At 69.2% G+C, this 55,499-nt stretch carries 53 protein-coding genes and 1 pseudogene (2 of these 54 only partly in view); 30 read left to right on the top strand and 24 right to left on the bottom strand.

What is annotated here, in order from left to right:
• From IPI43_31340 to IPI43_31350, 3 genes are all read left to right on the top strand, one after another.
• Window positions 1-208 carry the 3' portion of a sigma 54-interacting transcriptional regulator gene (locus IPI43_31340; protein ID MBK7778559.1) on the top strand. The gene continues 1,586 nt to the left of window position 1, outside the view, so the window shows 208 of its 1,794 coding nt (coding positions 1,587-1,794); its start codon lies off the left edge, out of view; its stop codon occupies window positions 206-208.
• A gap of 143 nt (window positions 209-351) precedes the next feature.
• On the top strand, window positions 352-903 hold the full coding sequence (locus tag IPI43_31345) for a hypothetical protein (GenBank protein MBK7778560.1): 552 nt from the start codon (window positions 352-354) through the stop codon (window positions 901-903).
• On the top strand, window positions 900-2,717 hold the full coding sequence (locus IPI43_31350; protein MBK7778561.1) for a carboxypeptidase regulatory-like domain-containing protein: 1,818 nt from the start codon (window positions 900-902) through the stop codon (window positions 2,715-2,717). Before IPI43_31345 ends, IPI43_31350 begins: the two co-directional genes overlap by 4 nt.
• Window positions 2,718-2,859: 142 nt before the next feature.
• Here IPI43_31350 and IPI43_31355 read toward each other — a convergent pair whose 3' ends face one another.
• From IPI43_31355 to IPI43_31365, 3 genes are all read right to left on the bottom strand, one after another.
• The gene (locus tag IPI43_31355) at window positions 2,860-4,380 is read right to left on the bottom strand and encodes a hypothetical protein (protein MBK7778562.1); all 1,521 of its coding nucleotides are present in this window, start codon (window positions 4,378-4,380) and stop codon (window positions 2,860-2,862) included.
• 466 nt (window positions 4,381-4,846) lie between these two features.
• A complete protein-coding gene (locus IPI43_31360; GenBank protein ID MBK7778563.1) occupies window positions 4,847-5,308 on the bottom strand; it encodes a hypothetical protein in 462 nt (153 codons plus the stop codon).
• A gap of 10 nt (window positions 5,309-5,318) precedes the next feature.
• Entirely contained in the window at window positions 5,319-5,702 is a 384-nt protein-coding gene (locus IPI43_31365) for a thiol reductase thioredoxin (protein MBK7778564.1), read from the bottom strand.
• 112 nt (window positions 5,703-5,814) lie between these two features.
• Here IPI43_31365 and IPI43_31370 point away from each other — a divergent pair, with 112 nt between their 5' ends.
• Window positions 5,815-6,291, top strand: a complete 477-nt coding sequence (locus IPI43_31370) for a hypothetical protein (GenBank protein MBK7778565.1) — start codon at window positions 5,815-5,817, stop codon at window positions 6,289-6,291.
• Window positions 6,292-6,402: 111 nt separating this feature from the next.
• Here the strand turns inward: IPI43_31370 and IPI43_31375 are convergent, their stop codons facing one another.
• Complete coding sequence (locus IPI43_31375) at window positions 6,403-6,891, bottom strand: hypothetical protein (protein ID MBK7778566.1); 489 nt, start codon at window positions 6,889-6,891, stop codon at window positions 6,403-6,405.
• A 191-nt stretch (window positions 6,892-7,082) separates the two neighbouring features.
• Window positions 7,083-7,550, bottom strand: a complete 468-nt coding sequence (locus tag IPI43_31380) for an SRPBCC family protein (GenBank protein ID MBK7778567.1) — start codon at window positions 7,548-7,550, stop codon at window positions 7,083-7,085.
• 66 nt (window positions 7,551-7,616) lie between these two features.
• On the opposite strand from IPI43_31380, the gene IPI43_31385 reads away from it, so the two are divergent.
• Window positions 7,617-8,138 carry a hypothetical protein gene (locus IPI43_31385; protein ID MBK7778568.1) on the top strand — a complete coding sequence of 174 codons (522 nt, stop codon included), beginning with the start codon at window positions 7,617-7,619 and terminating at the stop codon, window positions 8,136-8,138.
• Window positions 8,139-8,195: 57 nt separating this feature from the next.
• Here IPI43_31385 and IPI43_31390 read toward each other — a convergent pair whose 3' ends face one another.
• Complete coding sequence (locus tag IPI43_31390; GenBank protein ID MBK7778569.1) at window positions 8,196-9,314, bottom strand: hypothetical protein; 1,119 nt, start codon at window positions 9,312-9,314, stop codon at window positions 8,196-8,198.
• A 344-nt stretch (window positions 9,315-9,658) separates the two neighbouring features.
• On the opposite strand from IPI43_31390, the gene IPI43_31395 reads away from it, so the two are divergent.
• The gene (locus IPI43_31395; protein ID MBK7778570.1) at window positions 9,659-10,399 is read left to right on the top strand and encodes a hypothetical protein; all 741 of its coding nucleotides are present in this window, start codon (window positions 9,659-9,661) and stop codon (window positions 10,397-10,399) included.
• 12 nt (window positions 10,400-10,411) lie between these two features.
• Here IPI43_31395 and IPI43_31400 read toward each other — a convergent pair whose 3' ends face one another.
• Entirely contained in the window at window positions 10,412-11,065 is a 654-nt protein-coding gene (locus IPI43_31400) for a CoA pyrophosphatase (protein MBK7778571.1), read from the bottom strand.
• Between the two features lie 26 nt (window positions 11,066-11,091).
• Between IPI43_31400 and IPI43_31405 the strand changes: the two genes are divergently transcribed.
• Window positions 11,092-11,577, top strand: a complete 486-nt coding sequence (locus tag IPI43_31405) for an EVE domain-containing protein (protein MBK7778572.1) — start codon at window positions 11,092-11,094, stop codon at window positions 11,575-11,577.
• Window positions 11,578-11,589: 12 nt separating this feature from the next.
• On the opposite strand, the gene IPI43_31410 is transcribed toward IPI43_31405, so the two are convergent.
• Entirely contained in the window at window positions 11,590-13,242 is a 1,653-nt protein-coding gene (locus IPI43_31410; protein MBK7778573.1) for a TonB family protein, read from the bottom strand.
• A 186-nt stretch (window positions 13,243-13,428) separates the two neighbouring features.
• Here IPI43_31410 and IPI43_31415 point away from each other — a divergent pair, with 186 nt between their 5' ends.
• Window positions 13,429-14,469 carry an Rpn family recombination-promoting nuclease/putative transposase gene (locus tag IPI43_31415; GenBank protein ID MBK7778574.1) on the top strand — a complete coding sequence of 347 codons (1,041 nt, stop codon included), beginning with the start codon at window positions 13,429-13,431 and terminating at the stop codon, window positions 14,467-14,469.
• Window positions 14,470-14,550: 81 nt separating this feature from the next.
• Here IPI43_31415 and IPI43_31420 read toward each other — a convergent pair whose 3' ends face one another.
• Together IPI43_31420 and IPI43_31425 are read right to left on the bottom strand one after the other, a co-directional pair.
• Complete coding sequence (locus IPI43_31420) at window positions 14,551-15,462, bottom strand: hypothetical protein (protein MBK7778575.1); 912 nt, start codon at window positions 15,460-15,462, stop codon at window positions 14,551-14,553.
• Between the two features lie 4 nt (window positions 15,463-15,466).
• On the bottom strand, window positions 15,467-16,573 hold the full coding sequence (locus tag IPI43_31425) for a band 7 protein (protein ID MBK7778576.1): 1,107 nt from the start codon (window positions 16,571-16,573) through the stop codon (window positions 15,467-15,469).
• A gap of 65 nt (window positions 16,574-16,638) precedes the next feature.
• Here IPI43_31425 and IPI43_31430 point away from each other — a divergent pair, with 65 nt between their 5' ends.
• The 5 genes from IPI43_31430 (at window position 16,639) to IPI43_31450 (ending at window position 19,485) form a co-directional block, all read left to right on the top strand.
• Window positions 16,639-17,310 carry a hypothetical protein gene (locus IPI43_31430; protein MBK7778577.1) on the top strand — a complete coding sequence of 224 codons (672 nt, stop codon included), beginning with the start codon at window positions 16,639-16,641 and terminating at the stop codon, window positions 17,308-17,310.
• Window positions 17,311-17,364: 54 nt separating this feature from the next.
• On the top strand, window positions 17,365-17,997 hold the full coding sequence (locus tag IPI43_31435; protein ID MBK7778578.1) for an SMI1/KNR4 family protein: 633 nt from the start codon (window positions 17,365-17,367) through the stop codon (window positions 17,995-17,997).
• Window positions 17,998-18,093: 96 nt separating this feature from the next.
• Entirely contained in the window at window positions 18,094-18,831 is a 738-nt protein-coding gene (locus IPI43_31440) for a hypothetical protein (GenBank protein MBK7778579.1), read from the top strand.
• 109 nt (window positions 18,832-18,940) lie between these two features.
• Window positions 18,941-19,174: an addiction module protein gene (locus IPI43_31445; GenBank protein ID MBK7778580.1), complete on the top strand. Its 234-nt coding sequence runs from the start codon at window positions 18,941-18,943 to the stop codon at window positions 19,172-19,174.
• 41 nt (window positions 19,175-19,215) lie between these two features.
• Window positions 19,216-19,485: a hypothetical protein gene (locus tag IPI43_31450; GenBank protein ID MBK7778581.1), complete on the top strand. Its 270-nt coding sequence runs from the start codon at window positions 19,216-19,218 to the stop codon at window positions 19,483-19,485.
• A gap of 52 nt (window positions 19,486-19,537) precedes the next feature.
• On the opposite strand, the gene IPI43_31455 is transcribed toward IPI43_31450, so the two are convergent.
• Window positions 19,538-19,987: a hypothetical protein gene (locus IPI43_31455; GenBank protein MBK7778582.1), complete on the bottom strand. Its 450-nt coding sequence runs from the start codon at window positions 19,985-19,987 to the stop codon at window positions 19,538-19,540.
• 262 nt (window positions 19,988-20,249) lie between these two features.
• Window positions 20,250-23,595: pseudogene (locus IPI43_31460) on the bottom strand (vitamin B12-dependent ribonucleotide reductase).
• A 592-nt stretch (window positions 23,596-24,187) separates the two neighbouring features.
• Here IPI43_31460 and IPI43_31465 point away from each other — a divergent pair.
• The gene (locus IPI43_31465) at window positions 24,188-26,620 is read left to right on the top strand and encodes a 5'-nucleotidase C-terminal domain-containing protein (GenBank protein MBK7778583.1); all 2,433 of its coding nucleotides are present in this window, start codon (window positions 24,188-24,190) and stop codon (window positions 26,618-26,620) included.
• Window positions 26,621-26,637: 17 nt separating this feature from the next.
• Here the strand turns inward: IPI43_31465 and IPI43_31470 are convergent, their stop codons facing one another.
• Window positions 26,638-27,336 carry a hypothetical protein gene (locus tag IPI43_31470; protein MBK7778584.1) on the bottom strand — a complete coding sequence of 233 codons (699 nt, stop codon included), beginning with the start codon at window positions 27,334-27,336 and terminating at the stop codon, window positions 26,638-26,640.
• 75 nt (window positions 27,337-27,411) lie between these two features.
• Here IPI43_31470 and IPI43_31475 point away from each other — a divergent pair, with 75 nt between their 5' ends.
• On the top strand, window positions 27,412-27,990 hold the full coding sequence (locus IPI43_31475; GenBank protein MBK7778585.1) for an AgmX/PglI C-terminal domain-containing protein: 579 nt from the start codon (window positions 27,412-27,414) through the stop codon (window positions 27,988-27,990).
• 45 nt (window positions 27,991-28,035) lie between these two features.
• On the top strand, window positions 28,036-29,145 hold the full coding sequence (locus IPI43_31480) for a DUF2817 domain-containing protein (GenBank protein ID MBK7778586.1): 1,110 nt from the start codon (window positions 28,036-28,038) through the stop codon (window positions 29,143-29,145).
• A 9-nt stretch (window positions 29,146-29,154) separates the two neighbouring features.
• Here IPI43_31480 and IPI43_31485 read toward each other — a convergent pair whose 3' ends face one another.
• The gene (locus IPI43_31485) at window positions 29,155-29,670 is read right to left on the bottom strand and encodes a DUF2379 family protein (GenBank protein ID MBK7778587.1); all 516 of its coding nucleotides are present in this window, start codon (window positions 29,668-29,670) and stop codon (window positions 29,155-29,157) included.
• Between the two features lie 45 nt (window positions 29,671-29,715).
• Here IPI43_31485 and IPI43_31490 point away from each other — a divergent pair, with 45 nt between their 5' ends.
• Entirely contained in the window at window positions 29,716-30,492 is a 777-nt protein-coding gene (locus IPI43_31490) for an ATP-binding cassette domain-containing protein (GenBank protein MBK7778588.1), read from the top strand.
• Window positions 30,493-31,200: 708 nt separating this feature from the next.
• Here the strand turns inward: IPI43_31490 and IPI43_31495 are convergent.
• The 3 genes from IPI43_31495 to IPI43_31505 all read right to left on the bottom strand — a co-directional run bounded on the left by IPI43_31495 (window position 31,201) and on the right by IPI43_31505 (window position 37,104).
• The gene (locus IPI43_31495; protein MBK7778589.1) at window positions 31,201-32,634 is read right to left on the bottom strand and encodes an FAD-binding protein; all 1,434 of its coding nucleotides are present in this window, start codon (window positions 32,632-32,634) and stop codon (window positions 31,201-31,203) included.
• Between the two features lie 33 nt (window positions 32,635-32,667).
• Window positions 32,668-35,259, bottom strand: coding sequence for a VWA domain-containing protein (locus IPI43_31500; GenBank protein ID MBK7778590.1), 2,592 nt, complete (start codon window positions 35,257-35,259; stop codon window positions 32,668-32,670).
• Window positions 35,260-35,835: 576 nt separating this feature from the next.
• Window positions 35,836-37,104 (bottom strand): hypothetical protein, encoded by a 1,269-nt coding sequence (locus tag IPI43_31505; protein MBK7778591.1) that lies wholly within the window; start codon window positions 37,102-37,104, stop codon window positions 35,836-35,838.
• 585 nt (window positions 37,105-37,689) lie between these two features.
• On the opposite strand from IPI43_31505, the gene IPI43_31510 reads away from it, so the two are divergent.
• From IPI43_31510 to IPI43_31520, 3 genes are read left to right on the top strand one after another with little or no spacing between them, the layout of a single operon-like run.
• Entirely contained in the window at window positions 37,690-38,574 is an 885-nt protein-coding gene (locus IPI43_31510; protein MBK7778592.1) for a hypothetical protein, read from the top strand.
• Window positions 38,559-39,602: a hypothetical protein gene (locus IPI43_31515; protein ID MBK7778593.1), complete on the top strand. Its 1,044-nt coding sequence runs from the start codon at window positions 38,559-38,561 to the stop codon at window positions 39,600-39,602. Before IPI43_31510 ends, IPI43_31515 begins: the two co-directional genes overlap by 16 nt.
• On the top strand, window positions 39,599-41,356 hold the full coding sequence (locus IPI43_31520) for a glycosyltransferase family 39 protein (GenBank protein MBK7778594.1): 1,758 nt from the start codon (window positions 39,599-39,601) through the stop codon (window positions 41,354-41,356). Before IPI43_31515 ends, IPI43_31520 begins: the two co-directional genes overlap by 4 nt.
• Here the strand turns inward: IPI43_31520 and IPI43_31525 are convergent.
• The 3 genes from IPI43_31525 to IPI43_31535 form a co-directional block, all read right to left on the bottom strand.
• Window positions 41,277-42,527 (bottom strand): zf-TFIIB domain-containing protein, encoded by a 1,251-nt coding sequence (locus tag IPI43_31525; GenBank protein MBK7778595.1) that lies wholly within the window; start codon window positions 42,525-42,527, stop codon window positions 41,277-41,279. The two genes, IPI43_31520 and IPI43_31525, sit on opposite strands and share 80 nt — an antisense overlap.
• A gap of 12 nt (window positions 42,528-42,539) precedes the next feature.
• The gene (gene pssA, locus IPI43_31530) at window positions 42,540-43,382 is read right to left on the bottom strand and encodes a CDP-diacylglycerol--serine O-phosphatidyltransferase (GenBank protein MBK7778596.1); all 843 of its coding nucleotides are present in this window, start codon (window positions 43,380-43,382) and stop codon (window positions 42,540-42,542) included.
• A 72-nt stretch (window positions 43,383-43,454) separates the two neighbouring features.
• Window positions 43,455-43,796 carry a PilZ domain-containing protein gene (locus IPI43_31535; protein MBK7778597.1) on the bottom strand — a complete coding sequence of 114 codons (342 nt, stop codon included), beginning with the start codon at window positions 43,794-43,796 and terminating at the stop codon, window positions 43,455-43,457.
• Between the two features lie 118 nt (window positions 43,797-43,914).
• On the opposite strand from IPI43_31535, the gene IPI43_31540 reads away from it, so the two are divergent.
• The 6 genes from IPI43_31540 to IPI43_31565 all read left to right on the top strand — a co-directional run bounded on the left by IPI43_31540 (window position 43,915) and on the right by IPI43_31565 (window position 48,410).
• Window positions 43,915-44,778 carry a hypothetical protein gene (locus IPI43_31540; GenBank protein ID MBK7778598.1) on the top strand — a complete coding sequence of 288 codons (864 nt, stop codon included), beginning with the start codon at window positions 43,915-43,917 and terminating at the stop codon, window positions 44,776-44,778.
• A 52-nt stretch (window positions 44,779-44,830) separates the two neighbouring features.
• Complete coding sequence (locus IPI43_31545) at window positions 44,831-45,463, top strand: AIM24 family protein (GenBank protein MBK7778599.1); 633 nt, start codon at window positions 44,831-44,833, stop codon at window positions 45,461-45,463.
• Window positions 45,391-45,585, top strand: coding sequence for an AIM24 family protein (locus tag IPI43_31550; GenBank protein MBK7778600.1), 195 nt, complete (start codon window positions 45,391-45,393; stop codon window positions 45,583-45,585). Before IPI43_31545 ends, IPI43_31550 begins: the two co-directional genes overlap by 73 nt.
• A gap of 21 nt (window positions 45,586-45,606) precedes the next feature.
• Entirely contained in the window at window positions 45,607-46,281 is a 675-nt protein-coding gene (locus IPI43_31555; GenBank protein MBK7778601.1) for a TIGR00266 family protein, read from the top strand.
• 2 nt (window positions 46,282-46,283) lie between these two features.
• Window positions 46,284-46,970 (top strand): TIGR00266 family protein, encoded by a 687-nt coding sequence (locus IPI43_31560; GenBank protein MBK7778602.1) that lies wholly within the window; start codon window positions 46,284-46,286, stop codon window positions 46,968-46,970.
• A gap of 696 nt (window positions 46,971-47,666) precedes the next feature.
• On the top strand, window positions 47,667-48,410 hold the full coding sequence (locus IPI43_31565) for a glycosyltransferase family 2 protein (protein MBK7778603.1): 744 nt from the start codon (window positions 47,667-47,669) through the stop codon (window positions 48,408-48,410).
• Between the two features lie 12 nt (window positions 48,411-48,422).
• On the opposite strand, the gene IPI43_31570 is transcribed toward IPI43_31565, so the two are convergent.
• Window positions 48,423-48,869, bottom strand: a complete 447-nt coding sequence (locus tag IPI43_31570; protein MBK7778604.1) for a winged helix-turn-helix transcriptional regulator — start codon at window positions 48,867-48,869, stop codon at window positions 48,423-48,425.
• On the bottom strand, window positions 48,866-49,276 hold the full coding sequence (locus tag IPI43_31575; GenBank protein ID MBK7778605.1) for a DUF1398 family protein: 411 nt from the start codon (window positions 49,274-49,276) through the stop codon (window positions 48,866-48,868). Before IPI43_31575 ends, IPI43_31570 begins: the two co-directional genes overlap by 4 nt.
• A gap of 117 nt (window positions 49,277-49,393) precedes the next feature.
• On the opposite strand from IPI43_31575, the gene IPI43_31580 reads away from it, so the two are divergent.
• Both IPI43_31580 and IPI43_31585 read left to right on the top strand, forming a co-directional pair.
• Window positions 49,394-50,290 (top strand): polyphosphate kinase 2 family protein, encoded by an 897-nt coding sequence (locus tag IPI43_31580; protein ID MBK7778606.1) that lies wholly within the window; start codon window positions 49,394-49,396, stop codon window positions 50,288-50,290.
• Window positions 50,291-50,302: 12 nt separating this feature from the next.
• Window positions 50,303-51,238: a metallophosphoesterase family protein gene (locus tag IPI43_31585; protein MBK7778607.1), complete on the top strand. Its 936-nt coding sequence runs from the start codon at window positions 50,303-50,305 to the stop codon at window positions 51,236-51,238.
• Between the two features lie 28 nt (window positions 51,239-51,266).
• Here IPI43_31585 and IPI43_31590 read toward each other — a convergent pair whose 3' ends face one another.
• The gene (locus IPI43_31590; GenBank protein ID MBK7778608.1) at window positions 51,267-51,617 is read right to left on the bottom strand and encodes a hypothetical protein; all 351 of its coding nucleotides are present in this window, start codon (window positions 51,615-51,617) and stop codon (window positions 51,267-51,269) included.
• A gap of 458 nt (window positions 51,618-52,075) precedes the next feature.
• On the opposite strand from IPI43_31590, the gene IPI43_31595 reads away from it, so the two are divergent.
• Both IPI43_31595 and IPI43_31600 read left to right on the top strand, forming a co-directional pair.
• A complete protein-coding gene (locus IPI43_31595) occupies window positions 52,076-52,303 on the top strand; it encodes a hypothetical protein (protein ID MBK7778609.1) in 228 nt (75 codons plus the stop codon).
• Entirely contained in the window at window positions 52,303-52,950 is a 648-nt protein-coding gene (locus tag IPI43_31600; protein ID MBK7778610.1) for a hypothetical protein, read from the top strand. Before IPI43_31595 ends, IPI43_31600 begins: the two co-directional genes overlap by 1 nt.
• Before the next feature lie 82 nt (window positions 52,951-53,032).
• Here IPI43_31600 and IPI43_31605 read toward each other — a convergent pair whose 3' ends face one another.
• On the bottom strand, window positions 53,033-55,499 hold the 3' portion of the coding sequence (locus tag IPI43_31605; GenBank protein ID MBK7778611.1) for a DUF3427 domain-containing protein. Its footprint extends 629 nt past the window's final position; only the last 2,467 of its 3,096 coding nucleotides appear in the window; the start codon falls outside the window, past its right edge — the gene reads right to left on this strand; it ends in the stop codon at window positions 53,033-53,035.

The following is a 55,499-nucleotide window of genomic DNA, read 5'->3' on the forward strand; positions in this document are numbered from 1 at the left end:
GGCCGACGACCTCGATTTGGGTGAAGACGCGCTCGAGGTCATCCTGCCGCTCACCGAGGCGCGCGAGCAGTTCACCCGGCAGTACATCCTCGAGACGCTGGAGCGCAACGGCGGCAACCGCACGCAGACGGCCCGCGACCTCGGGGTCGATCCACGCACCATCTTTCGCTACCTTGAGCGCGAACCGGACGCTCCGGGTCCGGCTTGACGCAGACGGCGGAGCGGACCCTGACATCCGTGTCAGCCTCACCACCGCGCGCCATGACGAAAATGTCCGAGATTTTGCTGCCAACTCGCCCAAAGACGCCTGAATTCAGGGGCGGCACGTGGATTGCAAAGTTGGCCTCTCGGATGCTCACGCTCACGTCCAGCCTGGCCCTCACGGGATGCCTCGCCTTCGACAAGGTGGAGCTGCCGGAGATCCCGGACTACCCGCCCTCGGTGCTGGACGACATGCGCACGCCCTACCCGTCGACCGGCATCATCGAGCTCGACTTCCCCGAGGACGACGACCAAGACCCGCTGCCGCTCATGGTGGTCATTCGCGACCCGAACATCTCGCAGACGTTGAGCTATCGCGTCTTCGTGGACGGCAACCCCAACGAGCCTGGCTTGCGCGTGGCCGAGGACGTGCCGCCGACCATGCCCACCCGCGAGCTGGAGCGTCCGGTGACGGTGAACGTCCCGTTGGCCCGCTTGAGGCCCAACGGCTGCCACCGTGTGGAGCTGATCGTGTCCGGCGGCTTCGGCACCGGCGTGGATCCGCGCGCCCCCGAGCTCACCAACGACTTCGCGAGCATGGTCTGGTGGGTGCGCAGCAGCGACGGCTCCATCACCAGCATCGACCTCGAGGCTTGCCCCGCGGCGCTCGTCCCGGTGCAGCGGAACCCGAATCCCACATGAGCCGGCAGCGTGCAGCACTCGGGCGGCGGCCCTTCGCCGCTGGCATGCGCTTCGGTCGCCTCCGGGCGCTGGGGCTCTTGGCCGGCTCGAGCCTGCTGGGTGTGGCTGGGTGTGGATTCGACGCCTACACCACGGCGGATGCACCGCAGAACGCGTGCACCCTGGTGGAAGACTGCCTGGCCGGCACCTGCGTGGACGGCCTGTGCGTGGAGCCCGCGCCCGAGGCCCTGCGCGTGTTCGTGGAGGTCGAGCCGCTCGAGAACGCCGACCGCACGCTGCCCCACCGCTGGCGCTTCACCCCCGAAGTGGTGGTCGGCCCCGGCGTGCAAGACCTCACGCTGCCACCGGGCGTCGAGGTGGTCGGCCAAGTCCGCGTGGGCGGTCTCTCAGTGCCCGCGGACATCGCCTTCACGCGCATCCAAGAGGTGCCGGTGGGCATGGAAGAGGCGCTGCGCACGCGCACCTACGCCGAGCCCACCAACGTGGACGTGAACGGCACCAGCTTCGCGGCCGACTTCGCGTCGGTGCTCGGAGGTGGTGGCGTCTACGACGTGACCATCTCCCCCACCACGGCGCCCTTCGCCTCACTGGACGAACTACTGCCGCCCACCACGGCCAACCGCGTGGTCCCGCCGCTCTTGCTGCGCAACGTGGCGCTGCCCACCAGCGTGGCCCGCTGGGAGCTGCAGGTGGACATCGCCGACTTCGCGACGCCGTGCGACGCGAACGTGCGGGTGGGCTGCACGTTGAGCGGCGAGATCATCCGGGCGAGTGACCTCGGCGTGGAAGAGTTCGAGACCGGCCTGCAGGTGCGCGCCGTGGAGCGTTCGAGCGGGCGCGTCGTGTCGTCGCTGGGCGTCACCGAGGACGGCCTCTTCGCGGTCGCCGTAGCGCCGGACACGGGCCCGTATGCCCTGCGCATCAGCGCCGGCACCGACCGCCCGCTGTTCCCCGAGGTCACTACCGACGTGGTCTACGACGACACCGGCGCGCTGCGCGTGGAGGTGCCCGCGTTCGTCCCCGTGGTGTACTCCGGCACGGTGGAGACGGCCGAGGGCGTGCCGCTGGCCGACGCTCAGGTGCAGTTCAGCGCCGTGGGCCTGGTCAGCGCGGACAGTGGGTTCGAGGCCAGCCTGCAGCGCACGGTGGTCACCGGCAGCGGTGACGCCGCGGGCCAGTTCGAGCTGTCCCTGGTGCCAGGCGTCTACGACGTGATCGTCACCCCGGCTGCGGCCCCCACCGCGGACCCGCGCGACGAGCCCGGCATCCTCGCGCAGCGCGTCACCCTGGGCGACGGGGTGCGAGAGGTGCGGGGGCAGGTGCTGGTCGTGCCGCGTCGCGCCAGCTTCGGCGCGCAGGTCTGGACGCCCGCCGGTGAGACGCTGCCCGTCGCCGTGGAGGCGAGCCCGCTGCGCCGCGAGGGCGCGCAGGGCTTGGTCTCCCGCTACAACCGCTCGGCCACCACCAGCGCAGGCCCGTCGGGCTGGTTCGACCTGCGCTTGGACCTCGGGCTCTACGACATCGTGGCGCAACCTCCCGCCGAGGGGGGCTTCCCGTGGGTGGTCTTTCCAGGCGTCAGCGTGGCCATCCCGGGCAGCACCAGCGCGCGCATGGTGGACATCGGCATGCCCGTGCCGCGCAGCGGCGTGGTGCGCGGAAGCGATGGTACGCCGCTCGCGGGTGCTCGCGTGACGGCCTACGTCATCGTGGACGACCCCGAGGGTGAGCGCGCCCTGCGCGTGGCCACCACCCTCAGCGACGCCGACGGCAACTACCGCTTGCTGCTGCCGAGCCGCCTCGAGCCCACCCGCTGAGAGGCGCCGAAAATCGTCCGGGCGCGGCTTACGTCCTCGCGCCAGGGCTCGAAATGCATGAGCATTCCTTCGCCCTGTCGCTGCGGGCGCGCTCGCGCTCGAACGATTTTGGGCGCCTCTCGAGGCGCCTCTCAGCGGGTGCTCAGTGGATGTCGAACACGGAGAGCGCTTGGCTCGCGATGGGCACGAACTGCGGGTCGCGGCCCAGCGAGAAGCCGAGCGCGATGGGCACTTCGTAGCGGTCGATCTGGAACTCCCAGACCACGGTGGCCGTGCCGGTGGTGCCCAGGGTCGAGCACGCGTCGCGCGCCGGGCGGCTGTTGCGCGCGGTGATGTTGCGGCGGTTGGTGACCAGCTGCAGGCGGTCGCACGCGAGCAAGCGCGCCAGGTCCGAGCGCTCTGACGAGAGCCCACGCTCGAACGAGCGCTGCGCGTCGCTGACGTCGCCCTCGGCGTCGCCGACCGCGTCCTCGGCGGCTTCGAAGGCATCCTCGGCGGCGGAGATGGCGGCCTCGTCGCCGCCGCTCTGTGCGGTGGCCAGCGTCCCGCGCGCCGCCTCGAGCGCCGAGGTGGCCGACAGCAGCGCCGCCTGGGCCGTGGACACCGCAGACTGCAGGCGCGCCTCGATGGCCGCCGTGTTGATGGTGATGGTGGTGGCCAGGCGCACCAGGCGCTCGCCCTTGGTCTCGATCTGCGCCTGGGTGTAGTGCGTCATGCTCAGCTCGGTGGAGACCATGCTCCACTCGTTGCGCGTGACGTTCACCGTGGGGGTCTGCGCCGGCAGGTCGGTGCGCTGGGCCGTGTGCGCGCTGATGCCCCACGACGCGAGGTGGTCGCGCTTGGCCGCGCCGCCGTCGCTGTAGGTCACCCAGTTGCCGCTCGCGTAGCCGGTGGTGCCGTCGGGCAGCTGCACCTGCTGCATGACCATGGCGGCGCCGGGGAGCGACACGGGCACCGGTACGCGCACGCCCGCGCCCATCTCGTAGGCCGCGGTGGCCACCACGTAGAAGTTGCCGGAGATGGCCTGCGGCTGGACCTCCAGCAGCGAGATGGAGCCGCAGCGGGCGCGCATGGTGAAGCGCACGCGCTCGCCCGGGCGCCAGAAGTACTCCTCGCCGGTGTCTTCGCGCCAGACGTTGCCCGGCCCGTCGCTCACGCGGCGGCCCACGATGATGTGGTTGTCGCTGTTGCGGTAGGGCAGGCAGTCGCGCCCACCGCGCGCGCCCTGGATGCGGATGTCGCTGTCGAAGATGGGCATGAACAACAGACGGTCGGTCACGTTGGTGACCTCCACCTGCATGGCTACCTGGTAGCCCTCGTCGCGCACCCAGTCACGCTCGTTGGTGGTGTCGGCCACCAGCGGCGGCATGGGCGTGCCGCGCGACTCGGGGTGGTAGAGCTGCACGCTGCGGATCTGCACCTCCACGCCCGTAGCCTCGGGCGGCGGCTCGTTGGCGGCGGCCGGATCCGCGCCGGGAACGGCAGCCGGGGGCGGGGTCCCGGGCGGACGCGCTGGCGGCACCCCGGGCACGGGCGGCAGCGCGGGCGCGATGGCCGGCACGGGTGGCGTGGGCGCAGGCGCGGCTTCCTCGTCCCCACCGCAACCCAACATCTGCGCGCCAATCAGCAGCGCGAGGAGAGATCTCGTCGACGTACGCAACATGCTCGCTTCTTTCTTGCGACCCACCGCCGCGACCCCGTGCCACGGCCCACACCGCGTCAGGCGGCTCGCCGGCATCATACGCGCGCCTCGGAGTTTTCTCCTACATGTTGTGCGCGCGGTGGTGGCCGTCGGGGGGTGATCGATCGGAGGGGGACGGGCACCCTGGTCTGCGGGTGCGCTCGCGCTGGCGCTCGCTCTGATACCTCCCTGAAAACGGCACTTCGCGCTGCGCGCTGCGTTTGTTTTCTGGGGCCCATCAAGCCCCGCTGCCCAGGGCGCCCGTCCCCCTCCACGGTGGCGCCTGGACCGGCCCAACCGTGCGGGCAACACGGAGCGCTCCCCTCGGCCTGGGGGCTCGACTGGCTCCTCCGGAGCGCCCCGACCGGACCTCCCGTGCACGGCTGGCATGCCATCAGGACGCAACGCGAACAACGCGTGGCGACTCGCATCGGGATGCTCGGCGAAGCTATCCGGCGTCGCGGTCGCTGCCGGCGGGGAGGCGGGGCTGCACTTCGTCGCGCTCTTCGGCGTCGCCGGACTGCTCTTCGAGGGCGCTCTCGATGACCTTGGTGGCGAGGTCGTCGAGGTGGGCGCGCAGCTCCGCGCTGGCGCGCTGGTAGTGCGGCCAGAGCGTCTCGTCCATGAAGGAGCGCGGCACCCGCGCCATGACGGTGGTGCGGCGCTGTCCCTTGTAGCGGTAGGGCTTGAGCTCGTAGCGCCGCAGGAGCGCCAGCAAGAGCCGCTTGCTCCACATGTCCTGCGTGGTGAGCCGGTACTCCACGGGCGGCGCTTGCTGCTCCAGCAGGTGCAGCCGCGCGCGGATGCGGTCGCGTGCGTTGCCCGCGGCGGCGGCCTCACCGGGCGTGGTGGCGCCGGCGATCAGGTTCTCGAGGTCGCGCAGCTTCTCGAGGAGGCGAGCTTCATCCATGGGCGCGTCCCTATGCCGCGGTGGGCTTCGGAGGCACGCCGAACAGCTCCTCGATGGCCTCGGCGAAGTATAGGCTGCTGCGCACGCCCACGATGGTCTCCACCACCTTGCCGTCTCGCATGAAGAGCACCGTCGGCGTGGCGCGCACGCCCAGCTCGGCCGACGCGCGCGGCGCGGCTTGCGTGCCCATCTCGCAGATCTTCACGCGCCCAGCGTAGCGGCCCGCGAGCTCCATGAAGACCGGCTCGAGGTGCTTGCACGGCGCACACCCAGCGGACCAGATGTCGATCAGCACCGGCAGCTCGGCCTGGTTCACCTCGGCGGCGAAGTTGGCGTCGGTGAGCGAGACGGGAGGCTGCTTGGGAGCGCCGCGAAGAAAGGAGAGAAGACCCATACGGAGGCGCTGCATAGCACGAGCGCGGGCGGAGACGGAGACCAAGGGGATCGGCGCCTGCTACAGCGCATGATAGAAGGCGAGACCCCGCACGGATATGGCTCAGTTCTTCATGACCCCCGATGAGTTCTCCGAGTGGCTCGGAGGAGTGACCCGAGCTGGAGTCCGAACGCTTCGTCGTCGCGCTGGCGTCTTCGAAGACCTCATCGTTCCGCTCGACGATGCTGATATCCGTTGCGTGTTCGTGGCAGCGGGGGTCGATGGGATTCCCCCGGAGCAGCTGGAATTTCTGCCTGGTGCAGACTGGGTGACGATCACGCCTCCTCGTTTGGTGGGCAACCAGCTGCTCATGGCGGAGATTGCGCCTGGACGAAAGGACGCCGGCCGACGCCTCTATGCCACGCTCCGCCGTTCCCTCCGTACCCGTGCTCCCCTCGCGACGCGCGCCACCAACGTCGTCAGCCAAGGCTCCATGGTCTACAACGACGTTGGTTCAACGGAAGGCGCGAAGAGACTGGGGGACTCCGGATTCGAGCTGCGCCAGGAGGGGGTGCTCAACATCCGCTACCATCCAGAGCCGCGGAGCTGAACGCAGGTTGGAGGGAGCGAGACCAAATTAGGTCTCCTTCTCCCTCCCCCATGCGTCGCCCCGCGGTCACCCGTCTAGACGAGCGTCCACGGCCCGGGTGGTCAGGCGGGATCACGCGTCTCGGTCGCCCGGGGCGGGCCAGTTGCGGCCGATGGCGCTCCAGTCGGGGTCGCGGGGGTCGAGGCCCAGCGCTTCGATGTAGTGGTCCTCCACGATCAGGAACTGCTTGCGGTAGGGCAGCAGGAAGCCACCGTGCTCGGCGCGGATGGTGCTGGCTTCGTCGTAGGACGCCGACCAGATGTTCCAGTAGGCCCCGCCCAGGTCGCGGTGCATGAGGGTGCCGAGGTCGGGCTTGGTGGCGAGCGTGGCGAGCGCTTCGCCGCTCAGCACGGCCTTCGTGTGGGGCCAGGTGGCAAAGCCCAGCGCCTTGGCCAACGCCGTGAGGCAGTGCTTCCTCTGGAGTGTGGCGCTCAGCTCGGCGTCGCCGAGGGCACGCAGCTCGGGCAGCTGGCGCAGGGCGGCGAGGGCAACGGGGTCAGCTTCGGTGGCGCGCTTGTGCAGCAGGCGCGCGCGATGTTTGACGTTCTCGACCGGTTCCATGACGAACTCCTCATCGGTGGCTCTCGCTTCCCGCTCCTTGAGAGGCGATGGTTTCGACACGGTGTAGGACCGGGAAACAGATGCGGAGGGTGATGAGACTTTCGGCGGGAGAGGCGCCCCTCAGCGCCCGAGCGGCAACCATGTGGCGCAGTTCGCACAGGCGCAAGACCCCCCGTTGCGAGGCAGAAGTTCTACTTCACCACGTTCGCCTGGTGGAGTGCCTCGAGCCTCTCCTTGGCGCTCACGAGGCGTTTGCCCATGTTCCAGCGGAAGATGTGGGCCAGCGCGGCGTCGCCGTGGGCGCCGAGGAGGCGGGTGCGGAGCGCCATGCTGTAGCGGAAGGTCACCTCGGTGTGATCGCGGGGGAGCTCCTTGTAGATCCAGGAGCCCGCGAACGCGCCGAACATGGAGGGCCCGTAGGTCATTTTCACGGCCACGCGCTCGAAGGGCTTGAACGAGACGTACTCGGTCTCCATGGCGCGTCCGGCGTGGTCCACGCACAGCGCGCGCACACCGACGGCCGACGAGGTCGCGCCGCCCACCAGCTCGGCCTTCGACAGGAAGGCGTCCCACTCGAGGCGCCGAGCGTAGTCCTGCATGATCGTGAAGAGCCACGGGCGTGGGGCGGCGATCTCGATGGAGCGGGAGAAGGTCTTCATGACGGTTCGGTGCGGCTCGCACAGGGAGTATCGCTTGCCGTGGTCGCAGTGGCATCCTCGGAGGCGATGAACGCCCTCACTCGTGAGCTGTTCACGGCTGCTCGGTGTGCCGACCACGCAGCGGTGGAGCGCCTGCTCCTGGACCCGCGCGTGGACCTGCTGGCGCGCGATGAGCGCGGCCGAAGCGCGAGCGAGTGCGTGTCGGTGGGCAACGTGTCGATGGACCCCGAAGACGTTGCCGCGCTGCACGGCCTGGCCCGCACCCTCGAGAACGCCACGGAGCGTGTGCGGCGCGTTCAGGTGCTGGGCGCTGTGAGCGACGAGCTCGAGCGCCAGGTGCGAGCGCTGGTGGCGCGTGTGGCGCCCTCGCCCGTGGACAACGGCGGCGGCGCGCTCTCCGTGACTTGCTCCCGTGGGCCCGACACGGGCGCACCGGAGGCCGTCTGGCGTCTGGTGATCGCGGGCGAGTACCGCGGCGCGCTGCCTTCGGCCGACCCCCCCTGGGCGCTCGACGCGGAGCTGCGAGTGGTGCTGGACGAGCACACCGGGCTGCGCGAGCTCGCGCGCGTGCGCTGGGTCACGACCTGACGCGCGCGGAGCTCGCGCTGGCGAGACCCGCACGACCTCGTCGCCCGTGGAGCGCCGTCAGCGGACTGTCTCGAAGTCTGCGCCTCCACCGAGCTGCGCGTTCAGGAACGAGAGCAGGCCCGGCGTGTCCGTCAGCGCCGTCACGGACAGTGCGCCGTGGCGTGTGCCCTCGTAGAAGAACTGCCGGTGCGCGCCCGGGCCGGATGGCCCCTCGCTCGTCTCGCTCCAGCCCACGTAGTCCACCAGCCCATCGGCGAGGAAGCTGGCGGACGGGATGCGGAAGCGCGCGATCAGCGTGTAGAGCGCCTTCACCGTCACGTCGTCGTAGGTGCAGATCAGGGACGAGCGCAGCTCCGGATACAGCTCGTGGAGCGTGGCGAAGGCCGTGTGCAGGCCCTCGGTCTCGCAGCGCGGGCACCACGTGAAGAGCGACTCGGCCAGCTCCCACTGGCTCGCGATGTGCCCCTGGCCAGCCTCGTTGAGGTAGGGGGCACGCAGCAGGGGCCCCGCGTCGTTGATCAGGAAGGGCAGCGGCGCGTCCGTGGTGGCGAAGGCGCTCGCGAAGAGGTGGTAGTTGCCGGTCACGCCCACGCCGCCCGCGCTGAAGCCCGCGAACGTGATGCGCGTGGCGTCCTCGAAGGCCGGCACGGCGCGCGGGATGACCTGCATGAGGTTCGCGCGCCCACGCTGGTGGATGGTGCCCAGGCGCGGGTGCTCCACCAGCGCGTCGGCCAGGTGGAAGTCTCCCGTGCAGTGCGGCACCACGATGAAGTTCGCGTCGCGGAACGGGTTCTCGGCGGCGTCGCGGTCGAAGAGGCCCGCATCGGGGCTGGACATGCTGTGCAACCACGCGAGCGGATCGTCCCCGAGCCCCACGAGGTTCTCGTCGAGGAGCCCACAGCTGGCCTCGTCGTAGCAGATGCCACCGCCCATCAGGAAGAACACCAGCTCGCGGCTGCGCGAGGTGAAGTTCAGGAACACGCCCGCCGCGCTGCCATCGCCGCACACCATCCCGTCGATGGGCACGTACTGCCAACTCTCCTCCTGGGCCTCGCTCACGGCGAAGGGCTCGCCTGCCACGAAGCCCGCGCTGCCCCACGGGTTGGGCGGAGCGTCGTCGTCGCCGCACCCCACGAGTGAGATCAGCGCGAACACGAGCACGAGCAGACGGGACATTCGGGTGAGCATCCTCCGATTCTGCCTGCCAGTCAGGGTGTCCACCTGTGGAGGTCGGACAGTCTCTAGTCATTTCAGGCCAAGGTGAGCTCGGTAGCCGAGCCGGGGCTGGAGAGCTCCGACGGGTGGCGGTTAAGGTCCGTTTAAGATCGGTGACCGCCACCGTCTGGTACATGTCACGTCAACCGCAAGTGCCCAATCGGGGGGCAGAAGAACGAGGTCGTATGATGGGGAAGCATGTTGTGATTGGCGCTCTCGTTGCCTTGGCACTCACAGCCTCGGGCTGTGGCGGCGGTGATGCGGACGCTCCTCCGCCCGGGGCCGCTGCCGGGGCGGCTCCCGCTGTGCCCGCGCCTCCTGCGCCACCGGCCGTCACTGTCGCGAGCTGCACCACGACCACCGCGGCGGGCACGCTGTGCGACGAGTTCAATCAAGCGCAGTACGCGAGCTTGGGCGCGGCAGGTGTCTTGGCCATCTGCACGCGCGAAGTCTCGAACGTGGTCCGCACCAACGTCCCCTGCTCGCCGTTCGATCAACTCGGGTCCTGCATCTTCCGAGACCACGTCATGTATGGCTACCGGGGCGGAGCCGCCCGTGAGAGCGACTACCGGGCGGTGTGCGGCACCATGACCGGTCGCTACATGGCGGGGGGGCAGATGGGTGAGCCTGGTCCCGACGCGGTTCATCCCGACGCGAACACCGCGCTGGCGGTGGACCAAGCGGTCCTCTATCTCTGCCCGGATGGATGCACCGCGACCCGCATCGCCCGTGTCGTGGATCTCCTGCCGGATGGGCGCGTGACCGTGGAGGACCAGGGTGAGCGGGCCACTGTGACGCGCGATCGCATCTGGGTGGGCAGCTACACCGCTCTCCCCAACGGACTCGGCAACAACGAGGCCGATGACTTTCCCACCATCACCGACGCACCACTCCCGGCAGGGACCGAGGTGTGGGCCAAGGACACCTGGTGGTATCGGGGTGTCGTCGTGGAAGACACCGGTGCTGACCGCCTGCGCGTCGATCTCTACGGCTACGTCAGCGGTCCTCAGGAAGTCACGCGCCGCAACGTTCGCCTTCATCGCTGAAGCCGCGACCTCTCACCCCAGGATGTCGGCCCAGCGCAGCGTCCCAACGCGCGTCGGGGGAACCGGCGCGCCCACGGCCGCCGCGAACACCTCGAGCATGTCGTAGAGCACCTGCGCCGTGCCGCCGAACACCACGCGCGGCGCGCCGATGTCGAAGATAGGGCACACGTACTCCTGCCCGTTCAGGTCCCAGGGGATGCCCTCGATGAACGGCGCGTCGAGCCAGCGGTACAGGTCCAGCCGATGCACCGCGGCCACCTCCGCCGCGTTGGGCGTGAAGTCGTCGTGCGCCAAGAGCGCCACCGTGGGGTGCAGGCGGTAGTCCGACGTGTAGAGCGGGTAGCTCGAGAGCGTGCCCAGCACCCGTGGGTCCTCGATGCCGAGCTCCTCGCGGGCCTCGCGCAGGGCCGTGGCGGTCAGGTCCACGTCCGCACCATCCTTCCGACCACCTGGGAGCGAGATCTCGCCGGGGTGCTCCCGCATGGTGGTGGGGCGCTGCTGCAGGATCACGTCGGCCCGCTCGCCATGGAGGTGCAGCGGCACCAGCACGCCGGCGGGGAGGTGGTTGGTGCGCCCGGGCAGCGCGGGGAAGTGCACACGCTCGCGCCGCAGCAAGACGTCTTCGATGGCCTGGGTGAGGCTGGGTCGCGCGGGTCTTGCAGGCACCTGACGGTTGTCTTACACCGGCGCGCATGGCGAAGCGAGCGCGCGCGTACTGGCTGATGAAGACCGAACCGGAGGCCTTCTCCATCGAGGACCTCGAGCGCAAGCAGCGCGAGGCCTGGGACGGGGTGCGCAACTACATGGCGCGCAACTACATGCGCGACATGCAGAAGGGCGACCTGGTGCTCTTCTATCACAGCAACGCGGCGCCTCCGGGGGTGGCGGGCATCTCCGAGATCGTGGCCGAGGCCTATGCGGACCCCACGCAGTTCGACCCGAAGAGCAAGTACTACGACCCCAAGAGCCCGCCCACGAACCCGCGCTGGTCGCTGGTGGACGTGGGCTTCATCGAGCGCTTCGCAGAGCTCCTGCCGCTGGACGTGCTGAAGGCGGAGCCCTCGCTGACCGACATGGTGGTCGTTCAGAAGGGCAGCCGCCTCAGTGTTCAGCCGGTGACGAAGGAGCAGTTCAAGACGGTGCTGGCGATGGCCAAGGCCAAGACCAAGGTCCGCTGAGCGGGCCGCGCGTCAGTTGGTGGCCAGCATGAAGGGGTAGGTCACGGCGACCATGCCGCCGCCCTCGGGGGCCGGGAAGGTCCAGCGGCGCACCGCACTGGCGACGCAGCTGTCGACGCGGGCGGCGCCCAGGCTGGAGCCCGCCACGGTGGCGGCCGACACCGAGCCGGTGGGCCCAATCACGAAGCGTACGGAGACGGTGCCGCTGATGTCGGGCTGGCTGATCAGGCCCTGCTCGTAGCAGTGACGCACCTCACCGAGGCGGCGGCGCACCACGCGGCGGATCGCGTCGGCGGAGAGTGCGCTGGTGGACACCGTGGGAGGCAGCGGGCGAGCTTCGGGGCGACCTGGCTCGCGGGGGCCGAGCTCCCCGCCCGGCGTACCTTCGCCCGAGCCGCCCGTGCAGCGTGGCCCGCGGCAGTTGCCGTGCGTGCCGATGCGGCCGGTGCCGATCAAGCCCGCCACCTGGCCATAGTTGCCGCCGCGCCCGGTGCCGGAGAGGCCCAGCCCGCCGAGGCCGAAGTTCTGGCCCGCTTGTGCGCCGGTCAGCGCGCCGAGCGCCGCCACATCACCCGAGCCCACGGCTTGGTCGGCGCCGAAGGGCGAGGTGGGCATGTTGAAGCTGTTGGCCAGCGCGGCCAGCGCGCCGATCGCACCTGCCGTCGCGGCGAGCTCACGCTGCGTGTCACGCGACACCTGCACGTCCTCGGGGTCGGCCTCCCCCGGGATCTCGAAGCGGTTGTCCGTGCGCTCCGCCGTCTCGTCGCCCATCTCGCCAGCCTCACCCGGCGCCGGCGCCGACTCCTCGCCGCTGCCGTCGTCCGACGTGGTCTCTTCGGGGACGGGGACCTCGGTCTCGGGCGGCGTGATGATGAACTGCGCGAGCCGCGAGTTGGGGTCCAGCACGTCGCTGTTCAGGCCCGCCACCGAGGGCGGCGAGAAGTACATGGCGCCCAGCAGCACGCCCACCATGGCCAGCACGCCCGCCGCGTAGGTGAGCGGCGCCCAGTCCCACGCGAGCCCGGCCGCCACCTTCTTGCCGGCGCGCACCGGCTTGGTCACGAAGGTGAAGCCCTTGTAGTGCATGGACACGGTGGCGCCCGCGGGCAGCACCAGCTGACGCGCGCCCGGCAGCTCCGCGCACGGCTCCAACATGATGCTCTCGATGGTGACGCGCTCGCCGTCGCGCAGCAGCTCACCCGTGGCGCCCTCGGGGAACACCAGGTGCGTGGCGCCGCCGCTCACCAGCGCGATGGGCATGCGCTGCGTGCCCAGCACCTCGGGCGAGATCAGGTAGTCCACCGTCTCGGTCTTGCTCTCGCTCTCGCCCACCCAGAAGCTGCGCGCGGGGCGCAGGTGGTCCACGTGCAGCACCGAGCGGCCCCACATCACCATCACCTCGAGGGCCTGGTCGGCGCTCTCCACCTCGTTGGCGTCCACGGGCGGGCCGCTGGCCGCGATGCCGTACACCAGCTTCTCGGGGTCGACGCCGCGCAGGTCGAGCTCGGCCTCCGCGGCGCGCGCCTTGCCGCTGGGCGCGAACGGGTTCGGCAGCGAGGTCTTCGCGGCCTGGCCAAAGGGGTTGGCGCTCTTCGCGACGGGCGGCGGGGGCGCTGCGACGATGCGAGGGCGGGGAGGGGTGGTGGGCGTGGTGGGATTGGACACGGTAGCTACTCCAGTCAGCCGTCTCCGGCGTTGGTGGACCAGCACGTCGTGGCTGATCCGTTCTGGGAGTTCTGACAGCGGCCCTCGCCCAAGGTTCCGCGTCACCGTGATTTGTTCCGCGAAGCGACCCCGTCGATAAGCGAGGAGGTGAGCAACTCCGAGTTCGATGGACCGACAAGGAGGCTCATGGCACGCAAACGCCCCAGGCATGCGCAGGGCCCCGCATCTGGGCAGGGCCAGCCGCATGATGGTCTGATCCGCAGCGCGCTCGAGTCCCTCGACAACGTGCGCTCGGCGGTCGCAGCGGTGCTCCCCGCGAAGCTGTTGGCCCGTCTGGACCTGACGAGTCTGCGGCCTGCGCCCGCGCGCATCGTAGACACGTTGCTGCACGCACGGGAGAGCGATGCCCTGTGGGAGCTGCCCTTCCGTGGCCTCGACCAGTCGCTGTGGGTGCTCATCCCGGCCGAGGTACAGGCGAAGTCCGACGTGGACATGGCCCTGCGCACGCTGGGAGTGCAGGTCCGGCTCTGGGAGCAGCAGCGCCGGCTGGGCTTGCCGCTGACGGCCGTCGTCCCCCTCGTCATCAGCCACGGCGCGGACTGGCGCGCCCCCCGAACCATGCTCGAGCGCCTGAAGCTCCCGCCACACATCGAAGTGCTGGTGGCGCCCTTCATCCCGACGAGCACGTACCTGGTCGAAGACCTCGCACGCTACTCGCCTGAGGAGCTCGCGGCGCGAACGGAACTCAGCGTCTCGCTCCGCGCGGCCTACTTCATGCTCCAACGGAGTCGTGCTGCATCGGCCCTCGAAGAGGAGCTCCTGCTGATCGCCGACGACCTCCGCGCCCTCTCGCAGAATCCCGCCTTCCACCACTACCTCACCCTCCTCCTGCGCTACACTTTCCAGACCGCCAACGGTGACATGGACGCGGTGCACGCCCTTCTCCGCAGAACCCTCGATCCTTCCATGGAGAGCCAAATGGGAACCCTCGCCGAACAACTCATCCAACGCGGCCGCACCGAAGGAATCCGTGAGGGCCGCGCCGAGGGCATCCAGGAGGGTGTCCTGAACGGCCAACGCGAGGTGCTCGCGCGGCTGCTCGCGCTCAAGTTCGGCGTACTGCCCAGCGCTGCCCAGGAGCGCATCGCCTGCGCCACCCACGACCAACTCGCCGAGTACACCCTGCGCGTCCTGTCGGCCGAAACCCTCGACGCCGTCTTCGACTGACCCCCGGCCTCCGGCCTCGAAGGATGCTTGGCCATCGCGCGCGAAAGCGTGCTGGAGAAGGATGGCCTCCGGGTCGAGGGACTACTTCTCCGGAACCACCAAGCGCAGCTGTCGCTCGGCCACGCGAATGCGCACGCTCTGCCCCGACGCGAACTCCACGCGATCGCTCTCGATGCCATCGGCGAAGAGGGTTCCGCCTTCGCCCATCTCGCTCAGCAGGTCGAGCGTCTGGCCCGCGCCCACCACGCCGAAGTTCAGCGAGGTGCCCGTGGCCACGGACGGAAACGGCTCGCGCACGAACCACGCGAGGCTCGGCGTGGTGGGCTCGGGCAAGCCTTCCTTGATGCCGCGCTGCTCCGCGATGGAGCGCGCCCAGCCCGTGGCGCCCGTGCCCGTGGCGCAGATCAAGCCCGACGACGAGTGGCGCTCGCTCTTGCCGTCCACGGTGATCTGGTAGCGCGCCGACTGGTGCGTCTGGTGCCCCACGAAGATCTCGTTCAGCGCCAGCAGCCGCTGCCCATCCTCGCGCAGCGCTTCGGCCATGGTACGCGGGCGAATCGCGAAGCTCCCCTCGCCGCTGGCCGCGAAGTCCAGCAGCGCCGCGGTGGCGTCGGGCGGGAAGCGGCACAGCACGCCGTCATAGGTGGCTGGGTCCGGGTTGATGCCGATGGCCAGCTGCCCGTCCAGGTACTTCGCCACGTTGGGCACGAGCCCGTCCTGGCCCACCATCATGATCACGTCGTCGGGCGCGAAGAGAAAGCGGTCCAGCTCGTCGCGGTCCACGCGCGCGTACTTTTGGTCCGACGGCAACGACCGCAGCACGGACGACAGCCCCGTGGTCACGCCCGCGTGGATGCGCTCGAGCGGCTCGATGGACTGCCCACGCGTGGACAAATAGAACTTGGCCTGCCCGTGTGTGCCGTGCCGCTCCAGCAGCAGCTCGAGCGGCGTCTTGCGAGTGACCACCACGATGCGCGCGACGCGTTTCGCCATCGGACTAGGTCCCGCTGCGCTCCGTGGCGAGCTCCGTCACCAGCGTCTTCAAGAGGTCCGGCGTCAGGTTGAGGTGGTTGATCTTGTCGAGCTTCGCTGCGGCGGCCTGCAGGGCGAAGGCCGTGGACACGCGCTGCGGGGTCTTCTCCCAGAGCGCGATGCGCTCGGCCTCGCGCTGCTGCTCGATCTGGTTCCACAGCGTGCGCGCCTTCGTGTCGCCCTCGGCGCGCAGCAGCGTGTCGCGCGCGTAGGCGTCGGCGATGAGCTTGCTCTTCTCCACCTCGGTTTTGGCCAGCGTCATGCTGCGCCGCGTCTCGGCCTCGGCCGTGAGCTGCAGCCGCGCGAGATCCGCCTCCACGCGGGCCTTCTCGGTGGTGGCCACCTGCTGCACCTCTTGCAGCTGGTTGGCGCCGCGCTGCTCGATGAGCTGCTTCTTGCGCTTCTCGAGCTCGAGCTCGGTGGCCAGCTCGTTCTCCTTGATGGCGCGCTCCTTCTCCACGGCCAGGGCGCGGCGCGAGAACATGGCCTCGTCGGCCTTCTGCTGGAGCCCCTCGCGTGTGGGCGTCTGCAGCGCCTTCTCGAGCTCGGCGCTGGGCGCCACCCGCGACACCTGCACGGTCACGAGCGCCAGGCCCATGGCCGCCAGCTCGGCGTCGTTGCGCAGCGCGCTGTCGAGCGCGGCGCGAATGTGCTCGGAGCCCTTCTGCGCCACGTCCACCACGGGCGAGGCCGAAACGAACTTGCGCACGGGCTCGAGCGCCTTCTGCGACCACAGCGTGGCCAGGCGGTCGAGGGGCTGCTCCAGCCACGCGCCGGTCAGCAGCGAGATGGTGAAGTTCACGCGCTGCGCCGCGCGCGCGTGGTCGGTCACGCGGTAGGAGAGCGTGCACTGCACGTTCACCTCTTGGAAGTCCGCCGAGCGCTCGTTCAGCATGAACGTGGTCTCGCAGTCCTCGACAGGCACCTGCGCCACGGCCGCCGACAGCGGGTTGAAGAAGTACGCGATGCCAGCGCCGCTCTTCACGAGCTTGCCGCCCTTGTAGTGCAGGATGAACTGGTTGGGCTCCGCGCGCAGATGCCGCCACAACCCAAACTTGCTGACGTTCGCCATGTGCCACCTTCGTGCGCGGGCCACCGTGTCCCGCGAGGTGGCGATGGTACACTGCACCCCTCTCCATGCGCACGGTCTACGACACCATCCACCTCACCACGGGGTTCCACGTCCCACTGCTGTACCGCCAGATGGTGGCCGACGGCGTCGTCCGCTACGGGAACAGCCCTGCGGAGTGGAAGCAGGTGTGGAAGGAGCGCGCGCTCGTGAACCCGCCGGCGCTGATGATCGCGCACGCCCAGGTGGAGTGGTGGCTCCCCGAGGACATCGTCAACTGGGACGCTCCCGAGCACTTCGACCCGGCCCACAAGCTCGTGCCCTTCGCGAGCACCAGCACCGGAGACATGTGGTGTTGGTATCAGAAGGACGGCGACGAGACCGTGGTGCTCGCCCCCCATGACGAGAATGGCGCCACCCACTTCGCGCCCGACCTCGAGGCCTTCCTGCTGCGCCACATGATCCAGGCCTTCGCCGAGATGGTCGAAGACGACGGCACGGACTTCACGCCCGCGCAGCGCAGCGAGGCCGCGCGGGCCAACGTTCGCACCGTCACCCCCTACTTGAACGAGGGCTGGGTGGCTCTGCTGGAAGAGCTCGCCGCGCGTCCTCTGGTGCGCGACGACGAGTGGGACTGCCTCAGCCTGCTCAACCAGGACGAGGCCATCACGCTCATCCAGACCGAGCTGGACATGCCCACTCTCGGCGAGACCTTTCCGCACTTCCGCCTCGCGCGGTGAGCCGCGAAAACCGGCTGGCGTCTAGGCCGTGGTTTGCGTGAGACTGAGCGCCTCATGAGCACCCTCTACGACACCATCGCCGAGAACACCGGCTTCCAGGTCCCTGAGCTGTTCCGCCGCATGACGGAAGATGGCGTCACGGACTACACCAAGAACCGCGACCAGTCGAGCGTGAAGCCGCCTGCGCTGATGATGGTGAGCAGCCATGTGGAGTGGTGGCCCCTCGAGGACACCGTGAACTGGGATGCGCCAGACTACTACGCGCTCGCGTTCGTGCCGTTCGCGGCCAACGGCGCGGGCGACCTGTGGGCGTGGTACCCCGCGAGCGGCACGGAGGAAGTCGTGTTCGTGCCCCACGACGAGAACGCCGCGCAGCACTATGCGCCCCACTTCGAGGGCTTCCTCTTCCGGCACATCGTTCAGGGCCTCGCCGAGATCTACGAGCACGCGGGCCAGACGTACACCCCGGAGCAGCGCGTCCAAGACGCAAAGGCCAACGTGAACACCCTCGCGCCGTACTTGCGCCCCGCGTGGGTCAGCCTGCTGAACGAGCTGACCTCGCGCCCCCTCGAATTCGACAAGGCATGGCGCTGCTTCGGCTTCCTGAAGCGCAAGGACGCCAAGGAGATCGTCGAGCGCGAGCTGGCCATGTCGAACCTCGGCGAGGAGTTCCCGTACCAGACCTGAGCGCTGCGCCCCTCCCAGCTCGAAAGTGAACACGAGATGACGTCATCGACCTTGAAGCCGACGCACTGCTGGAGAACAACGCTCTGGTTGGCCGCCTTGATCAGCACGAGTCTGGGTGCGGATGCGTCTGCGCAAGCCCCGAGGACCACGCCCGGCGACTTCACCCGTGCCCTCGGCCAGCTGGTGCCCCGGACCACGGGCGCCCAGCCTCGGGTGACGGGACGCCAGCTGGACCTCCCGCCGTTGGCCGGTAACCCGCGCCGCGCCGCGTTCGTGCTCGCCGAGGGTGGGCAGGTCGACGCCAACGACGCGCCCTCCTTCGACCTGTTGCTGGTGGTGCTCGTGGCCCGCGACGGGGCGTGGCACCCGCAGGCAGCCGTGCCCGCCCCCATGGACAGCGCCCCCTTCCTCTACGAGGACGAGGCGCCGCTCATGATCGCCCGCGTCGAGGATGTGGACGACGACGGCGAAGGCGAGCTCTTCGTAGTGGCCAGGAGCAACACCGAGGTGCAGTGCGGCACTGGCTACTGCACAGAGCGCCGCACGCTGGTCTTCGAGATCGGAGAGGCCACCCCCGTGGTCACCGCCAACCTCCCCACCAGCCTCGACTGTCAGGCCGAGAGCTCTGAGCACATCGAGGGCACCGTCCTCATCCGCGACACGGACGGCGACGGCCACCGCGACCTGGTGGTGCGCACGCGCCTGTGCCCGGGGGCCGAGTGGGACGAAGCCAGCGGCGACCTCGTGTCGCCCCCCTGCGCCCCCGCGGTTCTCACCACCTGGCGCTGGAACGCCGCGGACGACCGCTACGTGCAGATGCCCAGCGGGAGCTGAGAAGAGTGCAACCACCCGACGCACTCGTACTCTCCCATGGCGAACGGACGGACCGCCATCCCTCCGCATCCATTTGGCAGAGCCCCGTCGAGGCACGTAGACTCAGGGCGTGACGTCCACCGCCGAGAAGCTGTACGAGGGCGCGATGGCTCTCCCCGACGAGGCCCGGGAGGCACTTGCGCTGCGCATCCTCGACTCCATTCCGAGTTCTCCGCGCAAAGAAGTGGCGGAGGCGTGGCGGGTCGAGGTCGTTCGCCGTCTGGAGGAAGTCCACCGCGGTGACATCGTGACCGAGTCGTGGGCGGAGGTGGAAGCCCACCTCGATCGGGCATTGACGCGCTAGTGCGCTCCCTCCGGTTTCACCCCGCCGCTCGTGCCGAACTGGTGGCGGCGGCCAAGCACCACGAGCAAGAGCGCCCGGGCTACGGGTCCAGATTCCGAGAGGAAGCCCGCACCGTCGTCGAGCAGGCCGAAGCGCTGTCGCGTTCCGCCACGCGGGAGGAGGGCTACCCTGATGGGCTGGAGATCCGAGCGTTCCGCTTCCGCGTCTTTCCGTACTCACTCATCGTCGCAGTCGAGCAGAATGCGCTGCTCGTCCTCGCCGTGGCTCACGCCCGACGCGAGCCTGGATACTGGCGCGACCGCCTCCCGTAGCCTGGACATCGTGTTGCCTTCGCCTTCGTGGGCGCTCCACTCTCATCCTATCTTAGGCGTTCGGCGTTGGTGGCGCTGAGGTGATCTCGAGCATGACGCCAGCAAGGTGGTCAACCAGACTGCGGGGTGGGGGTTGAAGCACGAAGGTTGCCGCCACCTCGAACGGGTCGACGAGCACGTCTTGCTGATCACCCGGGACGCGAACGTCAACGACGAAGCGTCCGTGGAAGCGGCTCTCCGTTTGCGTACACAACAGCCAGAATCCACCGAGTCGGCAGATGAGCAATTCGCCGACGAATGCGGCGAGCCGACTCACGATCCACGCAAAGTCCTCTTCACCGACTGTCTGCCCAACGAGAAACGGGTCGAGTATCAGCAGCGCCGCCTCGGGGTCCGAAACGATCGACGTAGGAACGTCGAACGAGAGGTCCTCAGCAAACTCGACGAGCATGTCGAGGCGCTCCCGCATGAAGTCCTCAAATCCTCGGGAACGATCTTGCATTCCATGACCTCCACCTAGATCGCTCGCCGGCCCCACGAGCCCAACCGCCTACGGCGAGCCCAGTTGAGCCCCCCTCGCGAAAGCTGGAACCCCACGCGCAGGGGGCGGGGCCGGGGAGGGCTTCGCCAGGGACTCGGGGGGACCCCGAAAGCAAACGCAGCGCGAAGCGCGCAGTGCAGCTTTCAGGGGGGCGCCGGAGCGAGCGCCAGCGCGAGCGCTCCCGGGCGAGGCCCTCCCCGGCCTCGCCCCCGTCACGCTGAGGTCAGCTGCAGCCCATGGAGTTGCCGCAGTTCAAGCACTTGTAGCAAGCGCCATTACGCACGGTGATGTGGCCGCACTTGTCGCACATGGGCGCGTCGCCCATCATCTCGCCCAGCTGCGCGTCGAGCGCGTTGGACGGCGCGTGGCCGCCGCTGAAGCCGAACGTCACCTGCTCGGCGGGCTCGATGGCTGCCGCCATGGCCGCTGGCGCTTCGCTGTGGACGAGGCCCTCGATGCGCTGCACGGCGTTCACGTCGGTGGGGTTCGCCAGCTCCGCGCGCTGCTCCTCGGGCGGCACCTGCGCGAAGTCATAGCGCTTCAGGTACTCCACGCCGAGCACGCGGAACACGTAGTCGATGATGGAGGTGGAGAACTTGATGTTGGGGTGGCCCTCGACGATGCCCGACGGCTCGAAGCGCGTGAACGTGAACTGCTCCACGTAGCTCGCGAGCGGCACGCCGTGCTGCAGGCCCATGGACACGCTGATGGCGAAGGAGTTCATCAGCGAGCGGAAGGCGGCGCCCTCCTTGTGCATGTCGACGAAGATCTCGCCGAGGTTGCCGTCCTTGTACTCACCGGTGCGCAGGAAGACCTTGTGGCCACCGATGCGCGCCTCCTGCGTGAAGCCGCTGCGCTTCTTGGGCAGGCGATGACGACGCGTCTCGGGCGGGCGCAGGCCCTCCTGGGCGGCCGTGAGCGGCACGGGCTTCCGGCTTCGCGGCGACTGCCGGTGCGGCCTTGGCCTCGGCGCTCTCCTCCTGCTCGTCTTCCTTGCTGTTGAGCGGCTGGCTGCTCTTGCTGCCGTCGCGGTAGAGGGCGATGGCCTTGAGGCCCAGCTTCCAGCCCTCCATGTAGACCTGCTTGACCTCTTCCACCGTCGACTCGTTGGGCATGTTGACGGTCTTCGAGATGGCGCCCGAGAGGAAGGGCTGCGCGGCCGCCATCATGTAGACGTGCGCCATCGGCTCGATGAAGCGCTTGCCGGTCTTGCCGCAGCGGTTGGCGCAGTCGAACACCGGGAGGTGCTCGGCGCGCAGGTGCGGGGCGCCCTCGATGGTCATGCGACCCACGATGACGTCGTTGATCTCGAGCAGCTGCGCGGGCGTGAAGCCCCAGTGACGCAGCAGGTTGAAGCCCGGCGCGTTGTAGTTCTTGGCGGGGACGCCCAGCCGGTCGAGGGCCTCGGTGCCCAGCACCCAGGGCGCCAGCGCCTGCGACACGTCGAACACGCCGGGGAGCGCCTTCTCGGCCTTCTCGATCTCACGCTCGGTGAGGCCCTTGCTCAGCAGCACCTTGCGGCCCACGTGCGGCGCGTTGGTGAAGGTGTTGGTGCCCGTGACGAAGGACACGATGTCGGTGACCTGCGCCTCGGTGTAGCCCAGGTTCTTGAGGGCCGAGGGCACGCTCTGGTTCACGATCTTGAAGTGGCCGCCGCCGGCCAGCTTCTTGAACTTCACCAGCGCGAAGTCGGGCTCGATGCCCGTGGTGTCGCAGTCCATGAGCAGGCCGATGGTGCCCGTGGGCGCCAGCACCGTGCTCTGCGAGTTGCGGTAGCCGTACAGCTCGCCGAGCGTGCAGGCCAGGTCCCAGTCCTCGCGCGCCGCCTTCAAGAGGTACGCGGGCACCTTCGGGTCTTCGCCCGTGCGCATGGCCACCCAGTTGGGGTCGCCCACCTGGTAGGCCGCGTCGCGGTGCTTGTTCATGACGCGCAGCATGGCGATGCGGTTGCGCTGGAAGCCGTTGAAGGCGCCCTTGGCGGCGGCCACTTCGGCGCTGGTGGCGTACGCGTGGCCGCACATGATGGCGGTGAGCGCGCCGGCGATGCCGCGGCCCTGGTCGCTGTCGTAGGGGATGCCCAGGCGCATGAGCATGGTGCCGAGGTTGGCGTAGCCGAGGCCCAGCGGGCGGTAGTCGTGGCTGTTCTTCGCGATGCGCCGCGTGGGGTAGCTGGCGTAGTCGATGATGATGTCCATCGCGATCATCAGCACGCGCACGGCCTGGCGGTAGCCATCCACGTCGAAGTGCCCCTCGTCCGAGAGGAACTTGGTGAGGTTGATGGACGCGAGGTTGCAGGCCGAGTCGTCCAGGAACATGTACTCGGAGCACGGGTTGCTCGCGTTGATGCGGTCCGTGTTCGGGCAGGTGTGCCAGTCGTTGATGGTGGTGTCGTACTGCACGCCGGGATCGGCACACCACCACGCGGCCTCGCTGATCTTCTTCCACAGGTGACGCGCCTTGAGCGTGTCGCAGGTCTCGCCGGTGGTGCGGAAGCGGGTCTGCCAGTCGCCGTCGGCCTCCACGGCGCGCATGAAGTCGTCCGTGACGCGCACCGAGTTGTTGGAGTTCTGGCCGCTGACGGTGCGGTAGGCCTCACCGTTGAAGTCGCTGTCGTAGCCGGCCGCGATGAGGGCGCGCGCCTTCTTCTCTTCACGGACCTTCCAGTCGATGAAGTCCTCGATCTCCGGGTGGTCGAGGTCCAGGCACACCATCTTGGCGGCGCGGCGGGTGGTGCCGCCGCTCTTGGTGCTGCCGGCCGCGCGGTCGAAGACCTCGAGGAAGCTCATGAGGCCGCTGCTGGTGCCGCCGCCGGAGAGCTTCTCCTGGCGACCGCGGATGGCGCTGAAGTTGGAGCCGGTGCCCGAGCCGTACTTGAAGAGGCGCGCCTCGTTGCGGACCACCTCGTAGATGGCCATGAGGTCGTCTTCGACGGCCTGGATGAAGCACGCCGAGCACTGCGGGTGCTCGTAGGCGTTGGTGGTCTCCATCATCTGGTCGGCCTTGGCGTCCCAGTACCAGTTGCCGCCCTGACCCTCGATGCCGTAGCGCTGGTAGAGGCCGCAGTTGAACCAGACGGGGCTGTTGAAGGCGGCCTTCTGGTCCACGAGCAGGTGGCTGAGCTCGGCCTCGAAGTTGTCCGCCGCGGTCTTGTCCGCGAAGTAGCCGCCGAACTGGTCGCCGGCCTCGCGCAGGGAGTGCGAGATGCGGTAGACCAGCTGGCGCACGCTGCGCTCGCCGCTGTTCTTGTCGCCGTTCAAGCCCGCCTTGCGGAAGTACTTGGAGACCGCGATGTCCGTCGCGAGCTGGCTCCAGCCCACGGGCACCTCGGCGCCCTTGAGCTCGAACACGGTGGACCCGTCCGAGTTGCTGATGGCGCTGTCGCGCTTCTCGTAGACCGTGGTCTCGAGCGGGTCTTCACCCGGAGCCGTGAAACGGCGTTCGACCGTGAGGCCGCCCGCTTGCTGCGAGCGCCCTGCGCGGTGGGCGCCCTCGAGTTCAATCTTCTTGCTCTGCGTTTGCGTTTCTACAGCCACGTTTACCTCCACCGGACGAACACCATCTACGGACATCACCAACCACGAATCACCACGAGCCGACGACCCGATCAGCGCCCCCCAATTCACAGGCGCTCCACAGGATTTTCACCGCTAACCCACAAGTCAGAGGGGTGTTGCGGGCGGCAGCACCACTACCCCTTGTAGGGGGAGGGCGGTTATCCGCTCGTCGCGACCCGAGGTCAAGCCCCCTTTTTTCGAAACCCGACAGCCCCCCCGAAAGGCGCGGAAACCACTGAACAAAATTCTTGATCCAAGCGCCCGGAGCGCGATCACGGAGCGATCTCGCGTGCCCCAGGGGGGGACTCGAAAGGCCATCGACGAGCATCGCGGTGATGGGGGCCATCTGTCCGCAACCTACAAGATGTGGTGGTGGGCTCCAAAAAAATGCGCAACATACGGGGTCAGTGCGCTCAGCGCGGCCGAGTGAGGATCTTTCGGGAAGGCGACACCACACACGCGAGGGCACCTGAAGATCGCCTCCTAAGGGGTCGAAACCACTGCTCAAATGATCAAGCCATCAGCAGGTTTTTCGCTTGGTGGGCGGCGAAATTGGTGCCTCACGGCGCCTTGCACGAAGGGGGCCCAAACGGGATATCTGGGCGCCATGCCGCGACCCGCTCTCGTGTCCGTTGTCATCGTGCTGGGGGTGTTGCTCGCGAGCGCGCTCGCCGCCCCGCTCGCCTCCGCTCAGGACGCACCCGAGGACGCCGCGCCCACAGCGGAGAGTCCCGCGTCCGAGAGCGCCGCGCCCGAGGCCCCGCCGCCCGTGACCGCCAGCATGCGTCCCGCGGACACCGCGTCGCTGCCCATCGCCGCGCGCTTGATCATCACGTCGGGCGTGGGCGGTCACTTCACGGAGCCCATGTGCGACGCCAACACGTCGCTCTCGCCCTCGGCGTTCTCCAAGATCGCGCCCCACCTCGAGTCGCTCCGCGCGCTCGACCCGCTGATCTTCGACACGGGCGGGCTGCTCGCCCCGAACGCGGTGTCCATGTACGCCGCGCGGCGCGCACCGGACTCCTATGCGCAGCTGATCGCGGAGCTGGGCTACCACGCGCTCACGTTCGGTGAGGGCGAGCTCTCGGCCGACCGCGAGGCCCTGCTCGGCACGCTGCGGGCCCTGCGCGACCGTGGGGTGCCCAGCATCGCCAGCAACCTGCGCTGTGACCCCAGCGTCCCCAGCGCTGCGGCGCTGTGCGAGGTGCTGGTGGACGCGTCCGACGGCGTGCCCATGATCACCCGCGGCAACGATCGCATCGCGCTGCTGACGTTCATCGCGGAGGACGCCATCACGCGCGCCACGCCCGAGCTCTCGGCGGGGCTGCGCCTCACGCCCATCGCGCGCGCCATCGGCCCTGCCGTGCAGGCCGCGCGCGCGCGCGGCGCGACGCTGGTGGTGGCCGTGATCGACGACGCCTACGGCGCCGAGGCGGCCGCCCGCATCCTGTCGCTGGCGCGCCAGCTCCCGGAGGCGCACCGCCCCGACCTGCTGATCGCGGCCAACGCGGGCAGCGAGCTGCTCTTCGCCCGGCCCGTGGGCTTCCACCCGGCGGTGGCGGCGGCCCCTCCCGCGGGCGGGGTGCGCGTGGACATTCGCCGCAACGTGGAGGCGGCGTCCTTCGACATGCTGGTGCGCCCGCTGACCCCCACCCCGGCCCCGGCGCGCGCGGTCACCGGCTTCATCAGCCGCTTCGGCGAGATCTACTGCTCCACCTGGGGCAACGACCTGCCGGGCGGCGCGCTCTCGGAAGACATCACGGGCACGCAGCTGCTGAGCCTCGGCGCGTCCATCATCCGGCAGCAGTCGAACGCCGAGATCGCCATCGTGAACCAGGGCCTGCTGGACTCCAGCTGGGCGCCCAGCCGCCCGCGCATGCTGCGCGCCAGCGACGTGCACGTGGCCATCCAGTACGACGAGCCGCTGGTGAGCGCCGACGTGCCGGGGGCCTGGCTCTTGGACGTGGCGCGGCGCAGCGCCCGGCGCCCCGAGCTGGTCACGCTGGGCATGACCATCGAGGGCGCGGGCACGGTGGACGAGAGCATCCTGGTGAACGGGCGCACCGTGGAGGCGCGCGGTCGCTACCGCGTGGTGACGCTGCGCTTCCTCGCCAACGGCGGCGACGGGCTGCTGCCCCCCTTGCCTGCCCACCACGAGTGGGAGCCCGTTTTGGGCCCCCACGCCACGCTGCGTGACGGCATGCTGGCCTACCTGCACCACCCGGCCACGCGCGACCCCCGCGAGCGCGTGCACGACCTGGCCGAGGACGCCGAGTGGACGTTCCGGGTGGACGGCGACCTGAACTTCGGCGGCTCCTCCGTGCAGAACCGCGCCGCGTACGACGACTCGCAGTTGCAGCGCGAGAACACCGCGTCCTTCGGCTTCCAGATCAACGCCGCGGGCAACGCGCAGTCGCCCGTGTACGCGTGGGACAACTCGCTGAACCTGCAGTACCTGCTGACCCGCACCTCCAACAGCGAGGGGGGCTACCTCGAGGGCGACGACCAGATCCGCTACCGCAGCACGCTGCGTTGGCGCGGCTTCCGCACGGCGAACGACTCCTGGTACGTCCCCGAGCCCTTCGTGGAGGCCTACCTCGAGACCGAGTTCTCGCAGCCCGCGGCGCGCGAGTTCCGGCACATGCTGCTGCGCACGACCGTGGGCGCGCAGTTCACGCTGCGCCCGCTGCTGAGCGTGCGCCTCAACGGCGGCGTGGAGGTGGAGCTGCTGGACCCCAACCGCAACGCGCTCCCGGGCGCGGGCTTCGTGGTGAACCTGGACCCGTGGACGCTGTTCGAGACGGCCCGCCAGCGCGTCACAGGTTCCTTCCAGGCCGACTGGTTCGTGTCCGACCTGGGCGGCGCCAACCGCCGCACGCTGCGCGGCACGTTCGATCTCGCCGTGGCGCTCGACTATCGCTTCGCGCTGGCGATGACGCTGCAGCTCTACGGGGTGCGCGCCGGCAGCGACCCGTTCGCCTTCGCCAGCAACGTCACCGCCTCGGCCCGCGTGGGCTGGGTGGGCCGCGCCGTGCGCTAACGGCTAGCCAGCTGCGGTCAGCGCAGCCGGCCCGACGCGCGGACCTCGAACTGCACGTTGGCCATCACCGCGCCCTGCGGGAAGCGGTCGCCCGGGTCCACGTCGATGCTGGCCTCCAAGAAGATCCGGAACTGGCGCGACACGCCCTCGAGGTGGTCGTTGAGCGCGGCGGTGCCCACGGCGTCGAGCGGCACACGCGCCATGGGCGTCTCCCCGGCGCGCACCTCCGGGAAGGACCCGAGGCGCACGGCGTCGTCCACGCTGGCGGTGCCGACGGGCGCCCAGTAGACCTCCACCGCCGGAAGGTCCACGTTCATGGTGTTGGTGACCACGGCGTACTCCACGCCGCGCAGCGCGATGCTGTCCACCACGCTCAGCCGCTCCATGACCTCGCGCAGGTCCACGTCCTGCATGTGGATGGTGGCGGTGGCGGAGACCGGGTCGCACAGGCCGTCCGTGTTGCACTCCACGTTGATCCCGGCCGCCATGGGGCACTCGGCGGCGCTCCCGCACGCGAGGGAAGGGATCACGATCCCGTCGGCAGTCACCTCCTGGAAACCGTCGATGAGCGGCAGGTCCACCGCTGAGAACTCGAGCTCGCGGGTGATCGGGAACGTGACGCTGGTGTCGAGGCAGCCCGACGTGGTGAGCGCTAGGGCGAGCGCCAGCCAGGCACCCTGGGTCGTGCTGAGGTCCATGCGGGTCATCTTCACCATGGCTGGAGCATAGCAGGCCAATCGGAATCCGCGACTTTGCGGTCGCGCGCGAGGCCTGCTACAAGCGCGAGTCTCATGTCTGACTCCGTCGCGCCGCTGCCGCCATCCCACAACGGCCTCAAGTTCGCCGTCATCGGTGGCGTGCTGGTCACCGCCGCGTTGCTGTTGCTCTTCTGCTCGCCCGGCGAAGAGCCCCCGGCGGCGCTGCCGATGCTGGACGCGGGCGTGACGCCCACCACGTCGCAGTTCCAGAACGAGTTCGAGCTTCCGGTGGAAGAGCCCGACGCCGGCCCCGCCGTGGTGGCCGTGGCGGAAGACACCAGCATGCGCCCCGTCAGCATGCGGCCCGTGCGCGACTGCGAGGGCACCATCGCCCCCGCCGCGCTGCAGGCTGCCGTCACGCGCTACCGCGGCCAGGTCCGCCAGTGCTACGAGCGCGCCCTCAAGCAGAACAACATGCTGCAGGGCCGCGTCACCGTGACCGTGGGCATCGGCGCCAACGGGCGCGTGGAGACGGCCAGCGCCAGCGGCCCGCTCGGTAGCTCGGTCAACAGCTGCGTCACCGCGGCGGCGCGCACCTGGCAGCTGGTGGCGCCCACGGGGGGCACCTGCGCCACGGCGCGCGTGCCCTTCAACATGACGCCCACCAACTGAGCGGCAGCGTTTTACAGGGCCGCGCTCCCGGTGTATGGCGGGCGCATGAGTGAGCCCGCCGACAAGACGCTGATCGACCCGCCCTTCGCCTCGGACTACCTGGCGTCGCGTACCCGTTTCCGGGCCGCCGCCGAGGCCGCCGGGTTCGAGCTGCAGGCCCACCCCATTGGGCTCACGGGGCCGCGCGGCGAGGAGCTCACCGTGGACTTCGCGGTGCAGGGTGACCCGGGCGCCAAGCGCGTGGTGGTGGTCTCGAGTGGCACGCACGGCATCGAGGGCTTCTACGGCGGGGCCGTGCAGACCGCCGTGCTCGAGAACGAGCTGGCCAAGGGCTGGAGGCGCCCGGCCGGCACGCGCGTGGTGTTCGTGCACGCGGTGAACCCGTATGGCTTTGCGTTCATCCGCCGGGTGAACGAGGACAACATCGACCTCAACCGCAACTTCGTGAAGTCCGCCCGCACCTACAGCGGCGCGCCCGAGGACTACGCGCGGCTGGACGACCTGCTGAACCCCGTCAGCCCGCCGACGGCCATGGACCCCTTCCTGGCGCGGGCCGGCGTGCAGCTGGCCAAGCACGGCTTCAAGGCGCTCAAGAACGCCATCGCGCAGGGCCAGTACGAGTTCCCGAAGGGCCTCTTCTTCGGCGGCAAGGGGCCCAGCAAGTCGCTGCGCATCCTGGCCGAGGCGCTGCCGCCGCTGGTGCAGGGGGCCGAGCGCGTGGTGCACCTCGACTTCCACACGGGCATGGGCAAGTGGGGCACCTACGTGCTGGCGGTGGACTTCCCGAACGACTCGCCGCGCGTCACGCGCCTGCGCCGCGAGTTCGGGGAGAAGGCCGTGCAGGGCCTGGACCCCAACGGCGTGCTCTACGAGATCAACGGCAGCCTGGGCGGCTGGCTGCAGGACCAGTTCCCGGGGCTCGAGTACGACTGCATGCTGGCCGAGTACGGCACGCACCACGTCATCGAGGTGCTCACGGCCATGCGCGAAGAGAACCGCGCGCACCAGTACGCCAGCCACGGCAGCGCCATCCACCTCGCGGCCAAGCGGCGCTTCAAGGAGGCGTTCTGCCCCGAGTCGCGCGCCTGGCAGGCGGACAGCGTGCGCGACGGACGCAAGCTGGTGCGGCAGGCGCTGGCGACGCTCAACGGGTGAGCGGGTGAGCTAGGCGTCGGCGTCGAGCTGGGTGGTCAGCTTGGCCACCAGGCGCTGCACGTCGGGCGACGCCGACGTCTGCTGGGCCTCGCCGAGCAGCTCGCGCGCGCGGTCCGTTTCTCCCAGGCGGTGATGCACGGCGGCCAGCGTGGCGAGCGCGATGCCACGCTCCGCGCGGCTCACCAGCGCGTCTCCGGCCAGGGCTTCATGGAGCTTGTCGCGGGCGCTGGTGAGGTCGCCCGCGGCCTCGGCCAGGGCGGCCTGCACCCAGGCGTACTTGGCGCGGGAGTCGGCGTTCAGAAAGCGGGTGGACGTCTGGTCCAACAGGCGCTTGGCGCTGGCCAGGTCGTTGCGCCGCAGCGCCGCGAACGCCGAGGGGACGCCGCCCAGGCGTACCGCGCCGTAGCCCAGCAGGGCGACGATGAGCACCAGCACCACCGCGCGCTGGGGGTCACGCTGCGCCGTGAGCGCGGCGTAGCCGAGACAGGCCACGATGAGGACGAGCCGGAGCTTGGGCGAAAACACGCGGTGGGATAGCACGCGCTGTGGGGAAGCTGCTACACACGGCGCGTGGCGTTGTTCGAGCTGCGCGGGATCACGAAGGCCTTCGGCGCGCACCAAGTGCTGCGCGGCGTGGACCTCGACGTGCACAAGGGTGAGTTCCTCACCATCATCGGCGAGAGCGGCTGCGGCAAGAGCCTGGTGCTCAAGAGCCTGATCGGCATCATGACGCCGGACGCCGGCAGCCTCACGTTCGATGGCGAAGAGGTGGCCAAGTACACGGACACGCAGTGGACCCGCCTCCGGCCGCGCATCGGCATGCTGTTCCAGGAGTCGGCGCTGTTCGACTCGCTCGACGTGGGTGACAACGTGGCCTACGGGCTGCGCGAGGCCGGCGGCATGAGCGAGGACGACATCCGCGCGCGCGTGGCCGAGTGCCTGCGGCTGGTAGGCCTCGAGGGCGTGGAGCGCAAGTGGCCGGCGGACCTCTCGGGCGGCATGAAGAAGCGCGTGGCGCTGGCGCGGGCCACCGCGCTGCGGCCCGAGATCATCCTGTACGACGAGCCCACCGAGGGGCTCGACCCCATCAACGTCACGCGCGTGAACCGCATGCTGCAGTCGCTGCGCGAGGAGTTCGACATCACCACGGTGGTGGTCACGCACAACATGCAGAGCGCCTTCAACGTGAGCACGCGGGTGGCGTTCATCCACGACGGGCGCGTGAAGCTGGAGGGCACCCCCGACGCGCTGCGCAACAGCCAGGACCCCGACCTCGAGGACTTCTTGTTGGCCTCGCGCGACCCGGTGGCCGACCACCGCGTGTCGCTCGGGCTGCCACCGCGGTAGTCAGTGGCGCGCTGTTCTCGTCGACAACGATCACGTTGACGCACGTTGAGTTGTCGTACGTTGTCGTTGTCGTTGACGAGAGCGTTGACGGCGACGGCGACGGCGACGTTGACCTTCACGCCGGCGGGGCGAGGTGGCCAGCTGCGCTGCTCCAGGGTGCGTGGACCTCAGCGGCTGTCCATCGAGCTCGAAACGGAGGCCGTCCGTCGTTGTCGCCGGTCGCCGGTCGTCGCCGTCGCCGTCGCCGTCAAGGCCCACGCCCACGCTTACGCCCACGACAACGCTCACGACAACGCCCACGACAACGTGGACGCACGTCTGGGCTGCTTTGGGGGGCGCGCTAGAGGCGGCCCGGAGCGTGTGTTCTGAGGGTGTGACGCTCGGGCAAAGCCGAGACGTTCACCACACGCTCCGGGCGATGTAGGCGGTAGCTCGAAGAGGACCTCCTGGGTGTGAGGGGGCGCGCGACGCCCACCCTCCCGTGTGGGCGTCGCGCTGGGTGGAGACGGCGAGGAACGCGGCTTTCGACCGCACACGGACACAGTGCAGCGCACGTGCCACCCGTGAAGAGCATCCCCCCCGGCGATGTGAATGCGAATTGCGACGTTTCGCTCCCCGCGGCTGTGCCAGAGTTGGCCAACCGCCCGGCCCACCGCGACATCGCGTGCAGCGCCAACCCAGCCACACACCGCGCGGACGCCGCTCAGGTCAGCAGGCGCCGTGGTGACGCTTGGCCGACGCCGGGAAGATCTTGCCCGGGTTCAGGATGCCCCGCGGGTCGAACACGTCCTTGATGCGCTCTTGCAGCGCAATGAGCCCAGCGCTCTGCTCGAGGGGCAGGTAGGGCGCCTTCAGCACGCCGATGCCGTGCTCGCCGCTGAGCGTGCCGCGCATGGCCACCACGCTCTCGAACAGCCCGCGGATGGCGGCGTCCACGGCCGGGCGCTGCTCGTCCCGGTCCCACAAGAAGTTCACGTGCAGGTTGCCGTCGCCCGCGTGGCCATAGGTGGGCATCACGATGGCGTGCCGCTCGGACAGCCCGCGGCACACGGCCAGCAGGTCCGCGATGCGCGAGCGCGGCACCACCACGTCTTCGCTCAGCTTGTTGCGGGCCACGCGCCGCAGCGTGTGGCTGAGCTCGCGGCGGGCCCCCCACAGGCGCTCCCGCTCGCTGCCCTTGTCGGCCACCAGCACGTCCATGGCGCCAGCCTCGAGCATGGCGTTGCCCACCCGCTCGGTCTGCTCGGGCACGTGCCGCGCGTCACCGTCCAGCTCCACCAGCAGCAGGGCGCGTGAACCTTCGGGCACCGGCACGCCCGCGTCGGGCCGCACCAGCTCGAGCGCGATGCGGTCCAGGAACTCCACGCAGCGCGGCATGATGCCCAGCGCCAGGATGGCGCTCACGGCCCGCCCCACCGACTCGTCGTCCGGCAGGAACACCAGCAGCGTGCTCACCGCCTCGGGCTTGGGCACCAGCCGCAGCGTGGCCTCCGTCACGATGCCCAGCGTGCCCTCGCTGCCCACCATGAGCGCCGTGAGGTCGTAGCCCGTGACGCCCTTCACGGTGCGCTTGCCCAGCTGGAGCACGGCGCCGTCGGCCATGACCACCTCCATGCCCAGCACGTACTCGCGCGTGACGCCGTACTTGAAGGCGCGCGGCCCGCCGGCGTTGGCCGCGATGTTGCCACCGAGCGCGCACGTGGACAGCGAGTTCGGGTCCGGTGGATAGAACAGGCCCGCGTCTTCCGCGTGCTGGTGCAGCTCGCCCGTGATGAGCCCCGGCTCCACCACGGCCAGCAGGTCGGGGCGCTCCACGCCCTTGAGCGCGTTCATCTGCTCGAAGGCCAGCACGATGCCGCCTGGCACCGGCACGCTGCCTCCCACGCGGCTGGTGCCCCCCGAGCGAGGCGTCACGGGGACGCCATGCGCGTGGCAGGCGCGCATCACCGCGCTCACCTCGGCCGTGTTGCGCACCCGCACCACGGCCTCGGGCACCACCGGCGTGACCTCGCTCGCGTCCGACGCGTAGCTCACCAAAATGTCGCGGTCTCGCACCACCGCGTCGCTGGGCAGCGCGCGCCCCAGGTCGAGCAGCGCGCGCTCGGCAGCCGACGAGTGGTGGGCGATGACGGGCGCGGTCATGACCCCGAGCCTGTCACCGCCCACGCCCGAGCGCTACTCGCTGTCCACGCAGCCGTACTGGAGCCCCATGCTGGTGAGCGTGGGCGCCTGCAGGCCGTCGGACGTGGGGTTGAGCACGGCAGTGACGCGCAGGAAGGGCAGGTAGTTCTGGCCGCCCGCTGCCGTGATCATGCTTCCCACGTCGATGTACTGCGCCGCAGTGGGGACGTCGGGCCCGGCGGGCACGGCGTAGGTGATGGGCGACATGCCGTTCAGCTCGGCTTCGGTCTCGGCGGTGCGGAACTGGAACACCACGCTCGAGTTGCCCGGCGTGCTGACCTCCCAGCCGAAGAGGCCCCAGTCGGGCCGCGTGGGCGGGATCTCACAGGTGCCTTCGGCGTCTGGGTCGAAGGTGCGCGAGAAGGTGCCAGCCATGTAGGTGGTGGTTGGTGCGTTGGCAGGAACCAGGATGCGCACAGGGACACGCTGGAGCTCGACGGACCCCAAATTGCCACGCACGATGAGGTCGAAGTTGAAGACTTGGTCCACCGCCGACGCCGGGATCACGTTGTTGGCGAACGTCACGGTGAAGGGGAGTGTGGTGTTGGGCAAACACTGCGAGCACCCGTTGGTGATCGGCGCCGAACAACGTGCGGGGCACCCGCCTGGGAGGGTGATGGACTGGACCAACGCCGACGCCGGGACGCCCGGCAGGATGTTGACGTTCTCCACCACTACGTCCACGTCCATGCGCGAGTATTGCGCCAGCGCCTCTACGGCGCTGACGACGGCGGTGGTCAGGCCCGACCCATTGCCAGAGATGTTGTACACGAAGGGCAGGCCGAGGTTGCCGGTGGAGCCGGTTGCGTTGCCCATTGAAACGAGGTCGGCTCGCGCGACGCTGTTGCCCGAGTTGACGCCGATGAAGCGGACGCCGCGTGCATTCAACGCAGCCATGGAGTCTGCATACGAGACGCCGCTGTATTCGTGCTGGGCGATGACCAACTGGAACGTCCCTTCGTCGCTGCTGTGCCCATCGATGCGCAGCGTGTACGTCCCCGGCGTCAGCTGTCGCTGGATGAAGGACTCATCGTCGTCATCGTCGCCAGCGTCGTCATCATCGCACTCGAGAAGCCCAGCGGTCGGAGCCGTCCCCGAATAGAGGTACATATACGTGTCGAAGCTCGAGCCCAAGAGGTCGAAATCGTAGAGGCCCGCCGTGGTGACCTCGAATTGCACCAGGCGATCGCGTGAGCCATCGCCACCGCCGTCGCAGCGCGTGTTGAAGTTGTTGGTCGCGGCAGCGGTGCTTCCCAAGTAGGTTTGGTGCTCACCACTGATGTCGCCGACGTTGACGAGGTTGTTGCCGATCAGCGCCTGGTAGATGGCCAGCTGAAAGTTGCCTTGGTCGTTGCTGTGCCCGTCGATACGCAGCGTGTAGTCGCCCGCGGCCAGCGTGCGTTCGATGAAAGGCCGGGTGCCGAACGAGTTGCGGTCGCATTGGAGCGGTGCCCCGAGCGGTGTTGCGGTGTTGTAGAGGTACATGATCGCGTCATACGACGTCCCCGCCATATCGAAGCGGTAGGTGCCGGCTGTCGGGACGTTGAAGGTGATGTAGCGGTCCCGACTGGTGTCGTTTGTGGACCCTGTCCCGCAGCGGACGTTCTGGGTGTTCGGGAGCAAGACCGAGTTCGTGCTGCCGCTGAAGCGCCTGCGGGCCGGCGTGAGAGTGCCGATGTCAACGGTGACGGTGCCGTTCGCCAGCGGCGTCGTCGACGGTGCTGTCAAGCGCCGGTGATAGAGGAGGTCCGTGGGGCCATTGTGGCTCTCGGCGTCCGTGATGAGGATCACGATCGGAATCACGCTCGGGCGGAAGCAGGGGTAACCCCAGCGTCCAGCGGGACAGCCCGTACGCGCGCTCACGTACTGCGTCCCGAAGATGTTCAGACCGTCGCCGGTGACCATGGAGTAGAGCGCCTGCGAGTTGGCCTCCGGCCAGTCACCGCCCGAGGGCACGGTGGTGAGCGTGGACACTGCAGTCTGCACGTTCGCGATGCTGGGGCTGAGGTCGTGCACGTTCCTGTAGACGCGGTTGGATGTCTCAGATGTGGTGCCGAAGCCATCGCCGACCAGGTCGTCGAAGCGACCGATGCCGAACCACGTGTCTGGGATGGTGGCTCGGATGTCAGTGATCATCTGGACGACACCGTTGCGCAGGTTGGTGATCTCGTCGCCCATCGAGCCCGTGCGGTCGATCAGGACGTAGATGTCGGCCTCGCGCAGTTCGACGGAGAAGCTCAGTGGGTCGACCGCAGACGTGCCGGGCGGGAGGACATGGAAGAAGCCCGCAGCGCCAGCGCTGGTTGGACAGCCGAAGAAGCCCTCCGTGCCCACGACGGCCGGGCAGTCGTCGGCGGCATCGGGGACCCCGTCCATGTCTGTGTCGACGCCGCCGATGGTGGTGGTCATGGACGGGATGGGCCGGATTCCGCGCGGGGGGCCGACGACGAACTCGACGTTGTTGCTGGTGATGCCATCCGGGGGATTGTCAATGTCGTTCTGATCGGGCTCGTCGTCGGTCACGAAGCAGTCTGGGTTGCAGGGGCTGCAAGCCGACGCGGCCGTGATGATCTTCGGGCGGGGCATCTCCCACATCTCGACCGTCTCGCAGGCGCTCCAAACGCCGTCGACGCAGTAGCTGGCGCCGCCCTCACACAGCACCAACTCCCCGCGGATCTCCGTGTGGGTACATGAGATCGGGGGTGAGCCCTCCATGCACCCGCAGCCAGGCTCATCCGAGAAGCACGTGGGACTGTCGATCAGTGGGGCCAGGCCGTCGTCGGGTGGGCCTTCCTCGGGACGGGGGCCGCCCGACCCTTCGGACTCAGGCGTGCACCCCATGAGTGACACCATCGCCAGCATCAGCGCGCGACGCGCGAGCCCGGAGCTTGGTCGAAAAGTCATGGTACTAGGTCTCCGGTCGCTGACGGGGCGACCCAGGATGGGCAGCGCAAGGGCACACCGCCGAGCTATGCAAGTACCGTACCCTTCGGGGGAATGCCCCCGCCCGACGGTATCTAGCTAGATCCGCATGACCCAGTGCCGTCGAAAAGGGCAGGGGGGTCGCATCGGATGCAAGGCTGCGAAAACTTTTCGTGGCCGGGTGCGGCGCCCGCATAGTCGGAGAGCGACCGTCACCAGAGCCAACCCCCGCGGGCACCGTCACAGCGGCTCCGCGCACTGGATAGCCTGGGTGAACGTGGTGGTGACGTTGGCCTCGACCTCGGCCCAGGCCAGCCGAATCCGACCCTCGTTGTTGACGGCTACGGAGACGGGGCCCCCTTGTGCGGTCGTCTCACCCAGCACCTCCGTGTGCATCCGCTCGCCACGGCTGTTGAGCAGAGCGAGCGCTATCATGGTGCCGTCCACGGTGGTGTGACGGTAGGCGACGACCACGCCGCCGTTGAGGGGGGCAACGCCCGGGTCGCGTCCCGTGGCGTCGTTGGCGAGGGCGCTGCGGAGCAGGCCGTCCGCCGCGCCGACCCCCGTGATCGGCTGTCCCCAGATGCCATCGAAGCCCGAGTTCCGCCCGAGGACCAGCACCACCCCGTTCAGTGCGAAAGCGGTGACCACCCCATGACCGACGGCGCTCCCGGAGGGTGCCCCGCTGACGTTGACCGGCCGCACGCGGGCGTTGTTGCTGCCGTCGACCCAGCCGCTCAAGAAGCCGGTGGACGGGTCGGGGACCAGCATCCCGCGCACGGCCACCTCACCCATGGCCGACGCACGCGCCCAGGCACCCGCCGTGGCACCGGTGGCGTCGAGCCTCGCCACGAAGAACTCGCTGGTGTCTTCGTCCGCCAGATCATCGAGCACGTATCCCGCCAGGAGCGTTCCATCGCTGCCCCGCGTCAGGGCTGGGAAGGCGGACCGGCCCCCTGTGGTCGTGATGCGGTTGAGCGTAGTCGCCGGGATTCCATCGGCGTCGACCAAGCGCGTCCACATCTCGAACCCGACGTCGCGGTTGTCGATCCACGCCGTGACGAACCCGGTAGCGGTCGCGGCGACGACGGGATCTCTCGAGATGCTGCTGACGCCCATCCCCGCCGCGTCGGTGGTGATGGCGTAGTCGGTGCCTTCGGTGGTGCCATCGGGAGTATCTCGATACACGCGCACCCAGAGGTCATCGAGCACGGGGCGACGCTCCCGGAACACGATGGCGAAGTCGTTTGTGCGGGACGCGATGGCCAAACGCTGCACGACGCTGCCGACTTCACTGCCCAGCATGTCGGGCGCCTCGACTTCGCAGTCGATCATGCCTGCGTCGGCCGTGGCCGCGTCGACGCCTTCGTCTGCGTTGGTCTGGTCCGGGCCAACGCTCACGTCTGAGCCCAGATCGTGTCCGAAGTCAGGCCGACCGATGTCCGAGGTGGGCGGGCTCGGGGGTGTGTCCGAGCAGGCGCTGGCGAGCAGGCCTGACGCGGTGGCCATGGCGATGCCCCACACGAAGGGAGTGAGAGGGAGGACACGTGACGGGCGGAAGGGGTGCGGCATCGTCGTTTCGCGGCCCTCTCGATGGTAGAATTCCGCTAAGAACGAATACTACCTGACCCGCTCCGTAAAATCAAATCACGGACGCTGCAGAGTGACAGTCGTGGTGGACCTCGGTACGCTGGAGACCGTCTCACTATGAACACTCATCTTTTCCGTCTGGTCTCTCTGGTTGCTCTCCTTGTTGCGCTCCCTGCTTGCGGCTCGGACGGCGGTCAGGATGCCGGAACGGATCTGGGCGGGAGCGACGCCGGGGATGGAGGGAGTGATGACGGGGGTGGCGGGGAGGGGGGGAGCGGGGATGGCGGGAGCGGGGATGGCGGGAGCGGTGATGGCGGCGGCGGTGATGGCGGCCAGCTGGGCGATCAGGGCACGACATGTCAGCAAGACTGCGGTGGCCTGGCGTGTGGGCTGGACCCCGAGTGCGGCGAATCATGTGGCACCTGCGGCGCCACCCAAGCATGCGATGGGAGCGGCCAGTGTGTCACAGCCCCCGCCGGGACTCCCACCATCACCTCGCTGACGGTGAACCCAACCGCCCTCCTCACCTCGCAGGCATCGGGCATCTTCAACGCGACGGTCACTGACCCGTCGGGGCTGGGCGACATCACCGGCGGGACGCTGCGCGACCCCATGACCGACATGAGCTATGGCGACTTCGCCGGCAGCAATGGCACCTACACCATCACGCTCTCGTGGGCCGAGATCAATGAAGTGCGGGGTATCATGGTCCCCGCGGGCGGGAGCGTCCGCGTCTTCGAGGCGGTTTTCACGGACATGATGGGCAACAGCGCGTTCCGCCAGGTCGCGGTCACCCTCTCATGCGGCGGCCTCCTGGTTACCTGTGCGCCAGGCGAGTGCCGGTCGCTCGACTCAACGGCGGCTTGTGGCTCGTGCGCCAACGACTGCACCGCCGTCGAAATGTCGGTGCCAGGCCTCGAGGTGGACGCCACCGGCTGTCAGTTGGACGCGGTCCCGTACTGCACGGTCACGCTGAGCGAGGACGTGCGCCGGAACTGCAGCGCCGCGTGTGCCGACCAGTCCCTCGAGTGCGACACCACCGAGCAGCACTTCGGCGGCTATGCGTCAGGGTACTGCGCCGAGCCGTGCTCGCCCCTGGATTCGCCCTGCGCGGGAGGCAACGGCACCTGCACCACCGTGGACGTGGAGGGCACCCCCACCGACCTGTGCATCTGGACGAGCACCGACGTGAGCATGTTCCCCGCGTGCTCGCAGACGTCGGACTGTGCCAACAGCGGGGTCTGCCAGCCGCTGTCGGGTGACGTGGTGGGCGCGCCGCTCAGCTGCTCGGAGACCCCACCGGCCACCTTGCCGGCCGTCACCGAGCTCGGCACGCAGACCGGCGACTTCGACTTCGCGCAGATGTACTGCCAGTGCCGCCGCCCCTGAGCGCTCAGCAGGGCGACGCCAGCATGGAGCCCGAGGTCACAGCACCGCTCCCGAAGGGCTCCCGCCCAGCCCGCTGGAACGCCTGGCGCGTGGTGTTCGCCTCCACGCTGGCCGTGGCCTTGGTGGAGGTCATCGGGCACTACAACGTCCAGTCCCGCGTGGTGCCCGAAGACGACTGGCGCGCCGCCGCCGCCGTGCTGCGCGCCGAGGTGCAGCCCACCGACACCATCCTGGTGGCGCCCGACTGGGCCTCGCCGGTGGCGCGCATGGCGCTGGGCGACCTGATGACCGAGCCGCGCGCGGCGTACTCGGACCTGGCGGGCTTCACGCGCGCCTTCGAGCTGAGCGCGCGCGGGCGGCGTCACCCGGACCTCGTGGGGCGAGAGCCCACCTCCGTGCAGCGCGTGGGTGCGCTCACGCTGCGCGAGTACGCCCTCGGGGAGTCGCCCGTGCTGTTCGACCTGACTGCCCACCTCGAGCAAGCCAGCGTCAGCGTGCGGCGGCGCAGCGGGGAACAGCCCTGCCCGTGGCGCAGCAGCTCGCTCGGGCGTGGAGGCCTCGGCGCAGGGCCCATGATGCCGGCCGCGCGCTTCGAGTGTGACCCGCGGCACGTGTGGGTGTTCGTGGGCCGCACCGTCAACGAGGACCTCCACCTGCGGCCGCGGCGCTGCGTGTGGCAGCACCCGGCGGAGGCCGGCAGCAGCGTGGTCACCACGTTCGAGGACGTGCCGCTGGGCGCGCGCCTGGTGCTGTACGCCGGGCTCTACTACGAGCACGAGCGCATGCTGGAGCACCCACCCTTCGAGCTGCGCGTGCACGTAGATGGGCAAGAGGTGGCGCACATGACCCACCGCGACGGCGACGGCTGGAAGCGCATCGAGGCCAACACCGGGCCGGCGAGCGCCGACCCGACGCGCCGCGGCCGCGTGCAGGTCGAGGTCTCGGCCAACGACCCGCACCTGCGCAGCGTGTGCTGGCACGCCGACATCCGCACGGCCGAGCGCCGGCCCAGCGAGGAGCTGCCGTGAGCGCCATGAACAGCGAGGCGCCAGGCCCCCTGCGCGCCGCCCAGCGCAGCGTCCACGCCGCCGACTACGTCATTGGTGCGGCGCTCGCACTGGCCTACGTGCTGCTCCTGGTGGGCACCGAGCCCGCCCTCGCCATGAGCCGCGACGAGAGCTTCTACGTGACGGCCGCCGAGGACTACGCCGGCTGGTTCGAGCAGCTCTACCGCGAACCGCGCGCCGCGCTCGAGCAGGCGGCCGTGGACCGCGCGTGGGACTACAACAACGAGCACCCCCCGCTGGCCAAGTCGGCCTTCGCGCTCTCGTGGCTGCTGGACCAGCACTTCGACCTGTTCGAGCGTGACTCGCTGGCGCATCGCTTCCCCGCCATGCTCATGAGCGGGGCGCTGCTGTTCCTGATCTACCTGTTCGGCGCGCGCGTCTTCGGGCGCCAGGCCGGCGTGTTCGCCGCCGTGAGCTTCGCGCTCTTGCCGCGCGTCTTCTACCACGCGCACCTCAACGCCTTCGACGTGCCCATCACCTTGATGATCACGTGGACCACCTACTGCTACTGGCGCTCGCTCACCCGCCCGCGCTGGGCCATCCTCACGGGCATCGCCTTCGGCATGTCGCTGGCCACCAAGCACAACAGCTGGGTGTTGCCGGGCATCTTCGGCATCCACTTCGCGTGGGTGGCGTGGAACGAGCGCAGCTACCGCAAGGCGCACCCGCGCCTGCCGGCGCGCCTGTCGCTGGTGCCGCGCTGGCTCTTCAGCATGCTGCTGATCGGCCCCGCGCTGTTCGTGGCCATGTGGCCGTGGCTCTGGCACGACACGCTCGCGCGCTTCGGCCAGTACGCGGGCTTCCACCTGCACCACGAGTACTACAACATGGCGTACTTCGGGGTGAACTACTTCCAGCCGCCCTTTCCCATCAGCTACCCGTTCGTGATGATGGCCTACACGGTGCCGCTCACGCTGCTGCTGCTCAGCGCGCTGGCGCTGCTGGAGCGCGCCCGTGCGTTGGTGCCGCGCGCGTGGCTCGCGCGCCTCTGGCCGCGTGGCAGCTACCAGGCCGACCGGCGCGCCACCGACGTGCTGCTGGTGGGCGCGCTGTTGGCGCCCCTCGTGATCATCGCGCTTCCCAGCACGCCCATCTTCGGCGGCACCAAGCACTGGTTCCCGTCGTATCCCTTCCTGTGCCTCTACGCGGGCTACGGCTACATGCGGCTGGCCCGCTTGCTGCGTCCCATGATCGCGCCGCGGCTGGCCGCGCGCGGCCTCGAGGGGCTGGCCGGCACGCCCATGCGGCTGGTGTTCGGCGCCGTGTTGCTGGCCCCGAGCGCCATCGAGACCATGCACAGCCACCCCTTCGGGCTGTCGCACTACACCTACCTGGCGGGCGGTGTCCCGGGCGCCGCCGACCACGGCATGAACCGTCAGTTCTGGGGCTTCACCACGGGCAGCGTGGCGCCCTGGCTGCTCACGCAGATGCCCGAGGGCGGCACCGTCTACGTGTGCGACACCACGTTCCAGGCCGTGAGCATGCTGCACCGCGACGGGGTCTGGCCCGCGTCCATCCGGCCCACGCCCAACTTGGCCAGCGCCGACTTCGTGCTGGTGCACCACGAGCACCACTTCGCCGAGGTGGAGTTCCAGGCCTGGGTGGCCTTCGGCTCGCTCACCCCCGCGCACGTGCTCACGTACGACGGGGTCCCCATCGTGACCATCTACGAGAACCCACGCCGACGTACACAGCGACGATCAGCGCGCCCGTGAGCACCGCGAGCGCCGTGTAGAAGCTGGTCAACCCTTCCTTGGTCCAGCCGTACTCCATCATGAGGCGGTCGAGGTCCCCACCCCCATCGTGGCTGCCGCCGAAGATGGTCCCCGTGGGCAGCAGCGCGCGGCCGAACGCGATGCCGAACCACAGGCGCGTGGCCGCCACCCACGTGGCGAACGCCGGGAAGATCAGCACCAACCGGAAGAAGTCCCAGCGCAGGCGGTCGGGCATGCGGAAGTAGAAGCTGACGATCAGCAGCGCGCTCACCCAGAACTCGCCGGCCACGCCGCCCAAGATGGTCCACTCGAAGGAGCGGTCGTTCGAGATGCCCAGCGAGAAGAACCCCAGCAGCAGCAGGAACAGAGCGGCGAGCGCAACGCCGAAGGGGCGGCGCTCGCGATACGAGTGGACCGCCAAGACGCCCAGCAGGAACACCATGCCGAAGCCCACGAAGAGCGACTGCTCCTCTTCCCAGAAGGTCACGCCGCAGGGCAGCGGCAGCGCGCGGCGGCTGCTCAGCCAGCTGGGGATGGCGTGGCCCAGCTCGTGGATGAAGATCTGCGCGGGCAACATGAGCGTCATGGCGCCCTCGCTGCTGGTGATGAGCAGCGCGAACAGCGCGGCCAGCGGATAGGTGCCGAGCTCCAGCCACGGGTGGTCGAAGGGCACGCGGTCGGGGCGGTCCACGGGCGCGCCGTCGTCGCTTTCACCGCGCAGCACCGCGCGGATCTCGTCGGTGCTGGGGAGCACCTTCGGCTGCCCCCGCTCCATGGCCTCGTCCACTGTTGCGGCGGGCAGCGAGGTGCGCGAGGTGGCCGAGAGCGACGCCACCGCGCCCTTGCGCTGGCTCCCGCGCAGGCCGTCCAGCACCGCGCGCGTGAGCAAGACGCCGCCGCACACGCGGCAGCGCAGCAGCTCGCCCGCGTCACACTCCGCCTCGCACACCTCGTGGGTATGACAGCTGGGGCAAGTGGCGAAGTCCGTCGCCAGCGGAGGGATCAGCGGCGCCCGGGTCTCGGGAGCATGCCCCACCAGCTTCTCGAGGTCACCGGCGTCTAGCCAGAGCCGCTCACACGTGGTGCACAGGCCCGCCAGCACGCCCAGCCGCTCGGGCCGGTCCGCCAGCGTGGGGGTCTTGCAGCCCGGGCAGATGCGGTCGTCGAGCAAGGACGCCCCCGGCTAGAGGACGTTGGGCTCGTCTACGTGGTCGGCGTCCGCGTCGTCGTCTTCCAGCTCGTCCACCACCGGGGGACCGGCCGCGAGACTGCGCTCCGGCCCGCGCACCATGGAGATGATGGTCTCCACGATGCCGATGAGCACGTAGCTGGCCAGCAGCCAGACCAGCGCGATGGACGCGTGGTAGCGCAGCGCGAGGAACGCCGTGGAGCCCACCGCCAGCGCCACGAACAGGACGGTGCGCGCCGACAGCTTGAGGTCTTTGAACGAGCGGAAGCGCACCGTGCTGACCATGAAGAACGAGAGCGTGACGACCACGCCCGCGATGAGCACCGTGGTGCCGAACAGGCGCGTGTCCGTGGCGGTGTTGGCCACCACCAGCGAGATCAAGATGCCTGCCGCCGCCGGGATGGGCAGGCCCAGGATGTACTTGCCCGGCTTCTTGGGCGCGCCGCTCTCTTCCGTGGCCAGCACGTTGAAGCGCGCGAGGCGGATGGTGCCGCAGGCCACGTAGCCGAAGGCGATGGCGATGCCGACCGCGCCCAGCTTGTGGAGGGACCAGCGGTAGACCAGCACGCCCGTGGCGACGCCGAACGAGATGACGTCGGCCAGCGAGTCCAGCTGCACCCCGATGGCGCTCTGCGTCTTGGTCATGCGCGCCACGCGTCCGTCGATGGTGTCGAAGAACATGGCGAACACGATGAGCAGCGCGGCGCGGTAGTAGTCGTCGTCCGTGGCCTCGGGGCCACCGCAGACCAGCACCGCGTAGAACCCGCAGAGCACGCTCGAGAGCGTGAACAGGTTCGGCAGGATGAACAGGCTGCGCCGGAGGTCGACTTTCTTCATCGCCTGGGCACGCTATCACGGCTCGCTGCGGATTGCATGAGCGGTGCTCGGCCGGCGGGAGCCAGCCCGGCCTCAGGGCAGCGGCGGCGTGGGGGTCAGGGTCTTGAAGAGCTGGTGGAAGCCCCACACCTCGATGGCGCGCAGGCTGCCGAACTGGACGCCGAAGCCATCTGGCTTGTTCCAGCGCACGATGCCCTCGCAGACGGTGTCTTCCTTGAGCGACGGGAGGCGGAACGTGACCTTCACGGTGGTGCCGTAGGGCACCTGCAGCTCGGACAGCAGGTACATGCCGCCCAGGCTCACGTTCTGTGTGCGCGTGGGAACGGGCTCGGCCGCCTCACCCTCGACGCCCTGAGGCGCGATGAGGACGGGCAGGTCACAGTCGTATCGCTCATGAACGCGGCGTCCAGTCACCAAGTACCTCGCAGCGACCGCTACCGGCCGGGCCAACAATGAGCCTTGGAGTTAGCCCCGACGCCGCTTCAAGTCAACCGCCAACCACGCCCGTCGCTCTGCTATCCTGGCGCATCCCATGACCGTGAGCGCCATGCCCGAGGACACCAAGGCCCCCCGTCGGGGGCGCGGCCTGACGCCCTCTGGGGCCCGCCTGATCGTCACCACCGTGGCCGCCAGCTGCGCGTTCGTGGTGCTGGCGCTGCCGCGTCCGGTGGCTCCCCAGCCGCCCGTCCTGTTCCCCGCCGACGCCGAGCGCGAGCTGCCCGAGACGCTGGCCCGCGAGCAGGAACAAGCCCGTGCCGCACAGGGTCTCACGGGCCAGGCGTTCGAGCGGCTGCAGCGGCTCGAGGCCGAGCAGGGGCGCGCCGAAGTGGGCCCGGGCGAGCCCGCCGGCGTGTCGCAGGAGCGGCACCTCGGCCTCATGCGGCTGCTGGTGCTGGTGGAGCGCGAGCACGAAGGGGCCACCGTGGCGTTGCGTGCCGAGGCGCTGGTCGGGCTGTGGCCCGCGCTGCGCGGTGCGCTCGAGCCCACGGCCGAGCAAGAGGCGCTTGGCAGCTTCCCGCGCATGCTGGAGCGCTACGGTGCCGCACGCGATGGCCGCCGCCTGGCTCCCAAGAGCGTGGTGCACGCCATGTTCAAGGCGCGCTGGAACGTGCTGCACGGGCTCGACCAGACCGACGGCTTCACGCCCGCCGAGGCGCGCGCCTTCTGGGGCTGGGCGGCCGCCAACGCGCCGGCCGAGGCGCACGCGCTGCGCCTCGAGGCCATTCGCGGGTACGCCGAGGCCGATGGTCCAGCCACGCGCGAGCTGGTGGCCTACGGCGCCTACCACGCCGAAGAGTACGCTCGCGCCGCGCGGCTCTACGACGAACTCTTCGAAGAGACGGGATTCCTTCGGCACCGGAATCACGGGCGCGCGGCGCTGCTGGCGAGCGAGTAACCGCGCAAACGACGCTTGATTTCTACGGCCAGACTGGAGTACCAGTGGCCGCATGGAAGCTGCTCCCGCGACCGCGCCCTACGCGCCCCAGATGGTCCACGCTCCGAGCGGTGTGCCGCACGAGATCACGCACGGGCCGTCCTTCGCCATGCTGCGTGTGGACCTGCCCGCCAACGTGGAGGTGGTCACCGAGGCCGGCTCCATGGTGGCGCGCCACAGCCACGTGAAGATGGACGTCAAGCTCAACGCCGGCTCGGCGTCGGGCTTCTTCGCCAAGTTCAAGGCCTTCATGATCGCCATGATCCGCAAGATCATCGGCGGCGAGACCTTCTTCGTGAACCACTTCTCGTCGGCCAACGGCGGCAGTGTGTGGATCGCCCCGCAGATGTCGGGCCAGATCACGCACCGCCGCATGAACGGCGAGACGCTCACGCTCAGCTCGGGCGCGTTCCTCGCCTCGGTCGGCACGTTCGACGTGAAGATGAAGTTCGGCGGCATCCGCAGCCTGCTGGCCAAGGAGGGCGCGTTCTTCCTCAAATCCAGGGCCAGGGCGACCTCTGGTTCAACAGCTACGGCGGCGTGCACGCGGTGCCCGTCAACGGCCAGTACCTGGTGGACAACGGCCACCTGGTGGGCTTCGAGGGCAACCTCACGTTCGACATCAAGACCGCGGGCGGTGGCCTGATGGGCTTCATGGCGTCGGGCGAGGGCCTGGTCTGTCAGTTCAACGGCACGGGCACGGTCTACCTGCAGTCGCGCAACACGGGCGCGCTGGTGGACTGGATCACCCGGCTCCTTCCTCTTTGATCCCAGCGCGGAGTCTCAAGCATGCAATTCGAGATCGCATACAGGCCCGGCCAGTCCATGGCGCGGGCGGTCCTCGCCCCCGGGGAGCAGCTGGTGGCCGAGTCCGGCGCCATGGTGGGCATGTCCACCAACGTGCACATGGAGACGAGCGCGGGCGGCATGAAGGCGGGCTTGAAGCGCCTGTTCGGCGGCGAGTCGTTCTTCCGCAACACCTTCACCGCGCAGGGCGGCCCCGGCGAGGTGCTGCTGGGCCAGGTGCTGTGCGGCGACATGATCGCGCTCGACATGAACGCCGAGGGCTACTTCGTGCAGTCGGCCAGCTACATCGCTAGCTCCGCCGGCGTGAACATCGACACCAAGGTGGGCGGCTTCCGCAGCTTCTTCGCCGGCGAGGGCGTCTTCGTGCTCAAAGCCACCGCGTCGGCCCCCGGCCAGCTGCTGGTGGGGGCCTTCGGCGGCATCCAAGAGCTGCGCTGCGACGGCAACATCGTCATCGACACGGGGCACCTGGTCGCGTGGGACGCGGGCCTCCAGTACAAGGTGGGCAAGAGCGCCGAGGGCTGGCTCGACAGCTTCCTCTCGGGCGAGGGCCTGGTGTGTCACTTCAGCGGCCAGGGCCGCATCTGGATTCAAACCCGCAACCCCGTGGAATACGGGCGCGGCGTGGGGGCCATGCTGCCCCCGCGGGAGGCCTGAGCATGCAGTACCAGCTGGTGGACAAGCCCGACTTCGCCGTCATTCAGGTGCGCTTCGATCAACCCGGTGAGCAGCTCATCGCGGAGTCGGGCGCCATGGTGGCGCGTGACGCCGGCATCGAGATGAAGAGCTCCATCCAGGGGGGCTTGGGCGGCGCGCTCAAGCGCAAGATGCTGGGCGGCGAGAGCCTCTTCCAGAACACGTTCACGGCCACGCAGGCCGGGCAGAGCATCTGGCTCGCGCCCGCGCCCGAGGGCGACATCGTGAACCTGGACATGAACGGGCAGCACGAGCTCATGCTCAACTCGGGGGCCTACCTGGCGTCGGCGCCCACGGTGAACCTCGACACCAAGTGGGGCGGCGCCAAGGGCTTCTTCAGCGGCACCGGCTTCTTCCTGCTCAAGTGCTCGGGCCACGGCCCGCTCTTCTTCAACGCCTTCGGCGGCATCCACGCGGTGGACGTGGGCCCCGCCGGGTACATCGTGGACACCGACCACGTGGTGGGCTTCACCACCGGCCTCAACTACCAGGTCACCAAGGTGGGCGGCCTCAAGAGCCTGTTCCTCGGCGGCGAGGGTCTGGTCTGCCGCTTCCAGGGGCAGGGCCGCCTGTGGATCTCCACGCGCGCCCCGGGCGGGCTCGCGTCGTTCCTGCACCCGTTCCGGCGGGTGAAGCCGAAGAGCAACTAGCCAAAGCCCGCGATCACGGCCCACGTAGTCGTAGTCGTAGTCGTGGACGTTGACGTGGTCGTCCTCGTGCTCGTTGACGTGCTCGTGCTCGTGCTCGTACTCGTCGGCCTTGACGGCGACGACCCCGTGAGCGCGACCCAGCCGAGCTCTCTGGCACTGATGCGCTGGGCCGCTTGGATCGGGAATTAGTCCAAAAAACAAGGACAATTGGCACCCCGGGTTGAAACGGTTGAAACCCGGGGCAGCATCCCAGGCCTGGGCAGGAGCGGAAGTCCCCCCCTCCGGGGGCGGACTGCGAAGTCGAGAAGCTGGCTCCGTTGTCGCGGTGGTGCTCGGACGACTCGAGCTCGGGACCCGAGGGGCCGCCGAATTTCGTGAGCGCAGTCCTCCACGAAGGGGGGACTTCCGCTTCATTCGGGGCCTGGGATGCTGCCCCCGAACTTCAGTAACTTCAGTCCGGGGTGCTAAATGAGCCTTGAATCAAGGGCTATGGTGAGGATCGGCCGAGCTCTGTCGAGCCCTGGGTCGTCGCCTTCGTCGTCGAGGCCACGAATACGAGCACGAGCACGAGCACGTCAACGAGCACGAGGACGTCCACGTCCACGTCAACGTCAACGTTCCTCCACGTCCACGTGGGAGGAGGATTCAGCTGCGGTGGTCGACTCCCGCGAGCCACGCTGATAGAAAGCGGGCTCCGTGACGTCGCCCGCGCAGCCCGATCCCACTCCCGAGAGCGAGCGCGCGCCCGTGCTCAGCGTGGTCATGCCCGCCTACAACGAGGAGGCCACGGTGCTGGCCACCATCGAGCGCGTGCTGGCCGTGCCGCTCGACCTCGAGCTCATCGTGGTGGACGACGGCTCGGTGGACGCCACGCGCACGCTGCTGCACCAGCACTACAGCGAGCACCCGCGGGTGCGCGTGATCTTCCAGCCCTTCAACCAGGGCAAGGGGGCCGCGTGCCGCACGGGCTTCGCGCACGCGCGCGGGCAGTACGTGGTCATCCAGGACGCCGACGCGGAGTACGACCCCAACGAGCTGCCCAAGCTGCTGGAGCCGCTGCTGGACGACCGCGCCGAGGTGGTGTTCGGCAGCCGCTACCTGCACGCCGCCCCCGCGCTGCGCCGCAGCTGGCACACGCGCGCCAACGGCGTGTTCACGGCCATGAGCAACGCCGTCACGCCCATGAAGTTCACGGACGTGCACACCTGCTACAAGCTGGTGCGGCGCGACATCCTGCTGGGCCTCGAGCTGCGCGAGCCGGGCTTCGGCATGGACCAAGAGCTGGCCATCAAGGTGGCGCAGCAGGGCTGCCGCATCGTGGAGGTGCCCATCCGCTACGAGCCGCGCGGGTATGCGGCGGGCAAGAAGCTGGGCCCGCTCGACGCCGCGCGCATCGCCTGGTGCATCGCCAAGTACGGCGTGCCCGGGCTGCTGCGCTGAGCGGGCAGCGGCCTACTCGAGCGGCGCTCCACGCAGACCATGATGCTGGGCCACGCGCTGCAGCGTGGCGAGCAGGGCCGCACGCTCGTCCGCGTCCAGGTGGCCAAAGGCCTCTGCGTCGTTCTGGTCGGCCAAGGCCGCGAGCTGCGGCACCAGGCGGCGACCCGCAGCCGCGAGGGCGACTCGCTGGGCCCGACGGTCGTGCTCGTCGGCCACGCACGTGACTAGGCGCTTGGCCACCAGGCGGTCCACCAGCTTCGAGACGGCCCCGCGCGTGAGGCCCACGCCCTCGGCCAGCTGGCTGGGGCGCGCGCTGGCATGGTCGAAGAGCCAGCGCAGCACCACCCACTCGGCCACGGTGACGCCTTGCGCTTCCACCTTGGTCTTGAAGGCGTGCGACACGTGGTTGGACACGAAGCGCAGCCAGTAGCCCAGGTGGGCTTCGAGCGCGCTGGTCACTCCGGGGCCTTGGGGAAGAGCTCCACGTGGGTCTCGGCGGTGCGCCCGTAGTAGACCACGCGCTTGCCGAGGAACGACACCAGGTAGCCCGCGCAGCCGGCGCCGCGCACCTTGCTGCAGAAGCCCAGGTACGTGTAGCCGGGGGCGTTGGCCTGCGCCTCGCGCACGGCCTGCTCCACGATGCTGGCCTCGAAGGCCGGCGCTACGGGGCCCGCGATGTCGTGAGCGGCCACCTCGGCGCCCTCGCCGTTGGGGAGGTGGTAGGTGACGACGCCACGCCGGTAGTCCACGTGGTAGCCCTCGAAGCCCGCTTCCAGCAGGGCGCCGATGATGGCGGGGAAGCTCATGGTGCCGTCGTGAGCCGCGTGCATGCAGCGCTCGGCCGTCTCTCGCTGGGTGGGGTTCATGCTGACCTCCAATTCACCATGACGGCATATGGTTTCCTAGGCAACTAAATGGTGGACGACGGCGCATGCGTGCGCTTCGCGGTAGGCGCGTGGCCACGGCAACGGTACCCTCGCGGGATGGCACGCATCCTGTTCACGCCTCCCACGTCGGAGTACCAGGTCCCCACCGACGGCAGCTTCCGCATCCGCAAGGCGCCCACCAAGCCCCCCAAGGACATGCGCGGCGATGACGCCAAGAAGGAGAACCAGCAGGCCCTCAAAGAGCACGTGAAGGTCATCTCCGAGCTGCAGGAGCGGCTCTACGCGGCGGACCGGCACAGCGTGCTCCTGGTGTTCCAGGCCATGGACGCGGCCGGCAAGGACGGCACCATCCGCGCGCTCTTGAGCGGCGTGAACCCGGCAGGCTGCAACGTGCAGGCGTTCAAGTCGCCGTCCAGCAAGGAGCTCGACCACGACTTCTTGTGGCGCGTCAGCCAGGCGCTGCCGGAGCGCGGGCGCATCGGCGTGTTCAACCGCAGCCACTACGAAGAGGTGCTGGCCGTGCGCGTGCACCCGCCCTACCTCGAGGCGCAGAACCTGCCCACGCCGAAGGCCAGCGGCGCCGACGTCTGGAAGCACAGGCACGAGTCCATCAACGAGTTCGAGAAGCACCTGGCGCGCAACGGCACGGTCATCCTCAAGTTCTTCCTGAACGTGTCGAAGGAGGAGCAGCGTGTGCGCCTCCTGGCTCGCATCGACGAGCCCGACAGCAACTGGAAGTTCGACCCGCGGGACCTGCGCGAGCGCGCGCTGTGGCCGCAGTACATGCACGCCTTCGAGGACACGCTGCGCAGCACGTCCACGCCGTGGGCGCCGTGGTACGCCATCCCGGCCGACGACAAGGCCTTCATGCGCCGCGAGATCGCGCGTTTGGTGCGCGAGACCATGGAGGGCTTGAAGCTCAAGTTTCCGAAGGTATCCTCTGAGCAACTGGCCGAGATGAAGCGCCTGCGTGAGGTGCTGGCGGCCGAGTGAGCACAGCGGTTGATGGCGAGTGAGGTCTTTCGAATTGGCGTGGTAGGCGACGTTCACCAGCAATGGGACGAAGAGGACGCCCTCGCTCTCGACGCCCAAGGCTACGACTTGATCCTGATCACGGGTGACCTCGGCAGCTACCGCGCGAACGACGCCGCGGTGGTGGCGCGCCGCGTGGCTGCGCTGCGCACGCCAGCCATCGCCATCGCCGGGAACCACGACGCGGTGCACGCGGCGCAGCTCATCTCGGAGGCCATCCCGCAGGCCAAGCTGCTGCGCACGCTGCTGAGCGTGGGCCAGCACGCGCGCGTGGACGCGCTGAGCCAGGCGCTCGGGCCCGTGACGCTGGGCGGCTACAGCGTGCACCCGGTGAACGAGCGGCTGTACGTGGTGGTGGCGCGCCCGCACTCCATGGGCGGCCCTTCGCTCGCGTTCGTGCCGCAGCTGAGCACGCGCTTTGGCGTGAAGACCATGGAGGACTCGGTGGCGCGCCTGACCGCCTGTGTGGACCAGACCCCGCCGGACGCGCTGCTGGTGTTCCTGGCGCACAACGCCTGCACGGGGCACGGGGCCACGCGCACCGACATCGCGGGGCGTGACTTCCACCGCGACGAGGGCGACTGGGGTGACCCCGACCTGCGCGCGGCCCTGCAGCACGCGAAGGCGCAGGGCCGGCGCGTTCTGGCCGTGGTGTCGGGCCACATGCACCTCTCGCTGCGCGGGGGCGGCTGGCGCACGGACCACGTGCTGGAGGACGGCACCCTGCACCTGAACGCGGCCGACGTGCCGCGGCATCGCCGGGACAAGCGCGGCGGGCCGGTGAGCGCTCGGCACCACGTGCGCCTGCTGGTGGACCTGAGCGCCGGCACTGCCCGCTGCGAGCACGTGTGGGTGCCCACGGGAGAGCGCGGCGAGGTGCAGGGCACGCGCATGTCGCAGGTGCCTTAGGGGCCGCCGGGGGCCCGGAGGGCCCCGTTCATCGCCGAACGTAGACGTGGTCGTAGACGTAGACGTGGTCGTAGCCGTACTCGTGCTCGTTGACGTGCTCGTGCTCGTGCTCGTACTCGAGTCCCCACCCCCCGCCGCGCATCGCCGAGCCGCGTGCGATTGGGAACTCCACGTAGCCGCGGAGAATCGTTTTGGAGCAGTCTGTGGCAATGGCCGCGGAATCGATGGAGCAGGTGTCGGCTCGGGGCGGCGAGAGTGGCTGTCGGTCGACATCGATGTCGGCGAGTACGAGCACGAGCACGAGCACGTCAACGAGCACGAGTACGGCTACGACCACGTCTACGTCAACGTCAACGTCTACGTTCGTTGTCGGCGACATCTGGAGCCGCGACGGAAAAGGGACGGGCGGAACACCCGAAGATGTCCCGCCCGTCTGAGCTTTCGGGGGCCCTCAGCTGGGAGCGTCCCGTACGAGCTAGTTAGCTCGTCAGGCCCGTTCGCAGTGAGAGCCCGAATCTACTTGAACAGTTCATATTGCTCGCCTCCCCGGCTATAGCCGGCGTCCCGGGGTCTCTGGCGGTCCGAAGAGCACCAGACCTCAGAAGGGACGTTTCTGAAGTGGGGGCAACCGCCCCGTGGTTCGCTGTCCCGATTCCTCGAAAGGATTCACACCGTCGTGGGGCACGAGGCCCAATCGGTTCAGGGGGATTTGGAGCGTACGGGGACGTAGTGCTCACCTCCCCACCCTACGGACCGGGATCGCGGGTGTAAAGCCCTGGAATCACTCGGGCTGCATTTCCGCTGAACGACAAGACGGAATGTGCAACAAAGCTGGGGATGTCCGACACCGTGAGCACGCTCCGCGCGGCCCAGCGCGCCTTCGACGCGGGCGACTTTCGTGAGGTGCGACGGATCGCCCAGCCCCTCGCCCAGCACCCCGACGCGGACACCGCGCGCGAGGCGCTCTCGCTCCTGGGCAAGATCTCCCCGGACCCAGCGCAGTACGCCGTGCTCGGGCTCTCGCTGCTGTTCTTCGTGATCGCCACCCTCTGGTACGCCCCCTGATGACCCACCTTCGCAGCTCCCTTCCGGCTCGCCTCGCGCGCCCCGGCCGCCTCGTGCTCTCCCTCCTGCTGGTGGCTGCCGCGCTGGCGGGCTGCAAGGGCGGCGCGGGGGCCGAGGAACCCATCGCCGCCCGCCACCAGCCCGCGCGCCTCATGCCGCTGGCCGAAGGCAACGTCTGGACATACGACGCCTACGACCAAGACGGCCACGGCCCCACCATCGCCGGCATCCAGGTCACCGCCGTGAGCGACACCGAGTTCGTGGTGTCGTCGCTGTTCGCCCAGAACTCGCGCGAGACCTACCAGATTCGCCCCGAGGGCATCTACCTGCCCGACTCCGGCGCGTGGCTGCTGCGCGCCCCCGTCACGGTCGGCCAGCGCTGGCCCACCCGCAACGAGCGCCAGGCCGAGGTGGTGAACACCAACCTCCGCATCGAGACCCCGCGCGGCACCTTCGAGGGCTGCGTGCAGGTCAACGAAGACGGCGGCGAGATGGAGATCCACGTGGAGACGGTCTACTGCACGGACATCGGCGCGGTGGCGATGGCGTCCAGCATGACGTCGGACATGACGGGGATGACCGTCACGCAGCGTGCGGAGCTGCGGGAGTACGTGGTGGGGGCGGCGGAGGAAGAGGGCGAGGACTGAGCGTCCGGATGGCAGGCGGCTTGAAAGAAACACCCCCCCAACCACCACCCAGACCCACCGGGCCATGCCCACGACTGCGGAGTCACGCGACCGCAGCTGCGAACTGCGTGAAGAGGTCGCCGGGTAGCGAGTGGGCGAGGCGCCAGGTGATGGCCATGGGCTGCTCGCCGCGGTGATCCACGTAGGTCGCGGGGCCCAGGAACCAGAAGGCGCGGTCGTTGGCGTGGAGGCGAGCGAAGAGCAGCATGCTGTGGCCGTCTCGGACGTGCGTCTGGTAGCGGCGGCCGGTCTCGCCGTCAGCCCGGACGACGCCTTGGCTCTCCCAGTGGATGAGATCGCGCGAGATGGCGTAGTCGCGATAGCGGGTGGTGGGGGAGAAGCCGGCGCCGGTCTTGTCGAGGGTGAAGGCCAACAAGTCGGCACGCTGCTCTGGCAGGTGACGCACGCCCGTCTGCCACGCGGCGACCTTGGCGCTGTCACCCACCCCAAAGGCCGCGAGGATCTCGATGCGGGTGTAGCGGGCGTGAACGACGAGCGGGACGTCGGGATGTGTGTCGAGGGGCGCCTGCACGTGATCCACCTGCTCAGACAGCAGCGCCATCAGCTCTGCTGTCTCAGTGAGCACCTGCGGGTGCTCGAAGAGCGTGGGCCAGGCTTCGCTCGAGGGTTGGTCCTTCTGAAACACCTGGTCACCCAGCTGCGCCGCCAGCATGCGAGCGTATCGCCGGTCACGCCCGTTGAGCTTGCTCCATGCCGGGCAGCGCTTGGCCGTCAGCAGCCGCGTGTATGCCTCGATGCGCGCTGTGTCGTCGACGTGAAGCAGGCGCCCCACGGCGCGGCGCAGCGGTACTTCGTGTGGACCGCTGGGCAGGACAGCCAGCCCCGCGTCGGCGCACAGGTCACTCCAGCTCTTTGCACCCGAGTAGACGTCGTCGAGGTCGAGACCGGTCTCGCGGAGGTAGTCCAACAGGGCAGGCCGCGTCTGCTGTGCGAGGGCGCGCAGCTCCCTCACCTTGTCGGCCCAATTCGACGGGACCGCACGACGCAGGCTCTCTAGGACCACGTCGCGCGACACCCGGTCGAGCTGCATGTGGCAACCCGCAGGCAGGTACGGAAAGCCCTGCGCCACCTGGGTCTCGAGCTCCCGTCGAGTGCCACCGAGCAGCGCGCGCAGCTTGAGATCGAAGCGGAACTCCGCGCGGTGGATGCCCACGAAGTCGAGCACGGTGCACACCGCCTTGTTGCGTGAGCGACGCAGGCCGCGCCCGAGCTGCTGCAGAAACAGCGTCGCGCTCTCGGTGGGGCGCAACAGCAAGAGCGTGTCCACGTCCGGCAGGTCCACGCCCTCGTTGAATAGGTCCACGGAGAACACCACTCGGACGGAACCCTCGCGCAGTGCTTCGAGCGCATCCTCACGCGCCTGGGCCGTGCTCTCGCCCCACACCGCCCGACTCTCGATGCCGTGCTCGCTGAAGAAGCGCGCCATGTAGCGCGCGTGGTCCACGCTGACGCAGAAGCCGAGCGCCCGGAACGAGGACGCATCGTCGAGGTGTTCGTGCAAGCTCTGCAGCACGTGCCGCGCCCACACGTCGTTGCCCGTCATCACGTTCCCGAGGCTCTCGACGTCGTAGCCATGACCGCGACGCCAGGGGACCTTGCGGAGGTCCAGGCCGTCGTGGACACCGTAGTACACGAAGGGCGCCAGGCGATGCTGGTCGATGGCATCCCAGAGCCGCAGCTCGGCCGTGATGCGCCCTCCGAAGTGGCTCAGCACGTCGAGCTGATCGCTGCGCTCCGGGGTGGCGGTGAGCGCCAGCAGCTCACGTGGCGCGAGGTGCGCGAGCAGGCCTTGATACGACTTGGCCGCCGCGTGGTGGAACTCGTCGATGACCACCACGTCGAAGTGGTCGCGCGCCAGGCTGGCGTAGCCGCTCGCGTGCAAGCTCTGGATGGATGCGAAGACGTGCTCGAAGTCTTCGGGCCGCTGACCATCGACCCACAGCTCCCCGAAGCTGGCCTTGCGGAGCGCGTGTCGAAACGTGGCCAGCGACTGCTCGAGGATCTCCTTGCGGTGCGCGACGAAGAGCAGGCGTGCGCGCGGCAGGTGCTCGCGCAGGCGCGCGTAATCGACGGCCGCCATGACCGTCTTTCCCGTGCCCGTCGCGGAGACGATCAGGTTGCGGTGCTGACCGCGCGCCCGCGCGACGCTCAGCTGCTCCAGCATGCGCTCCTGGAAGGGCTCGGGGCGCAGCTCCACGGGGCTCAGGTAGATCTTGGGGCCCGACTGCTGCGCCGCACGCGCGTGCTCACGGAACTGCGCGTCGTCGAGCGGCACGAAGTCTCCGGCGTGCCAGTACGAGTCGAACACGGCGCTGACCTTCTCCACCACGGCCGCGTTTCGCGCCCCCGAAGCCCGCACGTTCCACTCGAGGCCGGTCACCTGCGCCGAATGTGTGAGGTTCGAGGAGCCGATGAAGGCCGTCGAGTACCCCGAGTCGCGATGAAACAGCCATGCCTTGGCGTGCAGGCGCGTCCCGCTCGTGTCGTAC

The sequence above is a fragment of the Sandaracinaceae bacterium genome (assembly GCA_016706685.1).
Lineage (GTDB): Bacteria > Myxococcota_A > Polyangia > Polyangiales > Houyiibacteriaceae > JADJJE01.

Bases quoted from the DNA above. Each gene is read 5' to 3' on its own strand.
- IPI43_31345 (MBK7778560.1), top strand. From the start codon at position 352: ATGCTCACGCTCACGTCCAGCCTGGCCCTCACGGGATGCCTCGCCTTC.
- IPI43_31350 (MBK7778561.1), top strand. From the start codon at position 900: ATGAGCCGGCAGCGTGCAGCACTCGGGCGGCGGCCCTTCGCCGCTGGC.
- IPI43_31355 (MBK7778562.1), bottom strand. From the start codon at position 4,380: ATGTTGCGTACGTCGACGAGATCTCTCCTCGCGCTGCTGATTGGCGCG.
- IPI43_31360 (MBK7778563.1), bottom strand. From the start codon at position 5,308: ATGGATGAAGCTCGCCTCCTCGAGAAGCTGCGCGACCTCGAGAACCTG.
- IPI43_31365 (MBK7778564.1), bottom strand. From the start codon at position 5,702: ATGGGTCTTCTCTCCTTTCTTCGCGGCGCTCCCAAGCAGCCTCCCGTC.
- IPI43_31370 (MBK7778565.1), top strand. From the start codon at position 5,815: ATGACCCCCGATGAGTTCTCCGAGTGGCTCGGAGGAGTGACCCGAGCT.
- IPI43_31375 (MBK7778566.1), bottom strand. From the start codon at position 6,891: ATGGAACCGGTCGAGAACGTCAAACATCGCGCGCGCCTGCTGCACAAG.
- IPI43_31380 (MBK7778567.1), bottom strand. From the start codon at position 7,550: ATGAAGACCTTCTCCCGCTCCATCGAGATCGCCGCCCCACGCCCGTGG.
- IPI43_31385 (MBK7778568.1), top strand. From the start codon at position 7,617: ATGAACGCCCTCACTCGTGAGCTGTTCACGGCTGCTCGGTGTGCCGAC.
- IPI43_31390 (MBK7778569.1), bottom strand. From the start codon at position 9,314: ATGTCCCGTCTGCTCGTGCTCGTGTTCGCGCTGATCTCACTCGTGGGG.
- IPI43_31405 (MBK7778572.1), top strand. From the start codon at position 11,092: ATGGCGAAGCGAGCGCGCGCGTACTGGCTGATGAAGACCGAACCGGAG.
- IPI43_31415 (MBK7778574.1), top strand. From the start codon at position 13,429: ATGGCACGCAAACGCCCCAGGCATGCGCAGGGCCCCGCATCTGGGCAG.
- IPI43_31420 (MBK7778575.1), bottom strand. From the start codon at position 15,462: ATGGCGAAACGCGTCGCGCGCATCGTGGTGGTCACTCGCAAGACGCCG.
- IPI43_31425 (MBK7778576.1), bottom strand. From the start codon at position 16,573: ATGGCGAACGTCAGCAAGTTTGGGTTGTGGCGGCATCTGCGCGCGGAG.
- IPI43_31430 (MBK7778577.1), top strand. From the start codon at position 16,639: ATGCGCACGGTCTACGACACCATCCACCTCACCACGGGGTTCCACGTC.
- IPI43_31435 (MBK7778578.1), top strand. From the start codon at position 17,365: ATGAGCACCCTCTACGACACCATCGCCGAGAACACCGGCTTCCAGGTC.
- IPI43_31455 (MBK7778582.1), bottom strand. From the start codon at position 19,987: ATGCAAGATCGTTCCCGAGGATTTGAGGACTTCATGCGGGAGCGCCTC.
- IPI43_31465 (MBK7778583.1), top strand. From the start codon at position 24,188: ATGCCGCGACCCGCTCTCGTGTCCGTTGTCATCGTGCTGGGGGTGTTG.
- IPI43_31470 (MBK7778584.1), bottom strand. From the start codon at position 27,336: ATGGTGAAGATGACCCGCATGGACCTCAGCACGACCCAGGGTGCCTGG.
- IPI43_31475 (MBK7778585.1), top strand. From the start codon at position 27,412: ATGTCTGACTCCGTCGCGCCGCTGCCGCCATCCCACAACGGCCTCAAG.
- IPI43_31480 (MBK7778586.1), top strand. From the start codon at position 28,036: ATGAGTGAGCCCGCCGACAAGACGCTGATCGACCCGCCCTTCGCCTCG.
- IPI43_31495 (MBK7778589.1), bottom strand. From the start codon at position 32,634: ATGACCGCGCCCGTCATCGCCCACCACTCGTCGGCTGCCGAGCGCGCG.
- IPI43_31500 (MBK7778590.1), bottom strand. From the start codon at position 35,259: ATGCCCCGCCCGAAGATCATCACGGCCGCGTCGGCTTGCAGCCCCTGC.
- IPI43_31505 (MBK7778591.1), bottom strand. From the start codon at position 37,104: ATGGCCACCGCGTCAGGCCTGCTCGCCAGCGCCTGCTCGGACACACCC.
- pssA (MBK7778596.1), bottom strand. From the start codon at position 43,382: ATGAAGAAAGTCGACCTCCGGCGCAGCCTGTTCATCCTGCCGAACCTG.
- IPI43_31540 (MBK7778598.1), top strand. From the start codon at position 43,915: ATGACCGTGAGCGCCATGCCCGAGGACACCAAGGCCCCCCGTCGGGGG.
- IPI43_31545 (MBK7778599.1), top strand. From the start codon at position 44,831: ATGGAAGCTGCTCCCGCGACCGCGCCCTACGCGCCCCAGATGGTCCAC.
- IPI43_31555 (MBK7778601.1), top strand. From the start codon at position 45,607: ATGCAATTCGAGATCGCATACAGGCCCGGCCAGTCCATGGCGCGGGCG.
- IPI43_31560 (MBK7778602.1), top strand. From the start codon at position 46,284: ATGCAGTACCAGCTGGTGGACAAGCCCGACTTCGCCGTCATTCAGGTG.
- IPI43_31575 (MBK7778605.1), bottom strand. From the start codon at position 49,276: ATGAACCCCACCCAGCGAGAGACGGCCGAGCGCTGCATGCACGCGGCT.
- IPI43_31580 (MBK7778606.1), top strand. From the start codon at position 49,394: ATGGCACGCATCCTGTTCACGCCTCCCACGTCGGAGTACCAGGTCCCC.
- IPI43_31585 (MBK7778607.1), top strand. From the start codon at position 50,303: ATGGCGAGTGAGGTCTTTCGAATTGGCGTGGTAGGCGACGTTCACCAG.
- IPI43_31590 (MBK7778608.1), bottom strand. From the start codon at position 51,617: ATGTCGCCGACAACGAACGTAGACGTTGACGTTGACGTAGACGTGGTC.
- IPI43_31595 (MBK7778609.1), top strand. From the start codon at position 52,076: ATGTCCGACACCGTGAGCACGCTCCGCGCGGCCCAGCGCGCCTTCGAC.
- IPI43_31600 (MBK7778610.1), top strand. From the start codon at position 52,303: ATGACCCACCTTCGCAGCTCCCTTCCGGCTCGCCTCGCGCGCCCCGGC.